Source organism: Pantoea sp. SYBGC1, from assembly GCF_057197005.1.
This window is the reverse complement of record NZ_JBXUNM010000003.1, coordinates 57,672-114,717: the sequence shown is the minus strand read 5'-3', so window position 1 is coordinate 114,717 and position 57,046 is coordinate 57,672. Positions and strand designations below refer to the sequence as shown.

At 59.4% G+C, this 57,046-nt stretch carries 52 protein-coding genes and 1 riboswitch (2 of these 53 only partly in view); of the genes, 28 read left to right on the top strand and 24 right to left on the bottom strand.

Going from position 1 to position 57,046, the window contains the following annotated elements; all coding sequences use genetic code 11:
- Positions 1–1,282: the 5' portion of an AlkA N-terminal domain-containing protein gene (locus tag AC2CF9_RS07775; RefSeq protein WP_150018274.1), read on the bottom strand. The gene continues 200 nt to the left of window position 1, outside the view; the window shows 1,282 of its 1,482 coding nt (coding positions 1–1,282); the start codon lies at positions 1,280–1,282; the stop codon falls past the left edge of the window.
- 159 nt (positions 1,283–1,441) lie between these two features.
- On the opposite strand from AC2CF9_RS07775, the gene AC2CF9_RS07770 reads away from it, so the two are divergent.
- On the top strand, positions 1,442–1,945 hold the full coding sequence (locus AC2CF9_RS07770; protein WP_484556705.1) for a methylated-DNA--[protein]-cysteine S-methyltransferase: 504 nt from the start codon (positions 1,442–1,444) through the stop codon (positions 1,943–1,945).
- Positions 1,946–2,100: 155 nt separating this feature from the next.
- Positions 2,101–2,820: a nicotinamide riboside transporter PnuC gene (gene pnuC, locus AC2CF9_RS07765; protein WP_484556704.1), complete on the top strand. Its 720-nt coding sequence runs from the start codon at positions 2,101–2,103 to the stop codon at positions 2,818–2,820.
- Here pnuC and zitB read toward each other — a convergent pair.
- The 4 genes from zitB to AC2CF9_RS07745 form a co-directional block, all read right to left on the bottom strand.
- On the bottom strand, positions 2,817–3,776 hold the full coding sequence (zitB, locus tag AC2CF9_RS07760) for a CDF family zinc transporter ZitB (protein ID WP_484556703.1): 960 nt from the start codon (positions 3,774–3,776) through the stop codon (positions 2,817–2,819). The two genes, pnuC and zitB, sit on opposite strands and share 4 nt — an antisense overlap.
- Complete coding sequence (locus AC2CF9_RS07755) at positions 3,751–6,825, bottom strand: hybrid sensor histidine kinase/response regulator (protein WP_484556702.1); 3,075 nt, start codon at positions 6,823–6,825, stop codon at positions 3,751–3,753. Before AC2CF9_RS07755 ends, zitB begins: the two co-directional genes overlap by 26 nt.
- On the bottom strand, positions 6,807–7,391 hold the full coding sequence (locus tag AC2CF9_RS07750) for a response regulator transcription factor (RefSeq protein ID WP_150018279.1): 585 nt from the start codon (positions 7,389–7,391) through the stop codon (positions 6,807–6,809). Before AC2CF9_RS07750 ends, AC2CF9_RS07755 begins: the two co-directional genes overlap by 19 nt.
- Positions 7,392–7,496: 105 nt before the next feature.
- Entirely contained in the window at positions 7,497–7,850 is a 354-nt protein-coding gene (locus tag AC2CF9_RS07745; RefSeq protein WP_150018358.1) for a YbgS-like family protein, read from the bottom strand.
- A gap of 296 nt (positions 7,851–8,146) precedes the next feature.
- Here AC2CF9_RS07745 and aroG point away from each other — a divergent pair, with 296 nt between their 5' ends.
- On the top strand, positions 8,147–9,199 hold the full coding sequence (aroG, locus tag AC2CF9_RS07740; RefSeq protein ID WP_484556701.1) for a 3-deoxy-7-phosphoheptulonate synthase AroG: 1,053 nt from the start codon (positions 8,147–8,149) through the stop codon (positions 9,197–9,199).
- A gap of 57 nt (positions 9,200–9,256) precedes the next feature.
- On the opposite strand, the gene gpmA is transcribed toward aroG, so the two are convergent.
- The 6 genes from gpmA to modE form a co-directional block, all read right to left on the bottom strand.
- Complete coding sequence (gene gpmA, locus AC2CF9_RS07735; RefSeq protein WP_104084674.1) at positions 9,257–10,009, bottom strand: 2,3-diphosphoglycerate-dependent phosphoglycerate mutase; 753 nt, start codon at positions 10,007–10,009, stop codon at positions 9,257–9,259.
- A gap of 150 nt (positions 10,010–10,159) precedes the next feature.
- Positions 10,160–11,194 (bottom strand): galactose-1-epimerase, encoded by a 1,035-nt coding sequence (gene galM, locus AC2CF9_RS07730; RefSeq protein WP_484556700.1) that lies wholly within the window; start codon positions 11,192–11,194, stop codon positions 10,160–10,162.
- Positions 11,188–12,336, bottom strand: a complete 1,149-nt coding sequence (gene galK / locus AC2CF9_RS07725; protein ID WP_150018281.1) for a galactokinase — start codon at positions 12,334–12,336, stop codon at positions 11,188–11,190. Before galK ends, galM begins: the two co-directional genes overlap by 7 nt.
- Positions 12,337–13,380, bottom strand: coding sequence for a galactose-1-phosphate uridylyltransferase (galT, locus tag AC2CF9_RS07720; RefSeq protein ID WP_484556699.1), 1,044 nt, complete (start codon positions 13,378–13,380; stop codon positions 12,337–12,339).
- A gap of 258 nt (positions 13,381–13,638) precedes the next feature.
- Positions 13,639–15,123, bottom strand: a complete 1,485-nt coding sequence (gene modF / locus AC2CF9_RS07715) for a molybdate ABC transporter ATP-binding protein ModF (protein ID WP_484556698.1) — start codon at positions 15,121–15,123, stop codon at positions 13,639–13,641.
- Between the two features lie 74 nt (positions 15,124–15,197).
- Positions 15,198–15,980: a molybdenum-dependent transcriptional regulator gene (gene modE, locus AC2CF9_RS07710; RefSeq protein WP_484556697.1), complete on the bottom strand. Its 783-nt coding sequence runs from the start codon at positions 15,978–15,980 to the stop codon at positions 15,198–15,200.
- Positions 15,981–16,098: 118 nt separating this feature from the next.
- Here modE and AC2CF9_RS07705 point away from each other — a divergent pair, with 118 nt between their 5' ends.
- The 4 genes from AC2CF9_RS07705 to modC all read left to right on the top strand — a co-directional run bounded on the left by AC2CF9_RS07705 (position 16,099) and on the right by modC (position 18,929).
- A complete protein-coding gene (locus AC2CF9_RS07705; RefSeq protein ID WP_039383289.1) occupies positions 16,099–16,257 on the top strand; it encodes an AcrZ family multidrug efflux pump-associated protein in 159 nt (52 codons plus the stop codon).
- A 151-nt stretch (positions 16,258–16,408) separates the two neighbouring features.
- Complete coding sequence (gene modA / locus AC2CF9_RS07700) at positions 16,409–17,182, top strand: molybdate ABC transporter substrate-binding protein (protein WP_484556696.1); 774 nt, start codon at positions 16,409–16,411, stop codon at positions 17,180–17,182.
- Complete coding sequence (modB, locus tag AC2CF9_RS07695; protein WP_150018286.1) at positions 17,179–17,871, top strand: molybdate ABC transporter permease subunit; 693 nt, start codon at positions 17,179–17,181, stop codon at positions 17,869–17,871. Before modA ends, modB begins: the two co-directional genes overlap by 4 nt.
- On the top strand, positions 17,871–18,929 hold the full coding sequence (gene modC, locus AC2CF9_RS07690) for a molybdenum ABC transporter ATP-binding protein ModC (RefSeq protein ID WP_150018287.1): 1,059 nt from the start codon (positions 17,871–17,873) through the stop codon (positions 18,927–18,929). The genes modB and modC overlap by 1 nt, the downstream gene beginning before the upstream one ends.
- Before the next feature lie 15 nt (positions 18,930–18,944).
- Here the strand turns inward: modC and AC2CF9_RS07685 are convergent, their stop codons facing one another.
- Complete coding sequence (locus AC2CF9_RS07685) at positions 18,945–19,763, bottom strand: pyridoxal phosphatase (protein ID WP_484556695.1); 819 nt, start codon at positions 19,761–19,763, stop codon at positions 18,945–18,947.
- Between the two features lie 148 nt (positions 19,764–19,911).
- On the opposite strand from AC2CF9_RS07685, the gene pgl reads away from it, so the two are divergent.
- Positions 19,912–20,898: a 6-phosphogluconolactonase gene (pgl, locus tag AC2CF9_RS07680; RefSeq protein ID WP_484556694.1), complete on the top strand. Its 987-nt coding sequence runs from the start codon at positions 19,912–19,914 to the stop codon at positions 20,896–20,898.
- 69 nt (positions 20,899–20,967) lie between these two features.
- On the opposite strand, the gene AC2CF9_RS07675 is transcribed toward pgl, so the two are convergent.
- Positions 20,968–21,444, bottom strand: a complete 477-nt coding sequence (locus AC2CF9_RS07675) for a kinase inhibitor (protein ID WP_150018290.1) — start codon at positions 21,442–21,444, stop codon at positions 20,968–20,970.
- Positions 21,445–21,510: 66 nt separating this feature from the next.
- Positions 21,511–22,803, bottom strand: a complete 1,293-nt coding sequence (gene bioA / locus AC2CF9_RS07670; protein WP_484556693.1) for an adenosylmethionine--8-amino-7-oxononanoate transaminase — start codon at positions 22,801–22,803, stop codon at positions 21,511–21,513.
- A gap of 86 nt (positions 22,804–22,889) precedes the next feature.
- On the opposite strand from bioA, the gene bioB reads away from it, so the two are divergent.
- Genes bioB through bioD form a run of 4 tightly spaced genes read left to right on the top strand, consistent with a single transcriptional unit; the run spans position 22,890 to position 26,474 of the window.
- Positions 22,890–23,921, top strand: a complete 1,032-nt coding sequence (gene bioB / locus AC2CF9_RS07665; protein WP_094112175.1) for a biotin synthase BioB — start codon at positions 22,890–22,892, stop codon at positions 23,919–23,921.
- Positions 23,922–25,070: an 8-amino-7-oxononanoate synthase gene (gene bioF / locus AC2CF9_RS07660; protein WP_484556692.1), complete on the top strand. Its 1,149-nt coding sequence runs from the start codon at positions 23,922–23,924 to the stop codon at positions 25,068–25,070. It abuts the gene before it with no gap.
- Positions 25,054–25,809: a malonyl-ACP O-methyltransferase BioC gene (gene bioC, locus AC2CF9_RS07655; RefSeq protein WP_484556691.1), complete on the top strand. Its 756-nt coding sequence runs from the start codon at positions 25,054–25,056 to the stop codon at positions 25,807–25,809. The genes bioF and bioC overlap by 17 nt, the downstream gene beginning before the upstream one ends.
- Positions 25,806–26,474, top strand: a complete 669-nt coding sequence (gene bioD, locus AC2CF9_RS07650; RefSeq protein ID WP_484556690.1) for a dethiobiotin synthase — start codon at positions 25,806–25,808, stop codon at positions 26,472–26,474. The genes bioC and bioD overlap by 4 nt, the downstream gene beginning before the upstream one ends.
- 22 nt (positions 26,475–26,496) lie before the next feature.
- Here bioD and AC2CF9_RS07645 read toward each other — a convergent pair whose 3' ends face one another.
- Positions 26,497–27,213: an ABC transporter ATP-binding protein gene (locus AC2CF9_RS07645; RefSeq protein ID WP_484556689.1), complete on the bottom strand. Its 717-nt coding sequence runs from the start codon at positions 27,211–27,213 to the stop codon at positions 26,497–26,499.
- An 898-nt stretch (positions 27,214–28,111) separates the two neighbouring features.
- Here AC2CF9_RS07645 and uvrB point away from each other — a divergent pair.
- The gene (gene uvrB, locus AC2CF9_RS07640) at positions 28,112–30,133 is read left to right on the top strand and encodes an excinuclease ABC subunit UvrB (protein ID WP_039383316.1); all 2,022 of its coding nucleotides are present in this window, start codon (positions 28,112–28,114) and stop codon (positions 30,131–30,133) included.
- Positions 30,134–30,676: 543 nt separating this feature from the next.
- Here uvrB and AC2CF9_RS07635 read toward each other — a convergent pair.
- A complete protein-coding gene (locus AC2CF9_RS07635) occupies positions 30,677–31,579 on the bottom strand; it encodes a gluconeogenesis factor YvcK family protein (protein WP_039383318.1) in 903 nt (300 codons plus the stop codon).
- A 191-nt stretch (positions 31,580–31,770) separates the two neighbouring features.
- Positions 31,771–31,906, top strand: a riboswitch (molybdenum cofactor riboswitch).
- Here AC2CF9_RS07635 and moaA point away from each other — a divergent pair.
- The 7 genes from moaA (at position 31,895) to AC2CF9_RS07600 (ending at position 36,529) form a co-directional block, all read left to right on the top strand.
- On the top strand, positions 31,895–32,881 hold the full coding sequence (moaA, locus tag AC2CF9_RS07630; RefSeq protein WP_484556688.1) for a GTP 3',8-cyclase MoaA: 987 nt from the start codon (positions 31,895–31,897) through the stop codon (positions 32,879–32,881). It overlaps the preceding riboswitch by 12 nt.
- 17 nt (positions 32,882–32,898) lie before the next feature.
- Positions 32,899–33,420: a molybdenum cofactor biosynthesis protein B gene (moaB, locus tag AC2CF9_RS07625; RefSeq protein ID WP_484556687.1), complete on the top strand. Its 522-nt coding sequence runs from the start codon at positions 32,899–32,901 to the stop codon at positions 33,418–33,420.
- Complete coding sequence (gene moaC / locus AC2CF9_RS07620; protein ID WP_150018299.1) at positions 33,417–33,902, top strand: cyclic pyranopterin monophosphate synthase MoaC; 486 nt, start codon at positions 33,417–33,419, stop codon at positions 33,900–33,902. Before moaB ends, moaC begins: the two co-directional genes overlap by 4 nt.
- The gene (gene moaD / locus AC2CF9_RS07615; protein WP_094112270.1) at positions 33,895–34,140 is read left to right on the top strand and encodes a molybdopterin synthase sulfur carrier subunit; all 246 of its coding nucleotides are present in this window, start codon (positions 33,895–33,897) and stop codon (positions 34,138–34,140) included. The genes moaC and moaD overlap by 8 nt, the downstream gene beginning before the upstream one ends.
- Before the next feature lie 2 nt (positions 34,141–34,142).
- Entirely contained in the window at positions 34,143–34,595 is a 453-nt protein-coding gene (moaE, locus tag AC2CF9_RS07610) for a molybdopterin synthase catalytic subunit MoaE (RefSeq protein ID WP_039383330.1), read from the top strand.
- 75 nt (positions 34,596–34,670) lie between these two features.
- Positions 34,671–35,765 (top strand): DUF1615 domain-containing protein, encoded by a 1,095-nt coding sequence (locus tag AC2CF9_RS07605; RefSeq protein WP_484556686.1) that lies wholly within the window; start codon positions 34,671–34,673, stop codon positions 35,763–35,765.
- Between the two features lie 56 nt (positions 35,766–35,821).
- On the top strand, positions 35,822–36,529 hold the full coding sequence (locus AC2CF9_RS07600) for a Bax inhibitor-1/YccA family protein (RefSeq protein WP_039383334.1): 708 nt from the start codon (positions 35,822–35,824) through the stop codon (positions 36,527–36,529).
- Between the two features lie 66 nt (positions 36,530–36,595).
- Here AC2CF9_RS07600 and AC2CF9_RS07595 read toward each other — a convergent pair whose 3' ends face one another.
- From AC2CF9_RS07595 to AC2CF9_RS07585, 3 genes are read right to left on the bottom strand one after another with little or no spacing between them, the layout of a single operon-like run.
- The gene (locus AC2CF9_RS07595; RefSeq protein ID WP_150018302.1) at positions 36,596–37,561 is read right to left on the bottom strand and encodes a lysylphosphatidylglycerol synthase domain-containing protein; all 966 of its coding nucleotides are present in this window, start codon (positions 37,559–37,561) and stop codon (positions 36,596–36,598) included.
- Positions 37,561–38,805 carry a cardiolipin synthase ClsB gene (clsB, locus tag AC2CF9_RS07590; RefSeq protein ID WP_484556685.1) on the bottom strand — a complete coding sequence of 415 codons (1,245 nt, stop codon included), beginning with the start codon at positions 38,803–38,805 and terminating at the stop codon, positions 37,561–37,563. The genes AC2CF9_RS07595 and clsB overlap by 1 nt, the downstream gene beginning before the upstream one ends.
- Positions 38,802–39,563 (bottom strand): endonuclease/exonuclease/phosphatase family protein, encoded by a 762-nt coding sequence (locus tag AC2CF9_RS07585; protein ID WP_150018303.1) that lies wholly within the window; start codon positions 39,561–39,563, stop codon positions 38,802–38,804. The genes clsB and AC2CF9_RS07585 overlap by 4 nt, the downstream gene beginning before the upstream one ends.
- 176 nt (positions 39,564–39,739) lie before the next feature.
- On the opposite strand from AC2CF9_RS07585, the gene AC2CF9_RS07580 reads away from it, so the two are divergent.
- The 3 genes from AC2CF9_RS07580 (at position 39,740) to dusC (ending at position 42,721) form a co-directional block, all read left to right on the top strand.
- A complete protein-coding gene (locus AC2CF9_RS07580) occupies positions 39,740–40,132 on the top strand; it encodes a YbhQ family protein (RefSeq protein ID WP_039383339.1) in 393 nt (130 codons plus the stop codon).
- Positions 40,133–40,386: 254 nt separating this feature from the next.
- Positions 40,387–41,766 carry an ATP-dependent RNA helicase RhlE gene (gene rhlE, locus AC2CF9_RS07575; RefSeq protein WP_484556684.1) on the top strand — a complete coding sequence of 460 codons (1,380 nt, stop codon included), beginning with the start codon at positions 40,387–40,389 and terminating at the stop codon, positions 41,764–41,766.
- Positions 41,767–41,770: 4 nt separating this feature from the next.
- Complete coding sequence (gene dusC / locus AC2CF9_RS07570; protein ID WP_150018305.1) at positions 41,771–42,721, top strand: tRNA dihydrouridine(16) synthase DusC; 951 nt, start codon at positions 41,771–41,773, stop codon at positions 42,719–42,721.
- A 64-nt stretch (positions 42,722–42,785) separates the two neighbouring features.
- Here the strand turns inward: dusC and AC2CF9_RS07565 are convergent, their stop codons facing one another.
- The 3 genes from AC2CF9_RS07565 to AC2CF9_RS07555 all read right to left on the bottom strand — a co-directional run bounded on the left by AC2CF9_RS07565 (position 42,786) and on the right by AC2CF9_RS07555 (position 47,646).
- Positions 42,786–44,381 (bottom strand): inorganic phosphate transporter, encoded by a 1,596-nt coding sequence (locus AC2CF9_RS07565; protein WP_484556683.1) that lies wholly within the window; start codon positions 44,379–44,381, stop codon positions 42,786–42,788.
- A gap of 137 nt (positions 44,382–44,518) precedes the next feature.
- Positions 44,519–45,634: a L,D-transpeptidase family protein gene (locus AC2CF9_RS07560; protein ID WP_484556682.1), complete on the bottom strand. Its 1,116-nt coding sequence runs from the start codon at positions 45,632–45,634 to the stop codon at positions 44,519–44,521.
- Positions 45,635–45,831: 197 nt separating this feature from the next.
- Positions 45,832–47,646: a glycoside hydrolase family 15 protein gene (locus AC2CF9_RS07555; RefSeq protein ID WP_484556681.1), complete on the bottom strand. Its 1,815-nt coding sequence runs from the start codon at positions 47,644–47,646 to the stop codon at positions 45,832–45,834.
- Positions 47,647–47,764: 118 nt separating this feature from the next.
- On the opposite strand from AC2CF9_RS07555, the gene AC2CF9_RS07550 reads away from it, so the two are divergent.
- Entirely contained in the window at positions 47,765–48,544 is a 780-nt protein-coding gene (locus tag AC2CF9_RS07550) for an SDR family oxidoreductase (RefSeq protein ID WP_150018309.1), read from the top strand.
- Here the strand turns inward: AC2CF9_RS07550 and AC2CF9_RS07545 are convergent.
- Complete coding sequence (locus AC2CF9_RS07545) at positions 48,541–49,116, bottom strand: DedA family protein (protein ID WP_150018310.1); 576 nt, start codon at positions 49,114–49,116, stop codon at positions 48,541–48,543. The two genes, AC2CF9_RS07550 and AC2CF9_RS07545, sit on opposite strands and share 4 nt — an antisense overlap.
- Positions 49,117–49,284: 168 nt before the next feature.
- On the opposite strand from AC2CF9_RS07545, the gene AC2CF9_RS07540 reads away from it, so the two are divergent.
- From AC2CF9_RS07540 to AC2CF9_RS07530, 3 genes are all read left to right on the top strand, one after another.
- On the top strand, positions 49,285–49,872 hold the full coding sequence (locus AC2CF9_RS07540; RefSeq protein WP_484556680.1) for a Yip1 family protein: 588 nt from the start codon (positions 49,285–49,287) through the stop codon (positions 49,870–49,872).
- Positions 49,873–50,058: 186 nt separating this feature from the next.
- Positions 50,059–50,997, top strand: coding sequence for a D-alanyl-D-alanine endopeptidase (gene pbpG / locus AC2CF9_RS07535; RefSeq protein WP_150018312.1), 939 nt, complete (start codon positions 50,059–50,061; stop codon positions 50,995–50,997).
- Positions 50,998–51,159: 162 nt separating this feature from the next.
- Entirely contained in the window at positions 51,160–53,613 is a 2,454-nt protein-coding gene (locus AC2CF9_RS07530; protein WP_484556679.1) for a DUF3772 domain-containing protein, read from the top strand.
- A gap of 48 nt (positions 53,614–53,661) precedes the next feature.
- Here the strand turns inward: AC2CF9_RS07530 and dld are convergent, their stop codons facing one another.
- Positions 53,662–55,371, bottom strand: coding sequence for a D-lactate dehydrogenase (dld, locus tag AC2CF9_RS07525; protein ID WP_484556678.1), 1,710 nt, complete (start codon positions 55,369–55,371; stop codon positions 53,662–53,664).
- 155 nt (positions 55,372–55,526) lie between these two features.
- Between dld and bglX the strand changes: the two genes are divergently transcribed.
- Positions 55,527–57,046: the 5' portion of a beta-glucosidase BglX gene (gene bglX, locus AC2CF9_RS07520; protein WP_150018315.1), read on the top strand. Its footprint extends 778 nt past the window's final position; the window shows 1,520 of its 2,298 coding nt (coding positions 1–1,520); it begins with the start codon at positions 55,527–55,529; its stop codon lies beyond the right edge, outside the window.

Here is a 57,046-nt window from a genome sequence, read left to right as displayed (position 1 = left end):
AGCTGGCGGTCCACGGGCCGACACCCTTCAGTGCCAGCAGCTGCTGCTGTACGGTATCCGGCGGCAGAGAGCCGTTAAAGCGCAGTGCGCCGCTGGCGCAGGCGTGGGCCAGCGCGATAATCGCATTTGAACGGGCGCTGACTATGCCAAGCACCGCAATATCATCGACCGTTGCTGCTGCCAGCGTGGCCGCGTCCGGAGAGAGTCGGGAGAGCGCTGGCCAGGGCGTCTCCAGCGGCTCGCCAAAGCGCTCTGTCAGACGGCTGCTGAGCGTTACAGCCGCTTTTACCGTAACCTGCTGGCCGAGAATCGCGCGCACGCTTAACTCAAACGCATCGAACGCGCCGGGCACGCGCAGACCCGGATGGCGCGCCAGGCTCTCTGCCAGCAGCGGATCGCGGCCCAGCAGATCGCTTACCGCCTGCGGCTGAGCATCCAGATCGAACAGATCGCGCAGCCGGCGCAGCAGGGCAGGCAGCACCGGCGTCAGTGTGGTAGTGAACTCAACCTGCAGCGCATGCTTATCGGGCAGGGCGCTGACGCGCACCCAGCCGCGACAGCCGCCCAGCGCGACGGTGCGGTGATAAGCGCCATCGGCCACCCACTCAGCCTGCTTCATAACGTGCGCTTCAAGAAACTCCAGCATCGCCGCCCAGTCATAGGGCGGCCGATAGCTCAGCTGCAGTGTGGCGCTCTGCTGTGGCAGCGCAGCGCCTTCCGGCTGGCTCCGCTTACGCAGCGCGGAAGGTGTCATGTGATAGCGCGCCTGAAACACATCATTAAAGCGGCGCAGGCTGCGAAAGCCGCTGGCGTAAGCGATCTCCGTTACGGGCAGGGCGGTTTCGGTCAGCAGCTGTTTCGCCAGCAGCATGCGCCGCGTCTGACGCAGCTCCAGCGGCGAAACGCCCAGCTCCTGCTGAATCACGCGCCGCAGCTGACGTTCACTCAGAAAGAACTCACCGGCAATATCTGCCAGCGAGGTCTGCTCCTCCAGCATGCCCTCTTCAACGCGACGGATCAGACGATCGGCAATGCGGTGATGGTTATCTACCGGCGCAAATCCCGGCGCCAGCTCCGGGCGGCAGCGCAGGCACGGGCGAAAGCGCGCCTTTTCCGCTGCTTCTGCATTATGAAAAAAGCGGCAGTTTTTCAGCAGCGGTTTGCGTACCGGACAGACGGGACGACAGTAAATACCGGTTGAGGTTACGCCCACGTAGAGCAGCCCGTCAAAGCGACTGTCGCGCGACGTCAGCGCCTGGTAAGCAATTTCAGGATCAAGCATCGTCTTCTCCGGTAAATAAAGGGCATCATGGCGCAGTCCGGGTGCGGAAACACGCTGCTTTCGGACAGCTAATCAGTTTATGTGCCTGTCCGAAAACAGCCAGTGTGCGGCGTGATTAATGCAATAATAGTCGGGAGTCATCCACTGCGGAGATCTGTTATGTACCATACTAAAACCATCGTGACGCCGGTCGGCGAGCTGACGCTGATTGCCAGCGATAAAGGCCTGGCAGCCGTGCTGTGGGAAAATGAAGGCTCGCAGCGCGTGCCGCTGACGCCGCTGTCACGTAACGAGCTGCATCCGGTGCTGTGCGAGGCTGAGCGTCAGCTGCAGGAGTATTTTGCCGGCACCCGGCAGCGTTTTACCCTGAGCTACGACCCGTCCGGCACGCCGTTCCAGCAAAAGGTATGGGCCGCCCTGCTGACTATTCCGTTTGGGGAGACGCGCAGCTACCGGCAGATAGCTGAGCAGATTGGGCATCCCAAAGCCGTGCGCGCGGTGGGGGCTGCCAACGGTAAAAACCCGCTCTCTATTATGGCTCCCTGCCACCGTGTCATTGGCAGCAACGGCAAACTGACCGGCTTTGCCGGTGGCCTGCCGGTTAAAGCGTTTTTGCTGGAGCTGGAGCGGGCAGCTAAAAAACCGGATGCGCCGGTTGTTTAGTATAAAAAACTAAATGGCGCTTTATTATTCTTTATAGTATTTTCTTAGCTTCTGTTGTTAATTACATAAAACATTAATGCGGTGGTGCGCTTCCGGATCGGGCAGCAGCCATCTGCGCTTTTTCGCACCCTGCATTTCAGGCACAGGAGCCAGTAATGGACATTTTCAGCACGCAAAATATCCTGGTACATATCCCTCTGGGCGCCGGCGGATATGATCTCTCATGGATTGAAGCGTTCGGCACGCTGGCCGGGCTGCTCTGTATCTGGCTGGCAAGCCAGGAAAAAATCAGTAACTACCTGTTTGGCCTGATCAACGTCACGCTGTTTGCGGTGATTTTCTTTCAGATCCAGCTCTACGCCAGCCTGCTGCTGCAGCTCTTTTTCTTTGTCGCCAATCTCTATGGCTGGTATGCATGGAGCCGGCAGACCAGTGACCATGAGCGCGCGTTAAAAATTCGCTGGCTGTCGCTGCCGAAAGCGCTGGCATGGGGCGCGGCCTGCGTTATCGCGATTGCGCTGATGACGCGCTATATCGACGTGGTATTTGGCTTCCTTACCCGCAGCGCGGTGCAGATCATGCAGGGAATTGGCCTGCAGGTCACCATGCCGCAGCTGCAGCCTGACGCGTTTCCCTTCTGGGATTCCTGCATGATGGTGCTCTCTGTCGTGGCAATGATTCTGATGACGCGTAAATATGTCGAAAACTGGCTGCTGTGGGTGGTAATCAACGTCATTAGCGTGATGATTTTTGCCCGGCAGGGGGTGTATGCGATGTCGCTGGAGTACGCCATTCTCACGCTGATTGCGCTGAACGGCTCGCGTCTGTGGATACAGAGCGCACGCGAGCAGGGCTCACGCGCGCTGGCGGGTTAGTGATGATGATGCGCGTGTCCGTCCAGCACCGCATGGCCATCATCATGAGCCGCATGTTCTGAACCGAGCGCACAGTCGGGCAGGCTGCACGCCTGATACTCCATCTGCACCGTGGCGTGTTCAATCTGATAGTGCTGATGCAGATAATGATGGATTTTTCGCAGCAGGCCATCGTGATCGTACGGCGGCACTACCTGGACATGCAGCGTGAGCACCGGCTTCTCTCCCACCTGCCACAGGTGGATATGATGGACGTTACGCACCTCATCAATGTTCAGCTTCAGCTCGCGCCCCAGCTTATCAATATTGATATTCACCGGTGCGCCCTCCAGCAGCTCATGCAGGCTCTCGCGCAGCAGCGCCCAGGCGCTGCGTACTACCAACACGGAAACCAGCAGTGAAAGAATCGGATCGATGGGCGTCCAGCCGGTGAGCATAACGATAACCGCGGCGGCAATGGCACCCACTGAGCCAAGCAGGTCTCCCAGAACATGCAGCGCGGCGGCGCGCACGTTGAGATTTTTCTCGCCGCTGCCGCGATGCAGCAGCCAGAATGAGAGCAGGTTAGCAAACAGCCCGGCGATAGCGATGCCGAGCATCAGGCCACCCTCAATCGGCTGCGGATGCGTAAAACGCCGGATCGCCTCCCAGACGATCAGCACGGTAATCACCAGCAGCGCAATCGCGTTTACAAACGCCGCCAGCGTGGTCAGACGCAGCAGGCCAAAGGTATGCCGCGCATTGGGTTTGCGGCGCGCAAACTGCACCGCCAGCAGCGCCATCAGCAGCGCGGCAGCGTCGGTCAGCATATGTCCGGCGTCGGCCAGCAGCGCCAGTGAACCTGAAAGAAGGCCGCCGATCACTTCGGCCAGCATAAACAGTGCCGTGACGCCAAACGCCGCCGCCAGGCGGGTGCGATTAGCATTGTGGTCACCGTGAGAGTGAGAGTGTGCCATAGCGTTCCAGTTGGTTGAGTAGCCTGTTGGTTAATACTATCAGTAAATTGAGCGTGTCAGGATGGAGCTGCTGCTGTTTCGCGGCGTCAATCAGCTGCTGACACGCTCCGGCGGCATCTTCAATGCCCAGCATCAGCCAGCTGCCTTTCAGGCGGTGAGCCGCTTTTTCAATCGCCGCCCAGTCGCGCTGCCCGCTGGCCTGCAGCAGCGCATCGCGATCCTGCGTAACGGCGCGCTGCAGCGTTTCACAGATGCGCGGCAGCCAGCTGGCGTCGTGCTGAGCCAGCTGCTGCAGCGTTGCCGGCAGCTGTGCCAGCGGGTCGGACTGCGCCTGCGCCAGCAGCGCGGCCAGCGCCTGCAGCGTAACGGGCTTCACCAGCTGCGCCTCATGCGCCTGCAGCGGCAGGCGCAAACGCTGCACATCGGCAGAACAGATCACGCGCAGGGCAGGGTGAGGTCGTTGTCGCTGGCGGCGGCGCAGAATGCGCAGCAGCATCAGGCCATCGGGATGCGGCATCATCTGATCGATAAACAGCACATCAAACGGCTGCCTGGCATCGGCGAGCAGCAGGGCGCGTCCCGCATCAAAGGTCTCAGCCTGAATGCCAAAAGCAGCCAGCTGCTGCTGCAATACCAGCAGATTAGCGGGATGATCGTCAACAATCGCCACCCGCAGCTGCGGATAGCGCGGCCAGGCCGGATCGTCGCCGGCATCCGCAATGTCACAGGGCGTCAGCGGCAGCGTTACGCTGACGCGTGTGCCCTGGCCCGGCGCAGAGCTCAGCTGCAGCGTACCGCCCATTCGCTGTACGATTTCCCGGCAGATAAAGAGCCCCAGCCCGCTGCCCTGCACCGCATGACGCCGGCCAGACGGCGCCTGATACCACGGCTCGAACAGGTGAGCCTGTTCGCTGAGCGGAATGCCGCTGCCGCTGTCCGTCACAACAAGCCTAATCTGCTCCTCCGCCGCCAGCGTAAGGCTTATTTCGCCTTCACGGGTAAACTTCAGTGCATTAGCCACCAGGTTATTGATGACCTGCTGCAGGCGATCGCTATCCAGCAGCACGCTGGCGGGCAGCGGCGTCAGGGCCGTTACGCGCAGCTGCGGGCCGCCGGGGCGCATCAGCGGATGGTAAAGCTGCCGCTGCTGCTGCAGCCAGCGGGAGAGATTCAGCGGGTGCGGATTCAGGCGGAAACTCTGATTCTCAATCCGCGCATGATCCTGCAAATCGTTCAGCAGCGCCATCAACGAGCGGGCGCTGCTGTGCATCAGCGCTACCCGTGAGGGCACATGCTGCTGCTGCTCCAGCTCCAGCAGGCCAAGGATCGCCTGCATCGGCGTACGCAGTTCATGACTGACGGTCGCGAGAAACTGGCTTTTAGCCGCACTGGCGCGCTCCGCTTCTGTGCGCTGTCGCCGTTCACGCCGCTGCTGCAGCATGTGACGCAGCTGCAACAGCAGCAGCCCTGCAATCATCAGCGCCGCTGCAAACAGCAGCAGTTTTGGTATGCTGCGCATCATCATCGTGCTGCCGGGCTGCGGCGGCTGCGCCCAGCTTGCCCGCATCTGGTTCAGCGTTTCTGGCGGTATCTGCTGCAGCGCACGATCGAGCAGGGCGCGCAGCTGCGGCTGCTGCGGAGCCACCCGCGGCGCCATCGGCCAGGCGATATCGCTGGCGGCAAACGCCAGACGCAGCGCGGTGTCATCGCGGCTGGCCAGCCGCCAGCGCGCTGAGATCACATTATCCACCAGCGCATCAATCTGTCCGCTGCTGAGCGCCTGCCAGAGCCGGGTGCGGTCGTCAAACCACTGTGGCGTAATGCCCGGCGGCGGCAGCTGCCGGGCCAGATCGCCGCGCAGTACGCCAAGACGTTTGCCCTGCAGCGAGGACCAGTCGGCAGGCGCAAGCGGCATCTGGCTGTAAACGCCCCAGATAGCACGCCATACCGGAAGCGTGGTGGAGGCTGCATCGGGCGTATCCAGAGGCTCCAGCAGCGTAAGCATCACCGCCTGCTGTGCCAGCAGCGCCTGCGCCTGCTGCGGGTTAGCGACCCAGCGCGGCGTGAAGCGGATGCCGGTGCTCTGACTCAGCGCATTAAGCAGGTCGATACCAAAGCCGCGCGCGTTACCGCTGGCGTCCCGGTAGCTCCAGGGGGCATTGTCTGGCGCGGCGGCGTAGGTGACAACGGGATGCGCCGCCAGCCACTGCTGCTCAGCCGGGCTGAGCATCAGCGTCTGCGTATCCTGATAGCGCGGCAGCGGCGGGCTCCAGCGCTGAGCAACCTGACGACTGAACTCTGCCGGCAGCAGGCGAAGCTGCGCATCGATCCATGTCGTCAGCGCCGGATCGCGGGCGATCGTACGCAGCGTCAGTACCGCATCCGGATCGGCGGTGATCTGGTAGATCTCTCCCTGCTGCAGCTGGCTGAGCAGAAAGCCGGCGCTGGCTTCATCGGCGACCAGATAATCACTCTGCTGATTGAGCAGGGCGTAGAGCGCCTGTAAATTGCCGGGCAGCGGATGCCAGCGGTGGCGCGCTGCCAGCTCCGGCGGCAGCTGCGTCAGCGTGCTGCCGGCAATCGTCAGCTGCGCGTTATCGCTGTTAAACATTACCGCGCGCTGATTTGCACGGTTGCGGTAAATACGGAGCGGCGTGCTGAACCAGCTGGCGCTGAGCGAGGCGCCGGCAGGCAGCGGTGCGCTTTCAGTCGTCAGAACCAGATCCACCTCACCGCGCTTCAGCGCCTGCAGCTGCGCGCGCCGATCAGGGTAGCCCTGCAGCTGAAACCGTATGCCGCTCTGCTGGCTGAGGGCGCTGAGATAGTCAGCATCAATGCCCCACAGGCGATCGCCAATGCGCATCGACCAGGGCGCGCTGTTCTGCACCGGCACCGCCACGCGCAGCTGCGTGGCGGGCGGCGGCGCAGCGTGAGGCACCGGCATAACCGCAGGCAGCATGACGCTGCTGGCGGGCAGCAGCTCAGCGCGTGCGCTGGCCACCAGCAGCAAACAGAGCAGCCAGAGCCGCCTCACTGCTGCGCTTTCCACAGTTCAGCCAGCTCAACCACCGAGGTCACGCCGGTTTTGGCCATGATATTTTTTTTATGCGTGCTGACGGTTTTGTTGCTGATATGCAGCTGTTCACCAATCTGCAGATTAGAGAGGCCGCGCACCAGCAGCGCTACAATCTGCTGCTCTTTCTCCGTCAGCGGCAGGTCCAGGCGCTCCGGCAGCGGCGGAAAGGCCTGCTGTCCCCCCAGCACCGCAAGGATGGCGCTGAGCAGCTGAGCCATGCTCTGGCTTTTTACCACATAGCCTGCCGCCCCCAGCGAAGCGGCGCTCAGTAAGGTGTGGCGGCTCTGCTGCGCAGAGTAGATCAGCACCGGGCGCTGTGCATCGCGGGCGCGCAGGCGGCGCAGCAGCTCCAGACCATCACAATCCGGCAGGCCGATATCAAGGATAATGATGTCAATATTATGCTGCTGCAGGCAGGCGCGTGCCTGAGATTCATCAGCGGCGGCATAGAGCTGCAAAGGGATAGGGGCGTGCTGGCAGGCAGCCTGAAGTGCGACTTCAACCAGCGGGTGATCGTCAATAAGCAGTAGGGTAGCCATGTCACCGTTCCTGTGAATTTCATGGCGGTTAGCATAGCGGAAAAGCGGGGCCGGAAAAAATAAAGGGCGAGCCTGCGCCCGCCCTGATTACCGCAGAGGCATCTCTTACTGAGTTGTGCCGTCGGTTTTGGTATTCACGTTGTCGCTACCCGTCTGGGTTTCGACTTTTTTGTTCATGTCCGGGCAGCGGCCATCTTTACACATGGTGTTTTTGTGCACCTCTTTGGCAGACATGTCGCCTGATTCAGTGCCTGACATTGCTGCGCCGTTGGTATTGGTGTTGCCGGTGTTGATATCACTGTTATCAACATTGTGCGGTGGCAGATTCTGTTTTGCGCCGCCCGCTGCCGCACCCGCTTCAGCTGATGCGTTGGCCTGTCCATTATTGCTTGCAGCCATCGCTGCACCGCTACCCAGAGTCATTGCTGCCGTCAGAAAAACAATTGCAAACTTATTCATCATTATGCTCCTGTAATAAATGGATAGTTGCCGTTTGACACCCACGGGTGCTGTGTGACGAAAAAAGCGGGCCGTAACGAAATTAAATTTCGTCAGGAGTGTTCGGCGTAAAAATATATAGTGTAAGCGACTCGTTCCTCAGTGCTTACGTTTAAAAAGCTTAGTCTATGGCTCTATAAATGCAAATGAGACAAAAGCATTTTCATCACGCTCTTAATTTACTCATGCCGCCTGAAGGGATAGATTGAAAGGGTTACGCCCGGCGCACGCAGGGCAAAAATCTGAATGGAATAAGTATGGATTACCAGAACGACGATTTACGCATTAAAGAGATCAAAGAGTTACTTCCCCCGGTTGCGCTGCTGGAGAAATATCCGGCAACGGAGCGCGCGGCGGCGACCGTATCGCAGGCGCGTCAGGCCATTCACCAGATTTTGCATGGCGAAGACGATCGTTTGCTGGTGGTGATCGGTCCCTGCTCAATTCACGACACGGCAGCGGCGAAAGAGTACGCTGCACGCCTGCTGACGCTGCGCGATGAGCTGAGCGGCGAGCTGGAAGTGGTGATGCGCGTCTATTTTGAAAAGCCGCGCACCACGGTGGGCTGGAAAGGGCTGATCAACGATCCCCATATGGATGGCAGCTTTCAGATTAATGAAGGATTGCGTCTGGCCCGTAAGCTGCTGGTGGATATCAATGACACCGGTCTGCCGGCCGCCGGCGAGTTTCTGGATATGATCACGCCGCAATATATGGCCGATCTAATGAGCTGGGGCGCCATCGGTGCACGCACCACCGAATCACAGGTGCATCGCGAACTCTCTTCCGGTCTCTCCTGTCCGGTAGGATTCAAAAATGGCACCGACGGCACGATCAAAGTCGCGATTGACGCCATCGGCGCGGCCAGCGCGCCGCACTGCTTCCTGTCAGTAACCAAATATGGGCACTCGGCCATCGTTGAGACGCGCGGCAACGAAGATTGCCATATCATCCTGCGCGGCGGCAGAGAGCCAAACTACAGCGCTGAGCACGTTGCAGCAGTGAAGAGCGGGCTGGAAAAAGCGGGCCTGCGTCCGCAGGTGATGATCGATTTCAGTCATGCCAACAGCAGCAAGCAGTTCCAGCGGCAGATGGTTGTGGCAGAAGATGTGGCACAGCAGATTGCCGGCGGCGAGCAGGCGATTACCGGCGTGATGATTGAGAGCCATCTGGTAGAAGGCAATCAGAGTCTGGAGAGCGGGAAACCGCTGGTGTACGGCCAGAGCGTAACCGATGCCTGCATTGGCTGGGAAGATACGGAAACGGCGCTGCGTCAGCTGGCGCAGGCGATCCGTACCCGTCGCGGCTAAGCGTGACGCATAAAAAAGGCCAGACGGACGTCTGGCCTTCAGATTTACTGCAAAACGTTACTTCGCTTTACCCTGGTTTGCCACAGCCGCGGCTTTCGCTGCGATTTCATCGGCATCACCCAGATAGTAGTGTTTGATTGGCTTGAAGTTTTCATCGAACTCATACACCAGCGGCACGCCGGTCGGGATGTTCAGTTCGAGGATCTCATCTTCGCTCATGTTATCAAGGTATTTTACCAGCGCGCGCAGCGAGTTACCGTGTGCGGCAATGATAACTTTCTCACCGCTTTTAATGCGCGGCAGAATGGTTTCGTTCCAGTAAGGGATAACGCGGTCGATGGTCAGCGCCAGGCTCTCGGTGGTAGGCAGCTGCGCGTCGGTCAGTGATTTGTAACGCGCATCGTGGCCAGGGAAACGCTCATCGCTGCGATCCAGCTCTGGCGGAGTAATGGCAAAACCACGACGCCACTGCTTAACCTGGTCATCACCATATTTAGCCGCGGTTTCTGCTTTATCCAGACCCTGCAGCGCACCGTAGTGGCGCTCATTCAGACGCCAGGTTTTTTCTACCGGCAGCCAGGCCTGATCCAGTTCATCCAGCACGTTCCACAGGGTGTGGATGGCACGTTTCAGCACGGAGGTGTAGGCGAAATCGAACACGAAGCCCTCTTTCTTCAGCAGCTGACCCGCCGCTTTTGCTTCGGTACGACCTTTGTCAGAGAGATCCACATCATACCATCCGGTGAAGCGGTTTTCCTGATTCCACTGGCTTTCGCCGTGGCGGACCAGAACCAGCTTAGTTACGGCCATAGCTTTACTCCTTAATGCTTAAGTAGATTAGTAATGAACCCGGCTGCGGCCGCCTGAGGCGGCGGCACACTGATAGCGCCATACCATAGCGGAAAACGGCGCACGGCGTAAGTCTGTCGCATGCGCAGTGCGCGTTTTTCAGCCGGCATCTCAATGTGCCGTAAAGCGATACCGCGTCTCTGAGCGCCAGATGTCACCGGGTTGCAGCCAGCAATCGGGCTGCGGCCACTCGCTATGGTTAGGCGAATCGGGTAAAAATTCACTCTCCAGCGCGATGCCCTGGAATGCAGTATAGCTCTCCTGCTCGCGGGCGCGCGTTCCCGCCAGGTAGTTGCCGGTGTAGAACTGCAGCGCCGGTGCGGTGGTAAATACGCTGAGCTGCAGCGCGCCGTCAGCGGACCATAGCCCGGCGGCACACTGCGTAATGTCGCCTGCCGCGTTCAGTAAAAACGCATGGTCGTAGCCTTTGACCGCCTGCTGATCGGCATCAGCCAGAAACTCGTCCGCCACGCGTTTAGGCTGGCGGAAGTCGAAGCTGGTCGCCGCAACGGCTTTCAGCGGCGCAGCAGGAATGCCCGCGCTGTCTACCGGCAGGTAACGATCTGCCTGCAGTTGTAACCGATGCTGGCGGGCGTCGCCATGATGCGCATCAAGGTTAAAGTAGGCGTGGTTAGTCAGATTAACCGGGCAGGGGCGATCGGTCTCCGCCTGATAGCGGATCGCCAGCGTATTATCCTCCGTCAGTTCATAGGTCACCGAGGCGATAAGATTACCCGGATAGCCCTGATCGCCATCCGGCGAGTCGAGTCGGTAGTGCACGCTGCTGTCGCTCTGGCTGACAATCTGCCAGCGGCGTTTGTCAAACCCTTCCGGACCGCCGTGCAGCTGATGCGGCCCCTGATTGGCAGCCAGCTTCAGATTAAGCGTCTTTAGCTCAGCCTGCGCGATGCGGTTGGCGTAGCGGCCAATCGTGGCGCCGAGATAGGCGTCCTGATGCAGATAATCTGACGGCGTGGCGCAGCCCAGCAGCGCTTCACGCACGCTGCCATCCCGCATCGGCACGCGCGCCGAAAGCCAGGTGGCACCCCAGTCCATAAAGGTGGCCACCATGCCGTGACGGTTGCGCAGAACCGTGATGCGCCACGGCTGGCCGTCTGGCGCATGGGAATTGACGTCGCTTACCATTGACCCGCTCCCTCTGAGGCTTTGCAGACGTAGAAGGTCTCTTTGATACCGGTCTGCGCTTCATATTTTTCCGCCACGGCCGCTCTGACCTGCTCCACCCGCTCTGCCGGCATCAGCGCCACGATGCAGCCGCCAAAGCCGCCGCCGGTCATGCGCACGCCGCCGTGCGGACCCACTTCCTGTTTAACAATCGCCACCAGCTGATCGATTGCCGGCACGGTGATCTCAAAATCGTCGCGCATAGAGGCGTGGGAAGCGGCCATCAGCTCGCCCATGCGTTCAAGATCGCCCTGACTCAGCGCGTCGGCCGCCTCCAGCGTCCGGGCGTTTTCGGTAATAACATGGCGCACGCGCTTCGCCACCAGCTTATCCAGCTCATGCTCGCGTGCTTCAAACTCCTCCAGCGTGACGTCGCGCAGCGCCGGTTTGTTAAAGAAGCGCGCGCCGGTCTCACACTGCTCGCGGCGGGTATTATATTCACTGCCTACCAGCGAGCGGCGGAAATTGCTGTTGATAATAACTACGGCGACGTTGTCCGGCATCGGCACCGCACGGGTCGCCAGAGTGCGGCAGTCGAGCAGCATGGCGTGATCCTGTTTGCCGAGCGCTGAAATCAGCTGATCCATAATGCCGCAGTTACAGCCAACAAACTGGTTCTCCGCCTCCTGGCCGTTGACCGCAATCGCCGCGCCATCAAGATCCAGCTGCCAGAGTTCACGGAATACCGTGCCGACGGCCACTTCCAGCGACGCAGAAGAGCTGAGGCCGGCCCCCTGCGGCACGTTGCCGCTGATCACCATATCCACGCCGCCGATGCCGGCGTCACGCTGCTGCAGATGCTTCACCACACCGCGCACATAGTTGGCCCACATCGGCTCTTTTACCGGTTCGATCGGCGCATCCAGCGAGAAGCTATCCTGCTGGTTGTCATAATCCATGGCGATCACCCGTACCTGACGATCGTCGCGGCGGGCGCAGGCGATCACCGTCTGATAATCGATAGCGCACGGCAGCACAAAGCCGTCATTGTAATCGGTATGTTCACCAATCAGATTGACGCGGCCCGGCGCCTGAATGGTATGGGTGGCAGCATAACCAAAGGTGTCAGCGAACAGCTGGCGGGTTGTCGATTTTAAAGACATTTATTGCGCCTCACGAAAATGGATATCGCTGACAGAGCGCAGACGTTCTGCTGCCTGCTCCGCCGTTAAATCACGTTGGGTTTCAGCCAGCATTTCGTAGCCGACCATAAATTTACGCACCGTTGCCGAGCGCAGCAGCGGTGGATAGAAGTGCGCATGCAGCTGCCAGTGATCGTCAGCCTCTTCGGTAAACGGCGCGCCGTGCCAGCCCATCGAGTAGGGGAATGAGCACTGGAACAGATTGTCATAGCGGCTGGTCAGCAGCTTAAGCGCGCGCGCCAGGTCGCTGCTCTGCGCTGCGCTGAGTTCGGTCAGGCGTTTTACGTGCGTTTTTGGCAGCAGCAGGGTTTCAAACGGCCAGGCGGCCCACCACGGCACCACGGCGATCCAGTGCGCCGTCTCCACAACGGTACGGCTGCCGTCGTGCTGCTCGCGTGCCGCGTAATCCAGCAGCAGCGGCGTGCCTTTTTCGGCATAGTAACGGCGCTGGTTATCATCCTCTTTCTGCGCTTCATTAGGCAGAAAGCTGTTGGCCCAGATCTGACCGTGCGGATGCGGATTGGAGCAGCCCATGGCCGCGCCTTTGTTCTCAAACACCTGCACCCACGGATAGTGCTGCCCCAGCTCAGCGCTCTGCTGCTGCCAGGTCGCGACAATAGCTTCAAGGTTGCTCAGCGACAGCTCCGGCAGCGTTTTGCTGTGATCGGGCGAAAAGCAGATCACCCGGCTGGTGCCGCGGGCGCTTTCACAGCGCATCAGCAGGTCGTCGCTCTGCGGCGCATCCGGGGTCTCCTCCATCAGCGCAGCAAAGTCGTTAGTAAAGACATAGGTGTTAGTGTAATCAGGGTTTTTATCACCGGTGATACGGGTATTGCCCGCGCACAGGAAGCAGTCGGGATCGTGCGCCGGCAGCGTCTCACGCGCTGGCGTCTCCTGCGCCCCCTGCCACGGGCGTTTCGCCCGGTGCGGTGACACCAGGACCCACTGATCGGTTAACGGGTTATAGCGGCGATGCGGATGATCCACCGGATTAAATTTTTGCATAACTTGTCCTGGTAACGGCAAACAGTAAACGTTTTCTGCGCTCAAACTAGCATATGCCCGCAGGCAAAAGCGTGATCAAGTCTGGATAAATGGTATCGTTTACACAAGTCGCTTATTCTTAATTTTGCGGTCTGTGAAACGGACGAATTCAAATTTAGCACAGATTAGTGGTAGCGATTACATTGGCGGGTGAGGCACCGACCGCCTGCCTGACGGAGCAGGCGATCGGCATTGCAGAGTAAGCGGGACAGAAGGCGGTCAGGGCTGCGGCGCGCGCAATGCCTCCTGCTGATAACAGTAACCCTGCGGGGTTTTGACAAAGCTGAGGCGATGGGTAATACAGCGCGGCGCATCTTCAGCGTGGTGCGAGACGAACAGCAGCTGGGTGCGGCCTTCACCAATCAGCACATCCGTAAAGCGGCGTACCAGCTGACGGTTAATCGGGTCCAGCCCCTGCAGCGGCTCATCCAGAATCAGCAGGGCGGGATGTTTAACCAGCGCGCGCGCAATCAGCACCAGCCGCTGCTGACCCCAGGAGAGACTGTGAAAAGGGGCATCTGCCAGCGCGTTATCCATGCCGAGCAGCGCCAGCCACTGACGCGCCAGCGCTTTCTGCCGCTCTGAAACGGCCTGGTAAAGGCCAATCGAGTCAAAAAAGCCGGAGAGCACCACGGTGCGCACGCTGCAGCTTACCCGGTAGTCAAGGTGCAGGCTGCTGCTGACGTAGCCGATATGCTGCTTGATATCCCAGATGGTTTCGCCGCTGCCGCGCCGGATGCCAAACAGCGTTAAGTCGTTGCTGTAGCCCTGCGGATGATCGCCGGTCACCAGGCTAAGCAGGGTGGATTTGCCGGCGCCGTTTGGCCCGGTAATCTGCCAGTGTTCGCCGGCGTTAACCTGCCAGCTGAGGTTATCGATGATGGGGCAATCGTCATAGGCGACCCGGCCATGACGCAGTATCACGCGCGGGGTCTCAGCGGCCAGCGCCGGCAGCAGATCGGGGCGATCTGCCTCCGGCAGCGCCATGCCCTGCAGCCGCTCACTGTGCGCCAGCTGGGCCACCAGCGCTTCCGCCAGCAGCGTCCTGCGGTCACCGGCGTGGGTCAGGGTGCACTCTGCCAGCACGCCCGCCTGCTGAATGAAATCGGGGATATCCTCAAACCGGTTCAGCACCAGCACCAGCGTATAGCCCTGCGTATGCAGCTGCTGCAGCAGCGCGCTCAGGCTGGCGCGCGACGCGACGTCCAGCCCGTCAAACGGCTCATCCAGGATCAGCAGATCCGGCTCTGCCATCAGCGCCTGACAAAGCAGAGTTTTACGGGTTTCACCGGTCGAGAGATATTTAAAGCGGCGAGGCAGCAGATCCTGGATACCAAACTGCTGCGCCAGTGCGCGGCAGCGAACCTCATCGCTGACGTCCGCCTGGACGATCTCTGCAGCGGTGCGGCCGGTATCTTCTTCCCCTTCGCTGAGCATATCGGTGTTATTGCGCTCCCACTCCTCACTCACCAGCTGCTGCAGCTGCTCAAATGAGAGGCGGATCGGCCGGCGAAAATCGCTGCTGAAGTGGCCTTTCCCCGCGTCAAGTTCACCTGCCAGCACCCGGGCCAGGGCAGATTTACCGCTGCCGTTAGCGCCAACAAAGGCCCAGCTTTCACCGCGCTGTATGGTCAGCGCGTCAATGCTGAGCGCACGATGGTGACTAAGATGAAATGTGCCTTGCGAAATTTGCAATAAAGACATGATGTATTCCGTTTTATGCAGCGTTATTACTGTTGTAACGGCCGCTGCAGCGGAAGTCAATCAGGGCAGAAGCGTTAGATTAGCGTGGCAATAATCGCCTGTTCAGCGCTGAAGCAGGCGGTGACAGCGTCGCCTGGCCGCAGCGGCTGCTGCGCCAGCTGCGTTGCGCTCAGGGTAGCGCACAGCGTTTCACCCCCGCTCAGCGTCAGCAGCACTTCGCTCATCTCTTCACCCTCTTCAATGGCGCTGACCCGGGCAGAGAGGGCGTTATCGTCGGGTTCACCTTCGTCACCGAGCCGGATCCACGGCGCTTTAATCAACACCAGCACCTCTTTTCCGGGTACCAGCTGTAGCCGCTGCGCGCTGCGCGCGGTCAGCGCCACGTTAACCGGGGTCACGCCATCGGCCAGTACCACCTCAATATGCTGCTGCACCGGCCGGTTATCACGGCTGCGCACGGTGGCAAACAGCTGATTACGCGCGCTGGTCTGCAGCGAGAAGCGCGCAATCGCCGCCAGCAGGCTGTCGAGCGGCAGGTTATCCTGCTGCAGGGCATCAAACGCTTTCTGCTGGATCTGCGCCAGCAGATCGAACAGCTGGATCAGCCGTGTGCCATAGCGCGTCAGACGGGCGCCGCCACCGCCTTTGCCGCCGGTAGCCCGCTCAACCAGCGTCTCATCCGCCAGCTGGTTCATCTCGTTGATGGCGTCCCAGGCGCTTTTATAACTGATGCCCGCCAGCCGGGCACCCTGACTGATTGATCCCGTCTCAGCAACCCGCCGCAGCAGTTCAATACGGCGCGGATCGGCAAACAGTTTCTGCTGAAGACGAATATGAAGTGAGAGATCGGCTTGCATGTCAGCTCCTTTAGTCGGAAGCGGGTAGTGTACGGCGTAAAGTAAAAGCACGAAAAGGGCAGTGCCTTTTTTTCCGCTGCCGCTACAATCACTTTTTTAAATTCTGCGTGAGGTTTCCATGCTGGAACTGATAAAAAGCCTGGCCGTCGCGGTCATCATGGTGCCGATTGTGATGGCGATTATGCTGGGTCTGATTTACGGCCTCGGAGAGGTGTTTAACATTATCTCCAAATTTGGCCGCCGCAATGACCGCCCGGCGAAAAGCTCACAGCACTGATTGACCCGCCCGCACGCTGCGGGCGTTTTTTTATCAATTTCCGCACGCTCCTGCCGATACCCACTCTGATGACATTTATCCGCATGCTGCGCATAGCGGCATCTGCCCAGGCGTTGTATCATTCCGTATACAACGAAACAGGGAGTCTGACATGCTGAACAAATCTTCTTACTGGCTGGCCGCGGCTACGCTGACCTTTTCGCTGGCGGGCCAGGCGGTGGCGGCTGATAAAATTACGGTGTTTGCTGCGGCATCACTGACCAATGCGCTGCAGGAGATCGCGACCCGGTATCAGCAGCAGAGCGGGACCGAAGTGGTCTCCTCTTTTGCCTCCTCCTCCACGCTGGCACGCCAGATTGAGCAGGGCGCGCCGGCCGATCTCTTTATCTCTGCCGATCAGCAGTGGATGGATGACGCGGCGGCAAAGCAGAGTATTGAAGCAGAGACGCGCGTAACGCTATTGGGTAACGATCTGGTGCTGATCGCGCCTGTAGCTGCCGGCACGGCACCCGTAGCGATCTCTGCCGCCACCAACTGGAAAAATCTGCTGCAGGGGCAGCGCCTGGCGGTGGGCGATCCGGCACATGTGCCCGCCGGAATTTACGCCAAAGCAGCGCTGCAGAAGCTGGGCGCCTGGCAGCAGCTCGCGTCACAGCTTGCGCCAGCCAGCAACGTGCGCGCCGCGCTGGCGCTGGTTGAGCGTAACGAAACCCCCTATGGCATCGTATATGGATCTGACGCCGTCGCGAGTAAAGGGGTTGTTGTGGCCGGGCGTTTTCCCGCCGACTCTCATCCACCGGTGGAGTATCCGATGGCTATAGTCAAAGCGCATCAGAATGCAGCGGTCAGCGCGTTCTGGCACTATCTGCAGGGGCCTGAGGCCGCGGCTATTTTTAAACAGTATGGATTTACGCCGAAAAAATGATACTGAGCGATCCCGAATGGCAGGCTGTTGCACTCAGCCTGAAAGTTTCCTGCGTGGCGGTGCTGTGCAGCCTGCCGTTTGGCATTCTCATGGCGTGGATTCTGGCACGCTGCCGTTTTCCGGGTAAAACGCTGCTCGATAGCCTGGTGCATCTGCCGCTGGTGCTGCCGCCGGTGGTGGTGGGCTATCTGCTGCTGCTGGCGCTGGGACGTCGCGGCGCGATCGGTGCCTGGCTCTGGGAGTGGTTTGGCTTTACCTTCGCTTTCAGCTGGCGCGGCGCAGCGCTGGCGGCGGCGGTGATGGCATTTCCGCTGATGGTGCGCGCCATCCGGCTGGCGCTGGAGGCGGTGGATACCCGGCTGGAGCAGGCCGCGCGAACGCTGGGAGCGGGGCGCTGGCGGGTCTTTTTCACTATTACGCTGCCGCTGACGCTGCCGGGCATTATTGCCGGTACCGTGCTGGCGTTTGCCCGTTCACTGGGGGAGTTTGGCGCCACGATTACCTTTGTCTCCAGTATCCCCGGCGAAACCCGTACTATCCCTTCCGCGATGTTTTCCCTGATTGAAACGCCGGGTGCAGAAAGCACCGCCGCGCGGCTCTGTGCGGTGGCTATCGCCCTGGCGCTGCTGTCGCTGGTGGCGTCAGAATTACTGGCGCGCTGGGGCCGCAAACGCTGGGGGATCGCCTGATGCTGACGCTGCAGTTTTCACAGCGGCTGGGTGACCATCTGCTGGAGGTGGATACGACGCTGCCGGCGCACGGTATTACCGCCGTGTTTGGCGTCTCGGGCGCGGGTAAGACGTCGCTGATCAACGCTATCAGCGGTCTGACGCAGCCGCAGCAGGGCCGCATACAGATCAATGACCGGCTGCTGTTTGACAGCGCGCGCGGCATCAATCTGCCGCCGGAGCAGCGGCGTATCGGCTATGTGTTTCAGGACGCGCGACTCTTTCCGCACTATCGGGTGCGCGGCAATCTGCAGTACAGCATGGCCGCATCAATGAAGCCGCAGTTTGCGCAGCTGGTAACGCTGCTGGGGCTGGATGCGCTGCTGGATCGCTTTCCGGCCACGCTTTCAGGCGGTGAAAAACAGCGCGTGGCGATTGGCCGGGCGCTGCTGAGCGCGCCCGATCTGCTGCTGATGGATGAACCTCTGGCGTCACTGGATCTGCCGCGCAAGCGCGAGCTGCTGCCGTGGCTGCAGCAGCTGACAAAACAGATTGCCGTACCGGTGCTCTACGTCTCGCACAGCCTGGATGAGATTGTGCAGCTCGCGGACAACGTGCTGGTGCTGGATAACGGCAGCGTTAAAGCGGCAGGCCCGCTGGAAAAAGTCTGGAGCAGCAGCGCAATGCGTCCCTGGCTGCCGGTCAGCGAACGTACCAGCGTGCTGCGCGTGCAGGTGCTGGAGCAGCATCCTTACTATCCCATGACCGCACTGCTGCTGGGGGATCAGCATATCTGGGTGAGTCGCGTTAATCTGCCGGCAAAAAGCACGCTGCGTATTCGCATCGCGTCAGCCGATGTCTCACTGGCGCTGCAGCCGGCCCAGCATACCTCCGTACGTAACATTCTGCCTGCGCAGGTCATGGAGCTGCTGGATATTGACGATCAGGTTGAAGTCCGGGTCCGCATCGGCAGCAGCGAGCTCTGGGCACGCATCACGCCGTGGGCACGCGATGAGCTGGGCATTCGCGTCGATCAGTGGCTCTATGTCCAGCTCAAAAGCGTTTCAGTTATCGCCTGACGAACAGGGCTGCCGTCACAGCACTTCCCGGCGAATAATCTCAGCAATGCCCGGCTCAAGGTTAGTGCCGATCACCTCTGCCGCGCGCGCTTTGATGGCGTCATCGGCGTTGCCCATCGCAACGCCCAGCCCCACCTGCTCCAGCATGCTAAGGTCGTTATAGTTGTCGCCAAACGCCAGCACCTCCTGCATGCTGAAGCCCTGGCTCTCCACCCACTGCGCCAGGCGTTTGCCTTTACTGTTACCCGCCTGGGCGATATCAACCTGATCGTGCCATGACCATTCGCACGCCAGGCCCAGCTCCGCTTCGGTACGTTCAGCAAACTGCTGTAATGCGCGGGTATCCGGATGTGACAGGGCAAACTTCCAGATCGCTTCAGCATCCTGCGCCGCCTGCGCCAGGCTGGGCACCTGCAGAAACAGCGGACGCTGCGCTTCCGGCAGCGATTGCGCCCAGTTCAGCGTGCGCGTGACGTGGCCGGTCGGCTCCTGGTAGAGCATAGCATCGTCAACGTACAGCAGACCGTGGATGTTCTCCTCGTCGAGCATCTCTATCACCCGGACAGCCTGACTTTTCGCCAGCGGATCGGAGGTCAGCACTTTTTTTGCCTGATAATCATACAAATAGGTGCCGTTACAGCAGATTGCGGGTGTATCCAGCTGCAGCGCCTGATAAAAAGGGTGGATAGCGCAGTGATGGCGGCCAGTGACGATCAGCACTTTAACGCCCGCCTGCTGCGCGCGGGCCAGCGCCTCCAGCGATTCAGGCAGAATAGTTTTATTGGGTGTCAGCAGGGTGCCATCCAGATCGAGGGCGATTACGCGATAGCTCATTACGGGTTCCGTCTTTGAATAACCAGGCATCAAGTCTACACCTGCCAGCCGCGCTGAGACAAAAAAGCGGGCAAAAATCCCGCCAGCGTAGCCGGCTGAAACAGGCTACAGTTATCCCTTTCATCAGGCAGCGAATAAGGAAAAACGCATGAAACAAGTCGTGTATACCGCCAGTCCCGAGAGCCAGCAGATCCACGCCTGGCAGCTTCAGGAAGATGGCGCGCTGACGCTACTGCAGGTTACCGATGTGGCCGGTCAGGTGCAGCCAATGGTGGTGAGCCCGAAAAAAGATTTTCTTTATGTGGGCGTACGTCCCGATTTTCGCGTGCTCGCCTACCGTATCGCGGCAGACGGAACGCTGACGCTGGCGGGTGACGCGCCGCTGCCAGGCAGCCCGACGCATATCTCCACCGATCGCGAAGGCCGGTTTCTCTTCTGCGGCTCCTATAACGACGCCTGCGTCAGCATCACTCCGCTGGATGAGAACGGACTGCCGCAGGCTCCGTCGCAGGTGATCAACGGCCTTGAGGGATGCCACTCCGCCAACATCGACCTGAATAACGAGACGCTGCTGGTGCCGGCGCTGAAGCAGGATCGCATCTGCCGTTTTCAGCTGCATCAGGATGGCACGCTGACGCCGTGCGCGCAGGCAGACGTCACGACCGCCGCAGGTGCAGGCCCGCGTCATATGGCGTTTCATCCCGGCGGCGCTTATGGCTATGTGGTCAATGAACTCAACAGCACGGTGGATGTCTGGTCACTGCAGGGCGAGATGAGGTGCGTACAGAGTCTGGATATGATGCCGGCTGATTTCAGCGGCACACGCTGGGCGGCAGATATTCATATCACACCGGATGGCCGCTCGCTCTACGCCTGCGATCGCACCAGCAGCACGATTACGGTATTTAGCATTAGTGAAGCGGGCGATGCGCTGACCATTGAGGGCTATCAGCCAACGGAAACGCAGCCGCGCGGTTTTAATATCGATAACCGTGGCGCTTACCTGGTCGCAGCGGGACAGAAATCGCATCATATTGAAGTCTACCGGATTGCGGAGCGTGGCCTGCTGCAGCCGCTGGCGCGTTACGCGGTCGGGCAGGGGCCGATGTGGGTAGCGATCCTCGCGCTGGCGTGATGATGTCATGCAAGGTCGCCCTCAGAGGCGACCTTTATCAGGACGCGCAGCGAGGCGCGCCCGATGCGATCAGGCGTATTTTACCGTAATCGAAGCGCTGGCAAGCGCATGGAAATGCACGTTAAAGCCGACCATTGCACCGCTGGCACCTTCATCAACCTCCAGCGTCTCCACGTCCAGCGCGTGCACGCTGAAAATGTAGCGGTGTGATTCTCCCTGCGGCGGCGCGGCACCGCCGTAGCCGGTCTGACCGAAGTCGGTACGGGTCTGGATAGCGCTTTCAGGCAGCTCTGCCACGCCGGAACCGGCACCCTGCGGCAACACGGTGACGTCAGCCGGAATATTGGCTACCACCCAGTGCCACCAGCCGGAACCGGTGGGCGCATCGGGATCGTAGCAGGTGACCACAAAGCTCTTAGTGCCTTCCGGCACCTCATCCCAGGCGAGATGGGGCGACAGGTTATCGCCCTGATAACCCATGCCGTTAAACACGTGGCGCTCTGGCATCTTATCGCCGTCGTTAAAATCCTGGCTAAACAGGCGCATAACTCCTCCTTTTTGCTAATCGCGGAAGGCCATCATGGTGCAAAACCGCAGCAGATGCCAGCGGCGTCAGGGCTGAAAATGGCCGGCGTGATCCAGCGCGTCCCGAATGGCGCGGGTGAGCTGGCTCAGCGCCTGAGCAGAAATCAGATAAGGTGGCATCAGATAGATGAGCCGGCCAAACGGACGGATCCAGACGCCGCGCTCAACAAAGAACTGCTGCAGCGCGGCCATATTCACCGGCTGATGCGTTTCGATAACGCCGATGGCACCCAGCACGCGCGCCTGCGCCACGGCGGGATGCGCCTGCAGCGGCAGCAGCTCCCGCTGCAGCTGCTGCCCGATAGCCGCGACCTGCGTCTGCCACCCGCCTTCAGCCACCATGGCCAGACTTTCAGCCGCGACCGCGCAGGCAAGCGGGTTGCCCATAAAGGTCGGGCCATGCATAAAGCAGCCCGCCGCGCTGCGGCTGATGGTGTCAGCCACCTCACGCGTGGTCAGCGTGGCGGCGAGCGTCATCATCCCGCCGGTCAGCGCTTTGCCGAGGCATAAAATATCGGGCGTCACGCCGGCGTGTTCGCAGGCAAACAGCTTGCCGCTGCGGCCGAAGCCGGTGGCGATCTCATCGGCGATCAGCAGCAGCCCGTAGCGATCGCACAGCGCCCGCACCTGCTGCAGATAGCGCGGATGGTAAAAGCGCATCCCGCCCGCACCCTGCACGATCGGTTCCAGGATCACCGCGGCAATGTCGCGATGGTGCTGTTCCGCCAGCCGGGCGAAGTCGCTGAAATCGGCATCATCCCATGTATCAGTGAAACCGCACTGCGGCGCAGCGGCAAACAGATGCTCCGGCAGATAGCCGCGCCACAGGCTGTGCATTGAGTTTTCCGGATCGCATACCGCCATCGCCGCAAACGTATCCCCGTGATAGCCGCGCCTGAGGGTCAGGAATGTCTGGCGCTTTTCGCCGCGCCCCAGCCAGTACTGCAGCGCCATTTTCATCGCGACCTCTACCGCAATGGAGCCGGAGTCAGCCAGAAACACGCACTCCAGCGCTTCAGGCGTCATCGCCACCAGCTGACGGCACAGCGCGACCGCTGCCGGATGGGTAATGCCGCCAAACATCACGTGCGACATCTGCGTCATCTGCTGCTGCAGCGCCTGGTTAAGGCGCGGATGGTTGTAGCCGTGGATCGCCGCCCACCACGAGGACATACCGTCAACCAGCTCGCGTCCATCCGCCAGCTGCAGCTGGCAGCCCTGCGCGGCGACCACAGGATAACAGGGCAGCGGATCGCGCATTGAGGTGTAGGGATGCCAGATATGCTGGCGGTCAAAATTGAGGTCGTCAGGCGTGAACATCTGTCTTGTAAACCATTTTGAAAAGATTTAGTTTACAAGTATAACCACGATAATCGTCGGGATGAATCCCTTTTTTGGAGTATGTAATGGCTAACCGCTGGACGCTGGCTCAGGCTCAGGCCCTGTTTGATAAACCTTTTCTGGAACTGATGTTTGAGGCGCAGCAGGTGCATCGCCAGCATTTTGACCCGCGCCAGGTGCAGGTCAGCACGCTGCTGTCGATAAAAACCGGCGCCTGCCCGGAAGATTGTAAATATTGCCCGCAGAGCGCGCGCTATAAAACCGGACTGGAGTCTGAACGGCTGATGGAAGTTGAGGCGGTGCTCGCCTCGGCGCGCAAAGCCAAAGCCGCCGGCTCCAGCCGTTTCTGCATGGGCGCCGCGTGGAAAAACCCGCACGAGCGCGATATGCCTTATCTGGAGCAGATGGTGCAGGGCGTGAAAGCGCTGGGCATGGAAACCTGCATGACGCTGGGAACGCTGGAGCAAACCCAGGCGCAGCGTCTGGCAGAGGCCGGGCTCGACTTCTACAACCATAACCTCGACACCTCACCGGAGTTCTACGGCAGCGTTATCACCACCCGGACTTATCAGGAGCGTCTCGATACGCTGGATAAAGTGCGCGATGCCGGTATCAAGGTCTGTTCCGGCGGCATTGTCGGCCTCGGTGAAACGGTCACCGATCGCGCCGGACTGCTGGTGCAGCTGGCAAACCTGCCGGTGCCGCCAGAGAGCGTGCCGATCAACATGCTGGTAAAAGTCAAAGGCACGCCGATGGCGGATAACGCTGACGTGGAGCCGTTTGATTTTATTCGCACTATCGCCGTAGCGCGCATCATGATGCCCTCTTCACACGTGCGTCTCTCAGCGGGGCGCGAGCAGATGAGCGAGCAGACGCAGGCGATGTGTTTTATGGCGGGCGCTAACTCTATTTTCTATGGCTGCAAACTGCTGACCACGCCCAATCCGGAGGAGGATAAAGATCTGATCCTGTTCCGCAAGCTGGGGCTGAATCCGGAACATACCACAACCGCGAGCGGGGATAACGCGCAGCAGCATCAGCTGCAGGCACAGCTGGCTGAGGCCGATACGCCGCAGTTTTACAACGCGGCGGTGTAAATGTGGGCTGAACGTATTACCGGGGCGCTGCAGGCGCGCCGGAGCGCGGATGGCTGGCGCTACCGGCGCTGTATTGAGCAGAACAGCGTGCGGGAAATTACGCTGGACGGTCAGCGCTATCGCCACTTCTCCGGTAACGACTATCTCGGGCTGAGCCGGCATCCGGCGGTGATTGCGGCCTGGCAGCAGGGTGCGGCGCAGGCGGGAGCCGGGGCAGGGGCGTCCGCGCATGTGACCGGCTATAGCCGTTATCACGCAGAGCTGGAGCAGCAGCTGGCAGGCTGGCTCGGCTATTCACGCGCGCTGCTGTTTATCTCCGGCTTTGCCGCTAATCAGGCGATTGTGCATCTGCTGGCGCAAAAGCAGGACCGCATCGTGGCGGATAAACTGGCGCACGCGTCGCTGCTGGATGCCGCCAGTCACAGCCCGGCCACGCTGCGGCGTTTTGCACATAATCAGCCGGCAAGTCTGCAAAAGCTGCTGGCGCAGCCGGGGGCGGGCGCCACGCTGGTAGTCACCGAAGGCGTTTTCAGCATGGATGGCGACACTGCACCGCTGGCAGAGATCGCTGCGGCGACCCGGGCTGCGGGCGGCTGGCTGCTGGTCGATGACGCGCACGGCATTGGCGTGAGCGGTGAACAGGGGCGCGGCAGCTGCTGGCAGCAGCAGGTGAAACCCGAGCTGCTGGTGGTGACGTTTGGCAAAGGCTTTGGCGTCAGCGGCGCGGCGCTGCTGTGCGATGATGCGACCGCCGATTACGCTGAACAGTTCTCGCGCCACCTTATTTACTCTACCGCCATGCCGCCAGCGCAGTGCTGCGCGCTGCTGGCGGCGCTGCAGCAGGTGCAGCAGGGCGATGCGCTGCGGGCACGACTGCGGGCCAATATCAGCCGCTTTCGCGCCGGTGCGGCGCAGCTGCCGTGGGTGCTGCCCGCCTCCGAGAGTGCCATTCAGCCGCTGATCGTGGGTGAAAACGCGGCCGCGCTGGCGCTCTCGCAGCGGCTGGCGCAGGCGGGGTGCTGGGTCAGCGCCATCCGCCCGCCCACCGTGCCGCCCGGTACGTCCCGGCTGCGCATTACCCTCACGGCGGCGCATGAGCCGGAAGATATCGACGCGCTGCTGGAGGCGCTGTATGACGCTGCAGGTTAATAAGCAGGCGGTGGCGCAGGCGTTTGGCCGCGCCGCGCCGCACTATGAGCAGCACGCTGCGCTGCAGCGCCTGAGCGGCGATGCGCTGCTGGCCTGTGCGCCAGCCGGATTCGGTCCGCACCTGCTCGATGCCGGCTGCGGCACCGGCTGGTACAGCCGGTACTGGCGCGATCGCGACCGCCGGGTAACTGCACTCGATCTCTCCTTGCCGATGCTGACCGCCGCGCGCGCGCAGCGATCGGCGCACCATTATCTGCAGGGCGATATCGACCGGCTGCCGCTGGCGGACGGCAGCATGGATGGCGTCTGGAGCAACCTGGCGGTGCAGTGGAGCAGCGATCTGAGCGTGGCTCTGCAGCAGTTTTATCGCGTGCTGCGGCCCGGCGGCACCGCGCTTTTTTCCACGCTGCTGGCGGGATCGCTGCCGGAGGTGGATTGCGCATGGGCAGCGATAGATTCCCGTCGTCACGCCAACCGCTTTCTTCAGGCCGGTGAGATTACCGCTGCCGCGCGTGGGCAGTTGCTGCGCAGCACACAGCAGATTATTACGCTGCACTTTCCGGATGCGCTGAGTGCGATGCGCTCGCTGAAGGGAATTGGCGCGACCCACCTGCACGGCGGACGCAGCAACAGCGTACTGACGCGTCAGCAGCTGGCGCAGCTTGAGCGGCACTGGCCGCAGGATGAACAGGGCTATCGCCTCACTTATCACCTGATGTATGGAGTTTTGCAAAAATGAAACGCTGGTTTATCACCGGAACCGACACCGAAGTGGGAAAAACAGTCGCCAGCGGCGCGCTGCTGCAGGCGGCCAGCGCGGCCGGGCTGCGTACGGCAGGGTATAAACCGGTAGCGTCGGGCTGTGAAATGACGGCGGAGGGCGTGCGCAACAGCGATGCGCTGGCGCTGCAGCGCTACAGCAGCGTGCCGCTGCGCTATGAACAGGTTAACCCGCTGGCATTTATGGAGCCGACCTCACCGCATATCGTGAGCGCGGAAGAGGGCAGGCCGATCGACTTTGCACAGCTCTCAGCGGGTCTGCGCAGCGTCGAAGCGCAGGCTGAATGGCTGCTGGTTGAAGGCGCGGGCGGCTGGTTTACGCCGCTTTCTGAGACGCAGACCTATGCGGACTGGGTCATCGCAGAGCAGCTGCCGGTGATACTGGTGGTGGGCGTAAAGCTGGGCTGTATTAATCACGCCATGCTGACCGCCGCGGCGATCAGGGCAGCCGGCTTACCGCTGGCAGGCTGGATCGCGAACGATATTCAGCCGCCGGGCAAGCGGCATCGTGAATATATTGCGTCGCTGCGCCAGCGCATCGACGCGCCGTTTCTGGGTGAAATCCCCTGGCTGGCGTCGGAAGCGGAGCAGGCGACCTGCGGACGCTACCTGACGCTGCCCTGAGCGGCAAGAGTTCCTTAAGAGATCAGGCCGGCGTCAGCCATTTGTTCACGGTAAGATCGTCCAGCTGCGCAACGCGTCCCTGCGCCACATTACGTCCGCGGTGCAGCAGCAGAAAGTAGTCGGCGACGCGGCGTATAAACGAGACGTGCTGCTCCAGCAGCAGGATGGTCAGACCATGCTCCCGGTTGAGCCGCCGGATGAGGTTGCCCGTCTCCTCCTCCAGCCAGGGCGACATCGTACCGGAAGGCTCATCGAGGATCAGCAGACGCGGTTTCAGCACCAGCGCGCGCGCCAGTGCCAGCTGCTGCTGCAGATTAACCGGCAGCTCACCGCTGCGCTGATGGCGCAGTGAATAGAGCGCGGGAAACAGCTCAAACACCATCTCCGGAATGGCGCGGTTGCGCTCATCTTCAGTCGCCAGCAGGGCGATCAGCAGATTGTCCTCAACGCTCATCTGCGTAAAGATATGGCGCTTTTGCGGCACATATCCGATGCCCATCCGCGCCCGCTGCACGGCGGGCTGCAGCAGCAGGTTCTCCGGCGGATAGCCCGCCTCCTGCCAGCAGATGGAGCCGCTGTTAACCGGCAGATGGCCCATAATGCAGTTTACCAGCGTGGTTTTCCCCATTCCCGGACTACCCAGCACGCCGGTGCAGGATCCCGGAGGCAGATCAAGATCGACATCCCACAGAATCTGATTCTGGCCATAAAACTGATTCACCGAACGTAAACTCAGCATCTGATCTTCTCCTTACAGATAGTTAGCCTGAATGCACCCGCTCTGTGTCGTCTGGCATGCAGTGACAGATTAAGTAACGCGGTGGTATCAGACATCAGGGCGTCCCTGTTAAACCTGAATGTTCTGCCGCGGGTAAAAAGATGCAAGCAACGGGCCAGATCGATAATCGCGCGTTTCTGGCGTTGATAAATCTCCGTCACCGCGCCTTAAACATCAGGAAATCTTAACTGTGAAAAGGGGTAATTAAGCTGCTGCACTTTGACGGTGCTGATTACTAAGCTTTTCTGGTGCATCTGTTCATTAATAAGGCAGCGGGTCAGTGCAGGAAAACAGCGCAGCCCAGGCGTGGCGGCGTTGTGTAATCAAAAAAGAATAGTTAATTGCGCCACTCGTGCTGGAAAAATAATCATAAAAAAAATTTTTTTGTTGGCGCAGAAGAGGCCGGGATTTTTTATACACAGCCTGCGGGCTCGGGGCTGGCTTCACTTATCCACTATTCCTGTGGATAACCTTGTGCATTAGCGACTGAAAACCGGGCGCAAGCGAGGAAATACGCGGCCTGGATACATTATGCTGCGAAACTGGGCTTTTGGTCTATTTTGATTAAATTCAGTATGTTATCTAAAAGCAAGCCTGTAAAATTCCGGCTGAAGTTTACCGCTGCATTTTAATGACGTTCTCTTGACAATTGTTAAAAGCCCGGCTCGCCTGGGGATAACCTGGCGCGACATATTTTAGCCAGCTGCCGCTTTAATGCCTCTGAAGCGGCGCCGCGGGCAGCAGGACCATCGTGACGTTTATCTGTAAATATATCCAGTGTTTTTTTCTGGCAAAATCGCCATAGCAGAGTAGAATTATCAGCCTGCCAGCCCTTTTCTTCAGCAGGAATTCTGAAATCATGAGCAAAGTCTTTAAACTCAACTCCGCCTTTAAGCCTTCAGGCGATCAGCCTGAAGCGATCCGTCGTCTGGAGGAGGGGCTGGAAGATGGCCTTGCGCATCAGACCCTGCTTGGCGTAACGGGATCGGGCAAAACTTTTACCGTTGCCAATGTGATTGCCGATCTCAACCGGCCGACGATGGTGCTGGCGCCTAACAAAACGCTGGCGGCGCAGCTCTATGGGGAGATGAAAGAGTTTTTTCCGGATAACGCGGTAGAATTTTTCGTCTCTTACTATGACTACTATCAGCCTGAAGCCTATGTGCCGAGTTCTGACACCTTTATCGAAAAAGATGCGGCGGTGAACGAGCACATTGAGCAGATGCGCCTCTCTGCCACCAAAGCGATGCTGGAACGACGCGATGTCATCGTAGTGGCGTCGGTCTCAGCAATTTATGGTCTGGGCGATCCCGATCTCTATCTGAAAATGATGCTGCATCTGACGCGCGGTATGATCATCGATCAGCGCAGTATTCTGCGGCGTCTGGCTGAGCTGCAGTATGCGCGTAACGATCAGGCGTTTCAGCGCGGTACGTTCCGCGTGCGCGGGGAGGTGATCGATATCTTTCCGGCGGAGTCCGACGATATGGCTCTGCGGGTGGAGCTGTTTGATGAAGAGGTCGAGCGGCTCTCACTGTTTGATCCGCTTACCGGGCAAATTGAGTCAGTGATCCCGCGCTTTACCATCTATCCCAAAACGCACTACGTTACGCCACGCGAGCGCATCCTGCAGGCGATGGAAGAGATCAAAGATGAGCTGGCCCTGCGCCGTAAGGTGCTGCTGGAAAACAATAAGCTGCTGGAAGAGCAGCGCATTACGCAGCGCACCCAGTTCGACCTGGAGATGATGAACGAGCTGGGTTACTGCTCGGGGATTGAGAACTACTCCCGCTATCTCTCGGGGCGCGGGCCGGGTGAAGCGCCGCCGACCCTGTTTGACTATCTGCCAGCCGATGGTCTGCTGGTGGTGGATGAGTCGCACGTCACTATTCCGCAGATTGGCGGCATGTATCGCGGCGACCGCGCGCGTAAAGAGACGCTGGTGGAGTACGGTTTCCGCCTGCCATCCGCGCTGGACAATCGTCCGCTTCGTTTTGAAGAGTTTGAGGCGCTGGCCCCGCAGACCATTTATGTCTCCGCCACGCCGGGTAAATATGAGCTGGAAAAATCGGGCACGGAAGTGATCGATCAGGTAGTGCGTCCGACAGGTCTGCTCGATCCTATTCTTGAGGTGCGCCCGGTCGGCACACAGGTGGATGATTTGCTCTCTGAAATCCGCAAACGCGTGGAGATCAACGAACGCGTGCTGGTGACGACGCTGACCAAGCGTATGGCTGAAGACCTGACTGAATATCTTGAAGAGCACGGTGAGAAGGTGCGCTATCTGCACTCTGATATCGATACCGTTGAGCGCATGGAGATTATTCGCGACCTGCGCCTGGGCGAGTTTGACGTGCTGGTAGGGATTAACCTGCTGCGTGAGGGACTCGATATGCCGGAGGTTTCTCTGGTGGCGATTCTCGACGCCGATAAAGAGGGCTTCCTGCGTTCGGAACGCTCTCTGATCCAGACGATTGGTCGTGCAGCGCGTAACGTGAACGGCAAAGCGATTCTTTATGCTGATAAAATTACGCCCTCTATGGCACGCGCGATCGAAGAGACAGAGCGACGTCGCGAGAAGCAGGAGCGTTACAACACCGAGCACGGCATTGTGCCGCAGGGGCTGAATAAAAAGATCACGGATATTCTTGAGCTGGGCAAAAACGTGGTGAAAACGCGCGGCAAGGGCAAAACCGCCACGCGCACGGCGGCAGAGAATGACGCTGATTACCTGGCGCTTACGCCGCAGGCGATGCAGAAGAAAATCCATGAACTGGAAGCGCAGATGCAGCAGCATGCGCAAAACCTGGAGTTTGAAGAAGCCGCCAGCCTGCGCGACCGGCTGCATGAGCTGCGCGAACTGTTTATCGCCGCCTCATAACCATCAATCGGTGCCGCATTCCGCACGAAACGTATTCCGTAGAGGCCGCATTTATGCGGCCCTGGCGCATCCATTCACCACCGGATTCATACGCAACCAGGGCGCCATAAATGGCGCCCCTACGCAAATCTCTGTAGGGGCCGCATTTATGCGGCCCTGGCGCATCCATTCACCACCGGATTTATACGTGACCAGGGCGCCATAAATGGCGCCCCTACGTTCATTCTGCTGTAGGGGCCGCATTTATGCGGCCCTGGCGTGTTCATGCGGCCCTGGCGCATCCATTCACCACCGGGTTTTATACGCGACCAGGGCGCCATAAATGGCGCCCCTACACAAACCTCTGTGGGGGCCGCATTTATGCGGCCCTGGCGTATCCATTCACCACCGGATTTATACGTGACCAGGGCGCCATAAATGGCGCCCCTACGCGAATTCCGCAAATTTATACGCAACCAGGGCGCCATTAATGGCGCCCCTACGCAAATCCCCGTAGGGGCCGCATTCATGCGGCCCTGGCGTATTTATGCGGCCCTGGCGCGCTTACAGCGCCTGGATGGCGTGCTCCAGCGCCAGGCGCAGCAGCTGTCGATCGTGGCGATAACGGATATCCTCGGCTTCCAGCGGCTCCTGCACAATAATGCGCTGCGCCAGACCCTGCGTGTCGGCGGTCGGGCTAATCACTACGGCATCAATAACCCGCTTACCAATCGCCTGCTCCATAATGGCCAGCTTATCTGCCACGCTAAGACGGGCGGCTGCCGGACTCAGCTCGCGGCCAAGATTGCCAATAAATACCATCGTAGCGGGCGTACGCCGCAGCGCGCGCGCCATCTCTTCCATCAGCAAAATCGGCATCAGGCTGGTGTAGAAACTGCCCGGACCAATCAGGATCAGATCGGCTTCAGCCACGGCGTCCAGCGCTTCGCGGGTAGGATTGACCGCCGGATGCAGCATCAGCGCCTGAGGCGCCTGACGCATCTCATCAATCGCGGTTTCGCCATACACCATGTTGCCTTCGGCATCCTGCGCGACCAGATCGACCGGCTGCTCCGACATCGGGATAAGAAACGCATCAACCTTGAGCAAATTGCGGATAATATTAATCGCTTCCAGCGGACGCACGCTGAGATGATCCAGCGCTTTCAGGATCAGGTTGCCAAGATTGTGGCCCGCCAGTTCGCCGTTACCGGCAAACCGATACTCAAACATCGCGGAAGCGACGCTGGGCTCGGTGATGAGCTGATTAAGACAGTTGCGCATGTCTCCCCAGGCGATTCCTCCCTCTGAACGGCGGATACGCCCGGTGGAACCGCCATTGTCCGTGGTGGTCACAATACCGGTGAGTCGCGAGCCCAGCGGCGCCAGCGCTGACATGACGCGGCCCAGACCGTGTCCGCCGCCCAGTGCCACCACGCGATCTAAATCTGCCAGCGTTCGATTCATGCTGCTCCTTATCGGTCCACTGCGCTGAAAGCCAATTCTTTGCTGCCGGGAGGCAGCGTCATGTGGCGCAGTTTAGCCTATTCTGCTGCGATAATGCCGCGAAAAATCGTTATATATCATATTATACAACGCACGCAGTGACTGGCTGACTGACGCAAAGCGCGCTACCATCCAGAGACCGCGTTGTCCTCAATGACAACAAACTCCCAAGCCTTGCGCGCCTAAGTCAAATGATAGGGCCGCCTGGCCGCAGCGTCATGCTGCCAGGGTGCAGAAAGAAATGCCTGCATCTCCCGACTTTGGAAAGGTGTTAAGGTGCCACAATTTACAGATGCCTGGGCGCGCAGCTTCTACTATTTGCGCCTGTCGATCACGGATGTATGTAATTTCCGTTGTACTTACTGTCTGCCGGACGGCTACAAGCCCGGCAGTACCCGCAACAAAAGCTTTCTCTCGCTGGATGAGATCCGCCGGGTGACCCGCGCCTTTACCGCTGCGGGAACGGAGAAAATCCGGCTTACCGGCGGTGAACCCTCGATGCGTCGCGACTTTACCGACATCATCGCTGCCGTGCGTGAAAACGCCGCGCTGCGACAGATCGCGGTGACCACCAACGGCTATCGCATGGCGCGTGATGTACAGTCATGGCGCGATGCAGGTCTGACGCACATTAACGTCAGCGTGGACAGCCTGGATGCGCGGCAGTTTCACGCCATCACCGGGCAGAACAAATTTGCTGAGGTCATGGCCGGTATCGACGCCGCATTTGACGCCGGATTCGAAAAAGTCAAAGTCAACAGCGTGCTGATGCGCGATGTTAACAGCCAGAGTCTGGATACGTTTCTGGCCTGGATCCGCACGCGTCCGATTCAGCTGCGTTTTATTGAGCTGATGGAAACCGGTGAAGGGGGCGATCTCTTCCGGCGTCACCATATCTCCGGTGAGGTGATCCGCGATCAGCTGATCGTGCAGGGCTGGCAGCGGCAGCCGCGCGGCCGTAGCGACGGGCCGGCACAGGTATTTCGTCATCCCGACTATCAGGGTGAGGTCGGGCTGATTATGCCTTATGAAAAAGATTTCTGCGCCAGCTGCAACCGGCTGCGCGTCTCGGCCACCGGAAAACTGCACCTCTGTCTGTTTGGTGACGGTGGGGTAGAGCTGCGCGATCTGCTCGCCTCCGATGCACAGCAGGGCGAGCTGCAGGCGCGTATCGCCCATAGTCTTGGCCAGAAAAAGCAGACCCATTTTCTGCATCAGGGCCAGACCGGTATTACGCAAAATCTCTCTTTTATTGGTGGCTAAACACAGGAGTTACAGCCATGGCTAAACCAACCGGCGAGTTTACCGCTCTGACTGCCGCGGTGCTGACCATATCCGACAGCCGCGATGCGGCGAGTGACACCTCAGGAGACTATCTGCGTGAGGCGCTGGCGGACGCAGGGCATCAGGTGGTGGATCACGCTATTCTGCCTGACAATCGCTACCGCATTCGCGCCACGGTGTCGCGCTGGATCGCCAGCGACGATATCCAGGTGGTGATTGTGAACGGTGGCACCGGCTTTAACAGCAAAAACAGTACGCCGGAAGCGCTGCTGCCGCTGTTTGATCGCGAAATAGAGGGCTTTGGCGAACTGTTCCGTATGTTCTCGTATGAAGATATCGGCAGCGCAACGCTGCAGTCGCGAGCCGTTGCCGGCCTCGCCAACCAGACTCTGATTTTTGCCCTGCCAGGCTCCACCAGCGCCTGCCGCTGCGGCTGGGAACGCATCATCGCCGATCAGCTGGATGCGCGCACCCGGCCCTGTAATTTTGTCTCTCATCTGAAGAAAGTCACTGTATGAATCAGTTAACGCATATTAACGCCGCTGGCGAAGCGCACATGGTTGATGTCTCCGGGAAAAGTGAAACCGTGCGCGAAGCGCAGGCGGAGGCGCTGGTTTTAATGTCACCTGCCACGCTGCAGATGATCATGGAAGGCAGCCATCACAAAGGCGATGTCTTTGCCACGGCCCGTATCGCCGGCATTCAGGCGGCAAAGCGCACCTGGGAGCTGATACCACTCTGCCATCCGCTGATGCTGAGTAAAGTGGAGGTGACGCTGGAAGCGGAACCGGCGCAGAGCCGGGTACGCGTCACCTCGCGCTGCCGCCTGACCGGTAAAACCGGGGTGGAGATGGAGGCGCTGACGGCCGCCTCCGTGGCGGCGCTGACCATCTATGACATGTGCAAAGCGGTGCAGAAAGATATCGTGATTGACCAGCTGCGCCTGCTGAGCAAAAGCGGCGGGAAGTCAGGTGACTTCAGGGCGGTCAGCCATGATTAAAGTCCTGTTTTTTGCCCAGGTGCGTGAGCTGACCGGCACCAGCGAGCTGACGCTGCCGGAAGCCTATCCTGACGTGGCGGCACTGCGTGCTGCCCTGGCGCAGCGCAGCGACCGCTGGGCGCTGGCGCTGGAATCGGGCAGGCTGCTGGCCGCAGTCAATCAGACGCTGGTTCCCATGACGCATCCGCTGCAGGCGGGTGATGAAGTGGCGTTTTTCCCGCCGGTCACCGGAGGTTAACCATGACAACCCGTATTCGCGTTGGCCCTGAGCCGTTTGATACCGGGGCTGAATACCGGCTGCTGGCCGCAGACGATCGGGATGGCGCTATCGTCACCTTTACCGGTAAAGTGCGCAATCATAACCTTGGCGCCGACGTAGCGGCGCTGACGCTGGAACACTATCCGGGGATGACGGAAAAAGCGCTGGCGGAAATCGCTGAGGCTGCCCGGCAGCGCTGGCCATTGCAGCAGATAACGGTGATCCATCGCGTGGGTGAACTCTTCCCCGGTGATGAGATAGTGCTGGTGGGCGTCAGCAGCGCACACCGCGGCAGCGCATTCGCGGCCGCAGAATTTATTATGGATTATCTTAAAACCCGAGCGCCGTTCTGGAAGCGCGAAGCCACTCCGGAGGGGGATCGCTGGGTGGATGCGCGTGACAGCGACCATCAGGCAGCGGCGCGCTGGGAGTAATAACGGACAGGGCGGGGGGCTGAAGCCTCCGCCCGCAACGTGCCTGAAGCACGCTTTTTCTTATCAGGGAGCAGGATGAAATCAACCTTCTTACGCCGCGGCGCACTTCTGCTGACCGCGCTGATCGTGGCCGGCTGCAGCAGCAAAAAAGAGCCGCAGGCGCCGGCGCGCCAGCCCGCAGATGTCAAAGCGCAGATTCAGCAGCTGCTGCCCGGATACGTGACGCAAAAATCAGCCTGGGCTGATGACATCTATACCGCTTTCCGTGTCCAGCAGCTCGATACGAGCGCCAGCAATCTGTGCGCGGTGATCGCCGTCGCCGGGCAGGAGTCAAATTTCAGCGCCGATGCTGAAGTGCCCGGACTGCCAAAAATTGCCTGGGGTGAGATTGACCGGCGTGCGGCAAAGCTGCACATTCCGGCATTTCTGGTGCGTACTGCGCTGCTGATCAAATCCTCTAATGGTGAAAGCTACGCCGCGCGGCTGGATAAGGTGCGCAGTGAAAAAGAGCTGAGCGCCATTTTTGATGATTTTATCGATATGGTGCCGATGGGGCAGACGCTGTTTGGCAAGCTGAACCCGGTACACACCGGCGGACCGATGCAGGTAAGCGTTGCCTTTGCCGAGGCGCATGCGCAGGGCTACCCATATGCCATCGATGGTTCGATCCGGCGCGAAGTGTTCAGCCGGCGCGGAGGGATCTGGTTCGGCACGAAGCATCTGCTGGGCTACCCGGCAGACTATAGTCAGCCGCTCTATCGCTTTGCCGACTTTAACGCAGGCTGGTATGCCAGCCGCAACGCCGCGTTTCAGGCCGCGATTGCGCGCGCCAGCGGGATCCGCCTCGCGCTGGATGGCGACCTGATCAATTATGGCAGCGAGCAGGCGGGCTCAACTGAGCTGGCGGTGCGTACGCTGGGTAAACGCCTTGATATGAGCGACCGGGAAATTCGCCGCGATCTGGAAAAAGGGGACACGGCGGACTTCAGCAACACAATCTTGTGGAAACAGACCTTTATTCTGGCGGACAAAATGGCGGGCAAGCGGGTGCCGCGTGAAATGCTGCCGGGGATCAAACTGGAGAGCCCGAAAATCACCCGTAATCTGACCACCGCGTGGTTTGCTCAGCGGGTTAACAGCCGATATCAGCAGTGTATGACGCGCCGTTGAGGCGGCATGGTATACACTTCACTCTGACCCTGTAATTTTTATTTGAGAGGTGCATCATGGATCGATATCCACGTAATGATTCGTTTGTGCAGCCGGCGTCGGCCGGGCTGCAGGCCTATATGGCTCAGGTGTACGGCTGGATGACCTGCGGCCTGCTGCTCACCGCGTTTGTCTCCTGGTTTGCCGCCCGTACGCCTGCGGTCATGGAGCTGGTGTTCGCTAACCGCATCACCTTCTTTGGCCTGATCATCGCGCAGCTGGCGCTGGTCTTTGTGCTGTCGGGTCTGGTACAGCGTATGAGCGGGGCCGTGGCGACGGCGCTGTTTATGCTCTATTCGGCGCTGACCGGCCTGACCATGGCGAGTATTTTTCTGGTTTACACCTACTCGTCTATCGCCAGCACCTTTTTTGTTACCGCCGGAATGTTTGGGGCGATGAGCTTTTACGGCTACACCACCAAACGCGATCTGAGCCGTATCGGCAGCCTGCTGTTTATGGCACTGATCGGTATCGTACTGGCATCGCTGGTGAACTTCTGGCTGAAAAGCCCGGCGCTGATGTGGGCTATTACCTATATCGGCGTGGTGGTGTTTGTGGGGCTGACCGCCTATGACACGCAGAAACTGAAAGCGGTAGGTGAAAATATTGACGCCCGCGATAGCGAAAATCTGCGTCGCTACTCCATTATGGGGGCGCTGACGCTCTACCTCGATTTCATCAATCTCTTTTTGATGCTGCTGCGGATTTTCGGCAACCGCCGCTAAGACGCCGGCTTTATCTTTACCGGGGGCGCAGCGATGCGCCCCCGTTTTTCATCCTTCCAGCTGCGGTTACTGTTCTGCCATTTTCTGCTGATTTTTGTGTCGCAGATGCTTCGCCCGGCTCTCCAGCCAGAGATAAAGCACCAGCGCCAGCAGCAGCGGCAGAATGAAGTAGAGGACACGGTAGGCAAGCAGCGCGGCGATGATTTCACCGTGTGACGCATGCTGACCGCTCAGCAGCGCCAGAAACACCGCTTCCAGTACGCCGATACCCGCCGGAATATGAATAATGACGCCGGCAATACTGCTGATCAGCAGCACGCCCAGTACGATGGGATAGTCCACTTCACGCATCAGCAGCAGCCAGATAATGGTGCCCATCACCATCCAGTTCGCGCAGGAGACGGCAAACTGGAATAGCGCCATACGCAGTGAAGGCAGCTGCAGCCGCTGTCCCTTCACCGTCCACTGCCGCTTTTTCGCAAAGGCGCAGGCCCAGAGATAGACTGCCGTCAGCAGCAGCAGTATGCCTCCGATGATACGCAGCGTGCCTTCACCGATAAACCAGCGTGGCGGAATCGGCACCATGCCGGAGACAAACACCACGCCGCCCAGCAAAATATAGCCAAGCCAGTTAGTGGCAATGCTCAGTGAAAAAATACGGGTGATGGTGCTGCCTGACAGACCCAGGCGTGAATAGAGGCGGTAGCGCATGGCGACGCCGCCCACCCAGGTGCTGAGGGTCAGATTGAAGGCGTAGCAGATAAATGACACCAGCATGACCTGCCGCTTCGACAGCTTATGGCCGCAGTAGACCCGGCCGATCAGATCGTACAAGCCGTAGGTGATATAACTGACAATCACCAGCCCGGCGGCACCCAGCACCACATAGCGGTTGTAGCCGGTAATAACCTTGTAGACATCCTCCCAGTTGACTTTGCGCGCGTAGATCACCAGCAGAACAATGACGGCAATAAAAAAGAGCCACGTCAGGATTTTTTTTGCCAGCCGCCACTTTGGATTCTTTTTACTCATCAGGATTTCGCTCCTTCATTATTGGCTTCCACCCGATCCTGTGTCTCCATCTCAGGCTGGACCGGTGGCGAGACCTGGGACAGCTGAGGCGTATGCGCAGGCAGCCAGCCAGCGATGGCCGGGAAGTGGCGCAGAAAGTGGAAGACAATGACGCCTTTGGTTAACTGCCACCAGTTACGCGGCGGCAGTTTGTCATCCTGAACGCGGACGCAGTCGTGCTGAATCAGACTTTCCAGATTATCGCGCAGCGTCTGGTTAAATGCGCGATCGTGAATGATCAGATTAGCTTCGAGATTAAGCGACAGGCTCAGCGGGTCGAGGTTACTGGAGCCAACGGTGGTCCAGTGCTGATCCTGCACCGCGACCTTGCCATGCAGTGGCCGGCGGCAATACTCATAGACCTCCACACCGCCATCCACCAGGTAGTTATAGAGCAGCTCAGCTCCTACTTTCACAATCGGCATATCGGGCTCACCCTGCACAATCAGCCGTACGCGTACGCCGCGCCGGGCAGCGTTGCGCATCTCGCGCAGCAGGCGATAGCCGGGGAAGAAGTAGGCGTTAGCGATGATCACGTCGCGTTTCGCTTTGCGCAGCATATCCAGATAGTGCTGCTCAATGTCATCGCGATGTTCATTGTTGTCGCGATAAACAAACAGCACCTGAGCGCTGCCGGGCTGGGCATTAACGGCCACATGCCTTGACGGTTTTCCCCACCAGCGGCGGGTGATCTGATCGCTGCCCATCGCCATCTGAACAAAGCGGGCGATATCGATCACCACCGGCCCCTTTACCTCCACGGCATAATCCTGCTTCGCTTCCGGACCGTAATCGGTATTGTGCTCAGCCGAGAAATTGATGCCGCCGACAAAGGCGATCTGCTCATCGATCACCACGATTTTGCGGTGCAGACGGCGAAAGAGATTGGTACGCATCCCCATGACCAGCGGGCGCGGATCGTAGTAGATAAACCGAACGCCCGCCTCGGTCAGGGTATTAACAAACTCATCAGAGAGATCGGGAGAGCCATAGCCATCGACCATGACTTCGACCTTTACGCCGCGCTGCGCCGCCGCCAGCAGGTCACGGTGCAGCGCCTTACCAACGTTGTCCTCAAAGAGAATAAAGGTTTCGAGCAGCAGCGTGCGTTCGGCGCGCTGGATGGCGCCCGATACGCGCGGAAAAAACGCTTCGCCATTCTCCAGCAGGCGTAGCTGATTGCCGTCACGCCAGTTGAAATTCATAGGAATATCTCCACCGCCAGCGGCGCATGATCGGACAGATGAGACCAGGGTTTGACCGGCAGCGCCCAGGGCTGGCTGACGGACGCATTACGAATATAGATGCGATCGAGGCGTAAGAGCGGAAAACGCGCCGGGAACGTGCGCGCGGGCCGGCCATTTTTCAGGCTGAACACCTCTTTTAAACCGGCACCGCGTTGCAGAAAACGGTTAGCGCGCACCTGCCAGTCGTTGAAATCCCCGGCCACGACCAGTGGTGCATCCGCTGGCAGCGCGTTAATCACATCGCACATCATCTTCATCTGCGTCAGCCGGTGCTTCTCTTTCAGGCCAAGATGGACGCAAATAACATGCAGCGGCTGCGCCCGATCGGGCAGCGTAATCTGGCAGTGCAGCATGCCGCGCTTTTCGCTGCCGGCAACAGAAATGTCGCGATTTTGATATTCAGCAATAGGAAAGCGTGACAATATCGCGTTGCCGTGATGGCCTTCAGGATAAACTGCGTTGCGCCCATAGGCGAAGTCGTGCCACATGGTGTCAGCCAGATACTCATAATGTGAGCTCTCAGGCCACGCTTCTATCTGTGCAGCATGAATAGCGTGGGTGCCCATTACCTCCTGTAGAAAGACGATATCCGCTGATGTGGCGCGTACGGCGTCGCGTAATTCCGGCAGAATAAAACGACGATTAAACGTGGTGAAACCTTTATGGGTATTGATCGTCAGGACTTTAAATGAAAATCCTTGCGTGTTTTGTGGCATACTGCGACGCGCTCCTTTTCATCATGAATAGAACAAAGTGTAGTCTTTGTCACAAACGGGTGGTGCCGGGGCGAGAAAATTAAGGTCTTATCTGAAATTTGTTTTACATTGAGGAAATCCGTCTGGCTTCGGTCAGATACACTTGGGCGACCTGTTGGGTCTGCCAGGAGAAAAGTATGAAATGGTCTAATCGTGTTCAGATTGTTACCGGTCAAACCTGTCTGCACATCGCCACGCATCTGCTGGTGATTGCTGCACTGGTCTGGGGCTGGAAACACAAGGCACTGGTTGAAGTGAGCAGTACCCTGGTGGCAGCTTATGCAGTGGTGTTTATCTCCATGCTGGCCCTGCAGCGTAGTGCCCGTTTACGCCGTATGGGTGACACGCTGGAAGAGGTCACCACTACCTACTATTTTGGCGCAGCGATGCTGACGCTGTTCCTGATCTCACGCTTTTTCCATAACAACCTGCTGATTGGTTGCCTGGGCGTGGTCATGCTGGTGGGTCCGGCGCTGGTCTCTCTGCTGGCCAGAGAACCCGCCCCCCGCGTGGAGAAAAAGCGTAGCTGACCGCTGCGCATCCCGCCAGTCAGGGAGCCTTAAAGGCTCCCTTTTTATTGCCTGCTGCACGCCACACTACGCAGCAGCAACCGGCGACGCGCCTGTTTTGCAGGTCGCAGTGTGCAGGGAAAGCTGATACACTCGCCCCCTTACGCATGGTAGTTTGTGCCCTTTTCACACGCAGGCCCCCGGGGCTGCGTCATATCCCCCCTGAAAACTACATCGCGCAGCGCGATCAGGGCGGTTCGGAGTAATACACCTGCATGTCCTTTGACTCTCTCGGCTTGAATGCCGATATTTTGCGTGCGGTAGCAGAACAGGGCTATCGCGAACCGACGCCAATTCAGCGTCAGGCAATTCCCGTGGTACTGGCTGGCCGCGACCTGCTGGCGAGTGCCCAGACCGGCACCGGTAAGACCGCCGGGTTTACGCTGCCTCTGCTGCAGCGTCTTTCTGAAAACCCTGCCGCTACACGCGGCCGCCGCCCGGTGCGCGCGCTGATCCTGACGCCAACGCGTGAGCTGGCCGCCCAGGTCGGTGAGAACGTGCGCGAGTACAGCCAGTACCTGAATATGCGTTCTCTGGTGGTATTTGGTGGCGTCAGCATTAATCCGCAGATGATGAAACTGCGCGGCGGCGTTGACGTGCTGGTGGCGACGCCAGGCCGTCTGCTGGATCTGGCGCATCAGAATGCGGTTGATCTCTCGCAGGTAGAAATTCTGGTGCTGGATGAAGCCGATCGCATGCTCGATATGGGCTTTATTCACGATATCCGCCGCGTTCTGGCGAAGCTGCCGGCGAAGCGTCAGAACCTGCTGTTCTCAGCAACCTTCTCCGACGAAATCAAAACGCTGGCAGAAAAACTGCTGACTAATCCGGAGCAGGTCGAAGTGGCCCGCCGCAACACCGCGTCAGAGCAGGTGTCGCAGCAGGTGCACTTTGTTGATAAAAAGCGCAAGCGGGAACTGCTGTCGCTGATGATTGGCCGTGACAACTGGCAGCAGGTACTGGTGTTTACCCGTACCAAGCATGGTGCCAACCATCTGGCTGAGCAGCTAAATAAAGATGGCATCACCGCGGCGGCTATCCACGGTAACAAGAGTCAGGGTGCCCGTACCCGCGCGCTGGCTGATTTTAAATCGGGCAGCATTCGCGTGCTGGTTGCTACCGATATCGCCGCACGCGGTCTTGATATCGAAGAGCTGCCGCACGTAGTGAACTATGAGCTGCCAAACGTCGCGGAAGATTACGTACACCGTATCGGCCGTACCGGACGCGCGGCGGCAACCGGTGCCGCGCTGTCGCTGGTCTGCGTTGATGAGCACAAGCTGCTGCGTGATATCGAACGCCTCCTGAAGCGTGAGATCCCGCGCATTGCGCTGCCGGGCTTTGAGCCGGATCCGAGCATTAAAGCGGAGCCGATCCAGAATGGTCGCCAGCAGCAGCCGCGCGGTCGTGGTCAGGGGCAGGGCGGCAACGCCGGTCGCTCCGGCGGCGGTCAGCGTCAGAGCAACGGCGCGGCACGTCCGCAGAGTGAGTCGCGCGCGCCGCGTCGTCAGGGCGGTAATGGCCCGGCGGCAGGTCACGCGGGCAAACCGGCACGTTCACGTCGTCCGGCTGCCAAAGGCAACGGGAACGCATAACGCGATGCGGGTGTTACTGGCTCCGATGGAGGGCGTACTGGATTCACTGGTGCGTGAACTGCTCTCCGGCGTCAATGATTACGATCTCTGCGTGACTGAGTTTCTGCGCGTGGTCGATCAGCTGCTGCCGGTAAAGTCGTTCTATCGCCTCTGTCCGGAACTGCGCCACCAGAGCCGCACGCCATCCGGTACGCGGGTGCGGCTGCAGCTGCTGGGACAGCATCCCGCCTGGCTGGCAGAAAACGCCGCCCGCGCAGCTGAACTCGGCTCGTGGGGCGTCGATCTCAACTGTGGCTGTCCGTCAAAGCTGGTCAACGGCAGCGGCGGCGGCGCCACGCTGCTGAAAGATCCGGAGCTGATTTACCGCGCCGCGCAGGCGATGCGTGCCGCCGTGCCGGATCACCTGCCGGTCACGGTTAAAGTGCGGCTCGGCTGGGATGCCAGCGATCGCCGCTTTGAAATTGCCGATGCGGTAGAGCAGGCGGGCGCCAGCGAGCTGGTGGTACACGGCCGCACCAAAGAGGATGGCTACCGGGCTGAATGCATTAACTGGCAGGCGATTGGCGAAATTCGTCAGCGGCTCTCTATTCCGGTTATCGCCAACGGTGAGATCTGGAGCTGGGAAGATGCGCAGGCCTGTATGCGTATCACTGGCTGCGATGCGGTGATGCTGGGCCGCGGTGCGCTGAATGTGCCTAACCTCGGGCGCGTGGTGAAGCATAACGAGGCGCCAATGGCCTGGCCGGACGTGGTGGCGCTGCTGCTGAAGTATACCCAGCTGGAGAAGCAGGGAGATACCGGCAACTATCACGTTGCGCGCATCAAACAGTGGCTGGGCTATCTGCGTAAAGCCTACGCCGAAGCGAACGATCTCTTCAGCGAAGTGCGGACGCTGCGGGTATCTGCCGATATCGCCGCCGCAATTGAGCGCTATGCGGCGCGCCTGGTGCGCTAAGCGTTATGCGCTTTCCACAGTAAAAGCCAGCCTCCGCGCTGGCTTTTTTTTGCTTTACCGGCGCTCATATCCGGGCAAATAGCGCATAGAGCACGCCCGCCAGCAGCACGGAGACCGGCAGCGTCAGGATCCAGGCCATCGCCAGGTTGCGCAGCGTGGCAAGCTGCAGGCCGGAACGGTTGGCGGCCATGGTTCCCGCCACGCCCGATGAGAGCACGTGCGTGGTGGAGACCGGCAGGCCAAACGCATCAGCTGCGCCGATAGTCGCCATCGCAACCAGTTCGGCGCTGGCACCCTGGGCATAGCTGAGGTGCGATTTGCCGATGCGCTCGCCTACCGTAATGACGATTCGTCGCCAGCCCACCAGCGTGCCCAGACCCAGCGCCAGCGCCACCACCACTTTTACCCAGAGCGGAATAAAGCGCGTGGCGCTGTCCAGCTCGCGCTTCACGGCGCTGAGATTGCGGGCGGTCTCTTCGGGCAGCGTTACGCTGCTGCTCTGCAGGTGCCGGATACTCTCTGAAGCCAGGTACATATCGTTACGGGTATTGGTTACCGCCTGTGCCGGAATATTATTCACCGAGCCGTAGCGCCGGATCTGATCGCTGATATCACCCAGCAGCAGGCCCAGCGCCGGCAGCACCTGAGGCCGGGGCTGACGGCTGCGGACAAACTCAGTCAGTACCGTACGCGGTGCCGGCATGGCGCCGGGCGCTGGCTGCAGCGTCAGCAGCTGCTGCTCCGTGACCTGCGCCAGCGCGGCGACGCGCGGGATCTGCTCCGGCGGCAGCGACCGGTTTAGCGCATAGGCAATGGGCATCGTGCCGACCAGAATCAGCATGATAAGCCCCATGCCTTTCTGACCATCATTGGAGCCGTGTGCAAAAGAGACGCCGGTGCAGGTCAGGATCAGCAGCCCGCGGATCCAGACCGGCGGCGGGCGGGCGCTGTCGGGCGCCCGGTAGAGCTGACGATTACGCACCAGCGCTTTCAGCGCCAGCAGCAGCAGAGCCGCGCAGACAAAACCGATAACCGGCGAGAGCAGCAGGGCGTAGCCCACTTTCAGCGCCTGATCCCAGTCAACGCCGCTGGTGCCGCTGCGGCCATGCAGCAGCGCATTCGCTACCCCGACGCCGATGATGGAGCCAATCAGCGTATGGGACGAGGAGCTCGGCAGACCCAAATACCAGGTTCCCAGATTCCAGATAATGGCAGAGAAGAGCAGCGCATAGACCATGGCAAAGCCGTGCCCGCTGCCCGCCTGAAGAATAAGCTCGACCGGCAGCAGCGAAATAATGCCAAACGCCACCACGCCGCTAGAGAGCAGCACGCCAAGAAAGTTGCAGATGCCGGACCAGACCACCGCCACGCCGGGCGTCAGAGAGTGAGTGTAGATCACCGTGGCTACGGCATTGGCGGTGTCGTGAAAGCCATTCACAAATTCAAATCCCAGCGCAATCAGTAACGCCAGCGTCAGCAGCACAAAGGGCGTATAGGTGGTGATCGTCGCGCCGGTTTCCGCCACATCGTTAAACAAGTTAACCCCGGTAAAAATCAGCCCCGCGGCCAGCAGCAGCAGAAACAGTATGCGGGAGAGCGGACCGCTGCCGCGCTGCAGATCGGGACGTCCGCGCGCCGCCGGTAAACTGGTTTCAGCCATGACACACCCCATTTATGATCGGATGCGCCCACGGCATCCGCTACTGGCAGTGTGATACGCCTGCAGTGTGACAGAATGATGATGGCAAAAAAAAAGCCAGCCCGGAGGCTGGCTTTTCTGACGGCGTCAGTAGGGTATCAGAGGCTGCTGCTGGTCGCTGGCTGCGCCTGATCGACCGGTGCCGGCTGCGCGTCGGCCTGCGGCTGCGCCGCAGGCTGATCGGCTGGCGGTACGACGGCGGTTGCGCCCTGCGGCGTCATCGGTTCCTCTTTTGGCATCGCATCAGCCGATTCCTGCACGGCAATCGCTGCCGGCTGCGCATCGTCAGCCTGACCGTTGATTTTGGTCGGCATGCCGCTGCGAGCCTGGATGGCGTTGTTGACCGCATCCTGACGCGTGCTGGCGTCAGCAACCACTTTTGTTACGGCTGAAGTCAGATTGATCGGAACCAGCTCACGTGAGTTGAACTGCTCTTCCGTGGTGGAGAGCGGGTTGTGCACCTCAATCCAGCGAGAGCCATCTGGCTCAACGGCCGCTTTAACCGGCTGATCGATAAACTGAACGCGGGTGCCGACCGGCACGTTGTCAAACAGCCATTTGATATCGTCAGCACGCAGGCGGACGCAGCCGTGGCTGACGCGCAGGCCGATACCGAAGTTGGCGTTGGTACCGTGAATGGCATACAGGCGGCCGATATAGAGCGCGTGCAGACCCATCGGGTTATCCGGGCCAGCCGGGAAGACGGCCGGGATGCTTTCACCGCGTGCCGCATATTCAGCGTGCATCGCCTTGGTTGGCGTCCAGGTCGGACCCGCTTTTTTACGCTCTACTTTGGTGGTCCAGTTTACCGGAGTATCTTTACCCAGCTCACCGATACCGATAGGCAGCACGACCACGGTCTTTGTGCCTTTCGGATAGTAGTAGAGACGCATCTCAGCGCTGTTGATCACGATGCCTTCACGCGGTGCGTCAGGCAGGATCAGCTGCTGTGGGATCACCATTTTGCTGCCCGCTTTAGGCAGGTAAACGTCAACGCCGGGATTCGCTTCCAGCATATTGCTGAGGCCCATCTGGTACTGAGCCGCAAAAGCTTCCAGCGGAAGTTTACTCTCTTCCGGCACGGTGATTTCAATATTTTCGCCAATCAGGCGGCTATTCGCTGCAGGAAGCGGATAGACGACAGCAAAGGCTGACTGGCTGAAAGCGGCCAGGGCAAGAGCTAGTGAAGCGAACGCGCGAATGCTTTTTTTCATGTTTTTACAAGTCGTTATGGCCGTGTTTCAGGCTTGTCAGTGTATCGAACCCATCGTGGTCGGTGTGACCCGCTGCGCATTATATGTGCATTGCTGCGGCGATGGGAATGATGATTTTTACTGCCTGAAGATACTTTACGCAAAAAGTCCTTCTTAACAGATAAATCTGTTGGCGCAATGCCCCAAATTGTGAATAGTCAGGGCTGCCAGAGCGTCACTTCACCGCTGAGTTTCCGGTTAAGAAAAAAGGCGGCACTGATCAGCGCCAGGTGGCTCAGCGCCTGTGGAATGTTGCCCAGGGCATAGCCGCGCTCGGTAAACTCTTCGGCATACAGACCCAGCGGATTGGCGTAGCTTAGCAGCTTCTCAAACTCGAAATGCGCCTCCTGCACCCGGCCGGCGCGCGCCAGACACTCCACGTACCAGAAAGAGCAGGCGACAAAAGAGCCTTCGCCGCCGGCCAGTCCGTCAGCCGGTGTTTCGCTGATATTATAGCGCCGTACCAGGCCATCGCTGACCAGATTAGCCTTGATGGCATCCAGCGTGGCCAGCCAGTCGGGGTCGGTGGAGCTGACAAAGCGCACCAGCGGCATCAGCAACATTGAGGCATCCAGAGCGGTGCCGCCGCGCGTCGCGGTGAAGTGCCCCAGGTCGGCGTTCCAGAAGTTCTGCCAGATATCGTCGCGGATCTCGCTGCGCACCCGGTCCCAGCGATCGTAAGGCATCGGCAGTGAACGCTTCATGCCCAGCCGCAGCGCGCGATCCAGCGCCACCCAGCACATCAGGCGCGAGTGAAGAAAATGCTCCGGCTCACCGCGCATCTCCCAGATGCCGGCGTCCGGCTGATTCCAGTTATCGCAGACGTAATCAATCATGCTGGAGACGTGCAGCCAGCCGCGATGGGAGATGGCGTCGCCATATTTGTTGGCCAGATAGATGGCGTCCATCAGCTCGCCATAAATATCAAGCTGCGTCTGATGCCACGCGTCATTACCGATGCGAACCGGCCGTGAATCGGCGTAGCCAGAGAGATTCAGCAGTTCGCTTTCATGCAGTTCAGTGCCGCTATCGAGACGATACATCACCTGCAGATGCGGCGTGTCATCGTGGCTGTGCTCAACGCAGCGGCCAACCCAGCGGGTAAAATCGTGCGCCTCTTCTACATAGCCGAGGCGCATCAGCGCATACATGCTGAACGAAGCGTCGCGGATCCAGGAGGCGCGGTAGTCCCAGTTGCGCTCACCGCCCAACTCCTCCGGCAGACCAAAGGTGGCGGCAGCGGCGATCGAACCATGCTCATGTGAGGTAAGCAGTTTCAGCGTCAGCGCTGAACGCGTCACCATTTCACGCCAGCGCCCCTGATAGGAGCTGTGATTGCTCCAGCGCAGCCAGTAATCGAGCGTGTCCTGAAAGCAGCGCGCCGTTGAGATGGTTTCAACGTGCGGATCGTCATCGTTGCCAAAGACAAACTCCGCGTGTTCGCCACTCTGCAGCGTAAATTCCGCTACCGCTGCCTGATTTTCGCAGCGCAGCGGCAGCGTGGCACTCAGGCGCAGCGCGGGCTGACCCTCCGCCAGAAACGCCACGCCGCCTTCACGCGCTTCAGCGCGCGTCTCAGCCCGGGCGTAATCGTGACGCGGCGCGCAGACCAGCTGAAAAGTGGCGGTGCCGCGCACCATTTTTACCCGACGTACCAGCCGCGGGACTTTGCTGCTCTCATCGCAGATCGGCATATAGTCGGTGATTTCCGCCACCCCCTCATCAGCCAGCCAGCGGGTCTGCAGAATATTGGTATCAGGCAGGTAGAGCTGCTGGCGACGCGCCTGCGGCCAGTCAGGCGCAAGGGTAAAACGGCCCGCCTCTTCGCTGTCGAGCAGCGCCGCAAAGACAGAAGGGCTGTCCAGCTCTGGCCAGCAGAGATAGTCGATAGTGCCGTCGTTTGCGATCAGGGCGCAGGTGCGCAAATCGCCGATTACCCCGTGGTCATCAATTCTGCGTTTAATTTTGCTCATCCCGCCTCCGGTACCTTATCTGACTGTTAACTATAGACGAAACGGCTGACAGGGCAGCGCCGTGGCACGGATGGATAACTTCTATACTGAAAAAATCGTTAACAGTGAGGAGAGCGTGATGACGACAGGCAAACAGAGAGTCGCAGTGGTCACCGGATCGGATTCAGGCATCGGCCGCAGCTGTGCGGTGATGCTGGCGGAAGCGGGCTATACCCTGGGCATTACCTGGCACACCGATGAGGAGGGCGCGCAGGAGACCGCGCGTCTGGTGGAGAGCAAGGGGCAGCAGGCGCAGGTGCGCCAGCTCGATCTCTCCGATCCGCAGGCGGGCGGTAAACAGCTGGCGCAGTTGATTAACTCGCTGGGACGCATTGATGTGCTGGTTAACAACGCCGGGGTAGTGTCGCAGGCTGATTTTCTTGAAATGAACTTTAGTGAGTGGCGTAAGGTGTTTGATGTTGACGTTGACGGCGCGTTTGTCTGTGGTCAGATTGCCGCGCATCATATGGTGGATCAGGGCGACGGCGGGCGAATTATCAATATTACCTCCGTTCATGAGCATACGCCGCTCCCCGGCGCCGTGGCCTATACCGCAGCGAAGCATGCGCTGGGCGGGCTGACCAAATCGATGGCGCTGAGTCTGCTGCCGCATCATATTCTGGTTAACGCCGTCGCACCCGGCGCGATAGCTACGCCCATGAACGATATGGAAAACAGCGACGCGCATCGCCGCCATATGCCGGAGATCCCGATTGGTCGCCCCGGCGACACGCGTGAAATTGCCAGTCTGGTGGCGTGGCTCTGTTCAGAGTGGGCAACCTATACCACCGGGCAGTCGTTTGTGGTTGACGGCGGATTCACCCTGGCGAATCCGCAGTTCAAAGGCTACCATAGCTAACCGGCGCGGCGGTGGTTCCAGCGGCGGATCAGATAGCGTAATACAATACCGGTGACGATAGCCGCCGCCAGCCAGACCAGATGTTTAAGATGCTGATCAAGCTTATGCAGCCAGGGCGCAATGATTTCGCCGGCAAAATAGCCCAGCGTGACAAAAATCAGCGCCCAGAGCGCAGCACCGATAACATTAAGCACAAAAAAGCGCAGCGGCTTCAGGCGGCTTGTGCCGATGATAATCGGCCCAATCAGGCGAAAACCGTACATAAAGCGCACGCCGATAACAAACAGGCTGGGATGCTTCTGGATCAGGCGGTTAGCTTTGCCAATTGTCGCCTGGTGTTTACTGAAGCGGCGCAAAATGCGCGTACCGTAGCGGCGGCCAAGCCAGAACAGCAGCTGGTCGCCAATGATGCCGCCTGCCATCGCCGCCAGCACCACGCCGCCATAATGCAGCAGCCCCTCATGCGCCGCCACGCCGCCCAGCAAGGTAAAGGTTTCCCCTTCGGCAATACAGCCAATCATCAGGGCCAGATAACCATACTGAGTGATTAATCCATTGATATCGAGATGCAATTTTTTCTCCCTGGACAGAACAGACACCTGAGCAGTGTAGCTGCAGGCGGCTTTTTTTGTGCAGCGGGCCGCAAAAACAGGCGCGCTGGTTATACTTGAAGAGACGCTGCCTGTCGGAGTCTGACTGAATGCTAAAGGGGCGGCCCACTGCATCAGAGGAGTGATTTTATGAATCATGTCTGGGGTCTTCTGGCGCATCCGAATCAGGAAATGCGCCATATCAAGCAGGAAAACGAAAGCGTTTCACATCATTACACGCATCACGTGCTGCTGATGGCAGCGATACCGGTTATCTGCGCCTTTATCGGCACGACACAATTCGGCTGGAATCTGGGCGATAATCGCTTTATTCAGCTCAATCTGCTCACTGGCCTCGGTCTGGGTATTCTCTTTTATCTGTTGATTCTGGGTGGCGTCGCGGTAATGGGGCGGGTCATTCACTGGATGGCGCGCGACTATCCGCAGCGTCCCGGTATTCAGCGCTGTACCGTGTTCGCCGGCTATGTCGCCACGCCGCTGTTTCTCAGCGGTCTGGTCGCGCTTTATCCGCTGGTATGGCTCTGCGTACTGGCGGGTGCCGTGGCGCTGGTTTACACCGGCTACCTGCTCTATGTCGGCATCCCGGTGTTTTTGAATATTGACCGCGAAGAGAGCATGCGCTTCTCCGGTTCAACGCTGGCGATAGGGGTGCTGGTATTTGAAGTGCTGCTGGCGCTGACGGTTGTGCTGTGGGGCTATGGACCGCAGCTGTTCTGATTTCCCCGCTTTTTTCTGAGGCCGCACATAACTGCGGCCTTTTTAACGCCCGGAAACAATCTCACTAAGAAATTTGCCGCATTTGCGCGTATTATGCCGCTGCCAGCCCGCACCCTGACAGGCCTGATGCGGGCGGCCTGTGGAGCTTTCACAGCGCAAAACTCCTGATCGGATCTCACTGACACGATGTCTGTTAAATTACCTGTTTCTCTGCTGTCGCTGGCGCTGTTTATGACGGCCCCGGCGGCGGTAACACCTGTACTGGCTGCACCGGCCACGCTGTCGGGTCTGGCGCCGCTGGCCCAGCCGCAAATCGCCTCCGGCAGCGCAATGATTGTTGATCTCGATACCGGCAAGGTGCTGTTCTCCAGCCATCCCGACCGCGTGCGGCCTATCGCCTCCATTACTAAAGTGATGACGGCGATGGTTGTGCTGGATGCAAAGCTGCCGATGGATGAGATGCTTTCGGTGGATATCAGCCAGACGCGCGAGATGCGCGGCGTATTTTCGCGCGTCAAACTCAACAGCGAAATCAGTCGCCGCTCGATGCTGCTGCTGGCGCTGATGTCGTCTGAAAACCGCGCGGCGGCGAGCCTGGCGCACCACTATCCGGGCGGCTATAACGCCTTTATCCGCGCCATGAATGCCAAAGCGCGCGCGCTGGGTATGACGCATACGCGCTATGTGGAACCCACCGGTCTCTCCACGCAGAACGTCTCCAGCGCCAGCGATCTGGTCAAGTTGCTGAAAGCGACGCGTCAGTATCCGCTGCTGGGCCAGCTCAGCACCACGAAAGAGCAGACGGCGGTGTTTCAGCACCCGAACTACGCACTGCCGTTCCGCAATACCAATCACCTGGTTTACAAAGAGGGCTGGCGGATCCAGCTGACGAAAACCGGCTATACCGATGAGGCGGGCCACTGCCTGGTGATGCGTACCGTGATCAACAACCGCCCGGTGGCGCTGGTAGTCCTCGATGCGTTTGGCAAATATACCCACTTTGCCGATGCTAATCGCCTGCGCGACTGGCTGGAAACCGGTAAAGCGGCCCCGGTTCCGGCGGCAGCGCTGGCGTATAAAAAACAGAAAGCGGGCCTCACCACCAGCAATACGGTAGTGGAGTAACGGTGAGGGCGCGCCCGCCAGCAGGAGGGGCGCGCCACTTGCAAACTGGCGTATCATCAGTACCCTGATTTAGCCTTATCACACCTGTTTTCATCCCGGCGGCGACCTCCTGTACTGGCCGCCACACTCGTTTAACTGGCTTTTTCGCTGGAATGTCGTTCTATGATCAAGTTTCGTTTTTTCACTGTTCCGCTGTTACTGCTCATGCTGTGCGTGCCCGCGCTGAGCCAGGCGGATGACGCGCCCGATGTGACGCAACAGCAGCCGGCACAGGAAGAAGAAGCGCCGCCGCAGGCGAATCCGGCGGTTGAGCTGCCAAAAATGCAAAAAATTCTCGATAAGATCAAAGGACAGGTCTCGGGAGAAACCAGCGAAAACCAGCTCAACCAGCTTAATGAGATGGCGCTGGAGCTGTCGGGCAATGCAGAGACGCTGGGGCAGGCATTAGTCCCGCAGCGCCAGCAGCTTGATGCGCAGCTGGCGGTACTGGGCCCCGCGCCCAAAGCGGACAGCGGCGTTAAAGAGACGCCGGAGGTGACGCGCAAGCGCCGCTCGCTGGAAAACCAGAAAGGCAAGCTGGACGATCAGATCAAGCAGGCCGAAGGCATTAAAAACGGTGCGCTGGTGCTCTCTTCGCAAATCGTGAACCTGCGCCGCGATCAGCTGAAAAATCAGCTGGCGCTCAATTCCGGCAGTATTTTTGGCCCGCGCTTCTGGGCGCCGCTGGTGAGCCAGCAGGATCTTGATGGCGAAAAAATCAGTGACTTTATTACGGAGCTGAAGGCGTCGGCGGCACTGTCGTGGGAGCCGGACTGGCGTGCCGGTACCATCGGCTGGCTGGTGGCTGCGATGCTGGTGATGACGCTGGGACGGCGCTACAGCGAAGAGTTTCTCGCCTGGGTGAGTATTAACAAGCTGCCCGAAGGGCGGCTGCGGCGCAGCTTCCTCGCGGCTGCCATCGCGCTGACCACGCTGGCTGCGGTGGTGCTGACCTTTAACTTCAGCGCGCTGGCGTTTACCCGCCGGGATGAAGTCTCCGGCGACGTACAGGATTTTGTTACCCGTCTGGTGCAGCTGAGCGTCTACTGCGGGCTGATTGCCGGTCTGGGACGGGCATTTCTCTCGACCCGCCGTCCCAGCTGGCGTCTGCCGGCCATCTCTAATGAGGTTGCGCTGGCGCTGAAGCCGTTCCCGCCGATTACCGCTGCGCTGGTGTTTATCTTTCAGACCGCAGAAGCGTTTAACTACACGGTAGGCACCAGTCTCAGCACGACGATTTTTGCTAATGGCCTGACCGCGCTGCTGATTGGCAGCACCGGGCTCGCTATCAGTATGCGTACCAACCGCGTGCGCCGCCGCATGGCGCGGCTCGGCAATCCGCCGGAGGCGCGTCCGACGGTGGTCGGGCTGGTTCAGCTGGCGCTCACGCTGACTGCCGTTGCGATTCTGATTTCACTGACGATCGGCTATGTGACGCTGGCGCGCTTTCTGAGCTATGAAGTGGTGTGGTGCGGGATCCTGTTTGGCTCCTTCTACTTTTTAAGCCACGTCATTACCGACGGCTGTGAAAGCCTGTTTTCCACCAGCAGCGCCGCCGGGCGCCGCCTGCAGAATTCGCTCAATATCGATGAGCGCTATCTGCAGCAGGCCGCCACGCTGCTCAGCGCGCTGGGTAAAGCGCTGCTGATGGGGATTGTGGCGCTGGCGCTGATGACCGGCACGTTTGCCTCCTCTACGCCGGTAGAGCTTATTCAGAAGGTGATTGAGTTCTGGGGTGGCAAAGGGCTGGAGTCGCTGAATATTGTACCGGCGCATATGGTAAATGCCCTTATTTGCCTTGTGGCGGGCATCTGGATATTGCGTTCAGTGCGCCGCTGGCTGGATAACGATTTTCTGCCGAAAACCACCATGGATGTCGGCATGCGCGTCTCGCTGGTGACGCTGTTCAGCAATATCGGTTACGTGCTGATTATCCTGCTGACGCTCTCCATCATGGGGCTGCAGTGGAACAAGCTGGCGTGGATCGTCAGCGCGCTATCGGTGGGTATCGGTTTTGGTCTGCAGGAGATCGTTAAAAACTTTATTTCCGGTCTGATCCTGCTCACCGAACGGCCGGTCAAAGTAGGCGACCTGGTCAGCATCAGCGGCATTGAGGGCGATATCCGGCGGATTAACGTTCGCGCCACGGAGATTCAGCTGGGCGACAAATCAACGGTGATCGTGCCCAATTCGCAGCTGATTTCACAAAACGTACGTAATGCCACTATGGGAAATGCGCAGGGGGTGGTGACCATTCAGCTGACGTTCCCGCTCGATATCGATCCGGTGCGGGTGCGCGAGCTGCTGCTGGAGGTCTATAACGAGAATGAGCGCATTCTGGAGACGCCTGAACCTTCGGTATCATTTAAAGATCTTACCCCGTCGGGCATAGTGCTGAGCGTAACCGGGAACGTCGCCAGCCAGCGCCAGATTTCAGGTGCTAAAAGCGATCTGCTGTTCGATATTCTGACGCGGCTGCGTAAAGAGGGCATCGTGCTGTCGGCGCCGCAGACCATGATCATCGAGCGCCGCGCCCTGGCGGCGGCTACGCAGGAGCAGGATGCGCCGCAATCCTGAGTCAACGGCAGGGTGGTTATCAGACCACCCTGCACATAACTGCCGGTCTCAGGCTTTGACTGCCCAGCCTTTCTGTTTGCTGGTTTTACCGATGCCGGGATTGAAGGTATTGGTCGGGTCCAGTTCACGGTAAAACGCCTGCAGCTGCGGTTTCGCTTTATAGAGATGGCCGACGTTATGTTCCGCCGGATACTCTGCCCCGCGCGCGCTGAGCAGCGCCAGCATCCTCTCTTTCAGCGCGTGCACATCCACGCCTTTTTTCACAATGTAATCCTGATGGAATACGTGGCAGAAGAAGTGGCCATAGTAGAGCCGGTGGATCAGATCGTTATCAAACTCCGGCGGCAGCTGTTCAAACCAGGCTTCATCGTTGCGGCGCAGGGCGATATCCAGCGCCAGAATATCCTCCACTTCATCCGCATGCACCGCGTGATAGCGCACGGCGGCACCGGCGGCGGCAAACCGATGTAAAAACGCATGCGATCCCTCTTTGCTGTCGCAGGCGAAAAACTCGCCGCCGCCCTCACGGAAATAGTCCTGCAGATACGCCTGCGCTTCGGCAACGCCTTCGCCGGACATCTTCAGCATCAGGTGGTGCTCATATTTATCGCGATAGTGCTTAAGACGTTTCGGCAGATGAGCCGGGAAGAGGCGACTGATACGCTGCAGCAGACGATCGGTGAAGTGCGGCTTCACAAAGCTGAGCTTGTTCAGCCAGGCATCAACCCGGCCCTTGAGGGTGAAGAAGAGCGGCATCTTATCGGTGCCGAGCTTGTCGATCATCACGAAAGTATCTTTGCCGTACACTTCGGCAATATCGAAGATATCGCGGTGCATATATTCACCAGCTACCGGCAGATGGGTGAACTCTGCCAGGATATGACGGCGGATCTCGCCCAGCACGGCGGGGTCGTTGGTGCCGATATAAAATACCTGCTGCTGTGGCTCAGTCGGAAAGGTATCCAGACGCACGGCAAACACGGCAAGCTTACCGGCGCAGCCGGAGGCTTCAAACAGCCGGCGGGCGTCAGCGTTAAAGCGCGCCGGCGTATCGGCATGAATGTCACGTACTCGCCCGGCGTATTCATAGTCCGAGGCGTGGCGCTCATCCCAGCGGACATCGCTCTGCTGCCAGCGCTCATCATCCAGCTGCCCGAGGATCTCTTCCGGTGAGTGGCCCAGATCGATACCCAGATGGTTAACCAGCTTGAGTTTACCGCTGGCGTCCACCTGCGCAAACAGCGCCATCTCACTGTAGGCCGGGCCGCGTTTGATCAGCGAGCCGCCGGAGTTATTACAGATCCCGCCCAGCACCGACGCACCGATACAGGAGGAGCCGATGACCGAGTGCGGCTCGCGCCCGAGCGGTTTGAGCGTTTTTTCCAGCTGATAGAGCGTGCTGCCGGGAAACGCGAGGATCTGTTTGCCGCCATCAATCAGCTGCAGCCGGTCGAGACGCAGGGTGCTGACGATCACCACCGGACGATCGTAATCATTGCCGTTAGGCGTGGAACCCTCCGTCAGGCCGGTATTTGCCGCCTGCATCAGGATAATGGCGTCCGCGCTGACCAGCGCCTGCAGGACCCGCCAGAGTTCAAGCAGCGACCCCGGAAAGACCACCGCCAGCGCATCGCCTGCGCCGGAGCGAAAGCCGGTACGATAGCGCGCGGTCTGTTCCGCATCAGTCAGCAGATGAGAGGCACCAACCAGACGGCGCAGGTCGGCAACCAGTGCAGGGTGAGAAAGGTGAGAATTCATGAGCCTGTCCTTGTCGTTAACGTGGCGTTTCTACTGTAGCACGCGGCGCGGCTCTGGTCGCCGTGTGACAAAGGCGGCTACCTGCTATCCTCATCTTGTGGCACACTGCCCCGGTAATCTTCATTGTGCGCAGTTACTTAAGAGAACCCAACCTGATGAAATGGATTTACTCTGTTAGCCTCGCGGTCTCCCTGGCTCTGCAGCCGGCGTTTGCCGATACGCTGCGTGAAACACATCCCATGACGGAGCAGGCGCGCGACGCGTATGTCAGCCAGCTGCTCAGCAAAATGACGCTGGACGAAAAGATTGGCCAGATGCGGCTGATCAGCGTCGGACCCGACACGCCGAAAGAGGCGATTCGCGACATGATCCAGCAGGGTCAGGTTGGGGCGATTTTTAATACCGTCACCCGTCAGGATATTCGCGCCATGCAGGATCAGGTGATGCAGTTAAGCCGCCTGAAAATTCCGCTCTTCTTTGCCTACGATGTGGTGCACGGGCAGCGCACTATTTTTCCGATTCCGCTGGGCCTTGCGGCCAGCTGGGATCGCGATGCAATTGGTGAAGTGGGGCGTATTTCTGCTTATGAGGCCGCAGATGATGGTCTGAATATGACCTGGGCGCCAATGGTGGATGTCAGCCGCGAACCGCGCTGGGGGCGTGGCTCCGAAGGCTTTGGCGAAGATACCTATCTTACGTCGCAGATGGGCAGCACCATGGTCAGAGCGATGCAGGGCAAAAGCCCGGCCGATCGTTACGCCGTGATGACCAGCGTGAAACATTTTGCCGCCTACGGCGCGGTAGAAGGGGGGCGTGACTACAACACTGTAGATATGAGTCCGCAGCGGCTGGCGCAGGACTATCTGCCGCCTTATAAAGCCTCGCTCGATGCCGGCAGCGGTGGCGTGATGGTGGCGCTGAATTCGCTGAACGGCACCCCGGCCACCGCGGATGGCTGGCTGCTGAAAGATCTGCTGCGCGACCAGTGGAAATTCAAAGGCATTACCATCAGCGATCACGGTGCGATTAAAGAGCTGATCAAACATGGTGTGGCGAGCGATCCGCAGGATGCGGTGCGCATTGCGCTGAAGTCAGGCATCGACATGAGCATGAGCGATGAGTACTACAGCAAATATCTGCCGGCGCTGGTGAAAAGTGGAGCGGTGAGCATGCGTGAAATTGATGATGCCGCCCGTCACGTGCTCAACGTCAAATATGACATGGGGCTGTTTAACGATCCGTACAGCCACCTCGGACCGCAGAGCAGCGATCCGCAGGATACCAACGCGGAGAGCCGTCTGCACCGTGCTGAAGCGCGCGACGTGGCGCGCAAGAGCATGGTGCTGCTCAAGAACTGGCATGAGACGCTGCCGCTGAAGCGTGACGCGACCGTTGCGCTGGTGGGGCCGCTGGCGGACAGCCAGCGCGATATCATGGGCAGCTGGTCAGCCGCGGGCGTGGCAAAGCAGTCGGTGACGCTGCTGCAGGGGATGCGCAATGCCATGGCCGATAAAGGCACGCTGCTCTACGCCAAAGGGGCTAACGTTTCTGACAACAAAGGTATTCAGGGCTTCCTCAACCTCTACGAGCAGGCGGTCAGCGTCGATACACGCACCCCGCAGCAGATGATTGATGAGGCGGTAGCCCAGGCAGAGAAGGCGGATGTGGTCGTCGC

Coding starts and splice junctions, on each gene's coding strand:
- galK (WP_150018281.1), bottom strand. CDS start 12,336: ATGTCTTTAAAATCGACAACCCGCCAGCTGTTCGCTGACACCTTTGGT.
- AC2CF9_RS07605 (WP_484556686.1), top strand. CDS start 34,671: ATGAAATCAACCTTCTTACGCCGCGGCGCACTTCTGCTGACCGCGCTG.
- pgl (WP_484556694.1), top strand. CDS start 19,912: ATGAAACAAGTCGTGTATACCGCCAGTCCCGAGAGCCAGCAGATCCAC.
- moaC (WP_150018299.1), top strand. CDS start 33,417: ATGAATCAGTTAACGCATATTAACGCCGCTGGCGAAGCGCACATGGTT.
- AC2CF9_RS07540 (WP_484556680.1), top strand. CDS start 49,285: ATGAATCATGTCTGGGGTCTTCTGGCGCATCCGAATCAGGAAATGCGC.
- AC2CF9_RS07635 (WP_039383318.1), bottom strand. CDS start 31,579: ATGAATCGAACGCTGGCAGATTTAGATCGCGTGGTGGCACTGGGCGGC.
- AC2CF9_RS07585 (WP_150018303.1), bottom strand. CDS start 39,563: ATGCCACAAAACACGCAAGGATTTTCATTTAAAGTCCTGACGATCAAT.
- modB (WP_150018286.1), top strand. CDS start 17,179: ATGATACTGAGCGATCCCGAATGGCAGGCTGTTGCACTCAGCCTGAAA.
- zitB (WP_484556703.1), bottom strand. CDS start 3,776: ATGGCACACTCTCACTCTCACGGTGACCACAATGCTAATCGCACCCGC.
- modC (WP_150018287.1), top strand. CDS start 17,871: ATGCTGACGCTGCAGTTTTCACAGCGGCTGGGTGACCATCTGCTGGAG.
- rhlE (WP_484556684.1), top strand. CDS start 40,387: ATGTCCTTTGACTCTCTCGGCTTGAATGCCGATATTTTGCGTGCGGTA.
- AC2CF9_RS07550 (WP_150018309.1), top strand. CDS start 47,765: ATGACGACAGGCAAACAGAGAGTCGCAGTGGTCACCGGATCGGATTCA.
- pnuC (WP_484556704.1), top strand. CDS start 2,101: ATGGACATTTTCAGCACGCAAAATATCCTGGTACATATCCCTCTGGGC.
- AC2CF9_RS07555 (WP_484556681.1), bottom strand. CDS start 47,646: ATGAGCAAAATTAAACGCAGAATTGATGACCACGGGGTAATCGGCGAT.
- AC2CF9_RS07595 (WP_150018302.1), bottom strand. CDS start 37,561: ATGAGTAAAAAGAATCCAAAGTGGCGGCTGGCAAAAAAAATCCTGACG.
- AC2CF9_RS07645 (WP_484556689.1), bottom strand. CDS start 27,213: ATGCTGAGTTTACGTTCGGTGAATCAGTTTTATGGCCAGAATCAGATT.
- bioC (WP_484556691.1), top strand. CDS start 25,054: ATGACGCTGCAGGTTAATAAGCAGGCGGTGGCGCAGGCGTTTGGCCGC.
- pbpG (WP_150018312.1), top strand. CDS start 50,059: ATGTCTGTTAAATTACCTGTTTCTCTGCTGTCGCTGGCGCTGTTTATG.
- AC2CF9_RS07675 (WP_150018290.1), bottom strand. CDS start 21,444: ATGCGCCTGTTTAGCCAGGATTTTAACGACGGCGATAAGATGCCAGAG.
- AC2CF9_RS07565 (WP_484556683.1), bottom strand. CDS start 44,381: ATGGCTGAAACCAGTTTACCGGCGGCGCGCGGACGTCCCGATCTGCAG.
- bioD (WP_484556690.1), top strand. CDS start 25,806: ATGAAACGCTGGTTTATCACCGGAACCGACACCGAAGTGGGAAAAACA.
- galM (WP_484556700.1), bottom strand. CDS start 11,194: ATGGTAAGCGACGTCAATTCCCATGCGCCAGACGGCCAGCCGTGGCGC.
- bioB (WP_094112175.1), top strand. CDS start 22,890: ATGGCTAACCGCTGGACGCTGGCTCAGGCTCAGGCCCTGTTTGATAAA.
- AC2CF9_RS07580 (WP_039383339.1), top strand. CDS start 39,740: ATGAAATGGTCTAATCGTGTTCAGATTGTTACCGGTCAAACCTGTCTG.
- AC2CF9_RS07685 (WP_484556695.1), bottom strand. CDS start 19,763: ATGAGCTATCGCGTAATCGCCCTCGATCTGGATGGCACCCTGCTGACA.
- AC2CF9_RS07750 (WP_150018279.1), bottom strand. CDS start 7,391: ATGGCTACCCTACTGCTTATTGACGATCACCCGCTGGTTGAAGTCGCA.
- uvrB (WP_039383316.1), top strand. CDS start 28,112: ATGAGCAAAGTCTTTAAACTCAACTCCGCCTTTAAGCCTTCAGGCGAT.
- AC2CF9_RS07705 (WP_039383289.1), top strand. CDS start 16,099: ATGCTGGAACTGATAAAAAGCCTGGCCGTCGCGGTCATCATGGTGCCG.
- modF (WP_484556698.1), bottom strand. CDS start 15,123: ATGTCTTTATTGCAAATTTCGCAAGGCACATTTCATCTTAGTCACCAT.
- AC2CF9_RS07560 (WP_484556682.1), bottom strand. CDS start 45,634: ATGAAAAAAAGCATTCGCGCGTTCGCTTCACTAGCTCTTGCCCTGGCC.
- moaD (WP_094112270.1), top strand. CDS start 33,895: ATGATTAAAGTCCTGTTTTTTGCCCAGGTGCGTGAGCTGACCGGCACC.
- moaE (WP_039383330.1), top strand. CDS start 34,143: ATGACAACCCGTATTCGCGTTGGCCCTGAGCCGTTTGATACCGGGGCT.
- clsB (WP_484556685.1), bottom strand. CDS start 38,805: ATGAATTTCAACTGGCGTGACGGCAATCAGCTACGCCTGCTGGAGAAT.
- aroG (WP_484556701.1), top strand. CDS start 8,147: ATGGATTACCAGAACGACGATTTACGCATTAAAGAGATCAAAGAGTTA.
- dusC (WP_150018305.1), top strand. CDS start 41,771: ATGCGGGTGTTACTGGCTCCGATGGAGGGCGTACTGGATTCACTGGTG.
- AC2CF9_RS07745 (WP_150018358.1), bottom strand. CDS start 7,850: ATGAATAAGTTTGCAATTGTTTTTCTGACGGCAGCAATGACTCTGGGT.
- moaB (WP_484556687.1), top strand. CDS start 32,899: ATGGCTAAACCAACCGGCGAGTTTACCGCTCTGACTGCCGCGGTGCTG.
- AC2CF9_RS07600 (WP_039383334.1), top strand. CDS start 35,822: ATGGATCGATATCCACGTAATGATTCGTTTGTGCAGCCGGCGTCGGCC.
- dld (WP_484556678.1), bottom strand. CDS start 55,371: ATGAATTCTCACCTTTCTCACCCTGCACTGGTTGCCGACCTGCGCCGT.
- modE (WP_484556697.1), bottom strand. CDS start 15,980: ATGCAAGCCGATCTCTCACTTCATATTCGTCTTCAGCAGAAACTGTTT.
- bioF (WP_484556692.1), top strand. CDS start 23,922: ATGTGGGCTGAACGTATTACCGGGGCGCTGCAGGCGCGCCGGAGCGCG.
- AC2CF9_RS07530 (WP_484556679.1), top strand. CDS start 51,160: ATGATCAAGTTTCGTTTTTTCACTGTTCCGCTGTTACTGCTCATGCTG.
- modA (WP_484556696.1), top strand. CDS start 16,409: ATGCTGAACAAATCTTCTTACTGGCTGGCCGCGGCTACGCTGACCTTT.
- bioA (WP_484556693.1), bottom strand. CDS start 22,803: ATGTTCACGCCTGACGACCTCAATTTTGACCGCCAGCATATCTGGCAT.
- galT (WP_484556699.1), bottom strand. CDS start 13,380: ATGCAAAAATTTAATCCGGTGGATCATCCGCATCGCCGCTATAACCCG.
- gpmA (WP_104084674.1), bottom strand. CDS start 10,009: ATGGCCGTAACTAAGCTGGTTCTGGTCCGCCACGGCGAAAGCCAGTGG.
- AC2CF9_RS07770 (WP_484556705.1), top strand. CDS start 1,442: ATGTACCATACTAAAACCATCGTGACGCCGGTCGGCGAGCTGACGCTG.